57 protein-coding genes and 1 pseudogene (2 of these 58 running past the window's edge) are annotated in these 57,465 nt (G+C 47.5%); 16 read left to right on the top strand and 42 right to left on the bottom strand.

Annotated features, from left to right (window positions below; genetic code table 11):
• Positions 1–2,207 carry the 5' portion of an ACP S-malonyltransferase gene (gene fabD / locus ACWHAR_RS03150; RefSeq protein ID WP_032874123.1) on the bottom strand. 52 nt of this gene lie to the left of the window's left edge, so the window shows 2,207 of its 2,259 coding nt (coding positions 1–2,207); its start codon is at positions 2,205–2,207; the stop codon falls past the left edge of the window.
• A 734-nt stretch (positions 2,208–2,941) separates the two neighbouring features.
• Between fabD and loaP the strand changes: the two genes are divergently transcribed.
• Positions 2,942–3,472, top strand: coding sequence for an antiterminator LoaP (gene loaP / locus ACWHAR_RS03145; protein WP_003153257.1), 531 nt, complete (start codon positions 2,942–2,944; stop codon positions 3,470–3,472).
• Positions 3,473–3,800: 328 nt separating this feature from the next.
• Here loaP and ACWHAR_RS03140 read toward each other — a convergent pair whose 3' ends face one another.
• A complete protein-coding gene (locus ACWHAR_RS03140; RefSeq protein ID WP_032874120.1) occupies positions 3,801–4,655 on the bottom strand; it encodes a LysR family transcriptional regulator in 855 nt (284 codons plus the stop codon).
• A gap of 138 nt (positions 4,656–4,793) precedes the next feature.
• Between ACWHAR_RS03140 and ACWHAR_RS03135 the strand changes: the two genes are divergently transcribed.
• From ACWHAR_RS03135 to ACWHAR_RS03125, 3 genes are all read left to right on the top strand, one after another.
• Entirely contained in the window at positions 4,794–5,117 is a 324-nt protein-coding gene (locus tag ACWHAR_RS03135) for a GlpM family protein (RefSeq protein WP_032874118.1), read from the top strand.
• 139 nt (positions 5,118–5,256) lie between these two features.
• Positions 5,257–6,273: an NADPH dehydrogenase NamA gene (namA, locus tag ACWHAR_RS03130; protein ID WP_032874116.1), complete on the top strand. Its 1,017-nt coding sequence runs from the start codon at positions 5,257–5,259 to the stop codon at positions 6,271–6,273.
• A 113-nt stretch (positions 6,274–6,386) separates the two neighbouring features.
• On the top strand, positions 6,387–7,160 hold the full coding sequence (locus ACWHAR_RS03125) for an alpha/beta fold hydrolase (RefSeq protein ID WP_032874113.1): 774 nt from the start codon (positions 6,387–6,389) through the stop codon (positions 7,158–7,160).
• 49 nt (positions 7,161–7,209) lie between these two features.
• On the opposite strand, the gene rpmG is transcribed toward ACWHAR_RS03125, so the two are convergent.
• On the bottom strand, positions 7,210–7,359 hold the full coding sequence (rpmG, locus tag ACWHAR_RS03120) for a 50S ribosomal protein L33 (protein ID WP_003153246.1): 150 nt from the start codon (positions 7,357–7,359) through the stop codon (positions 7,210–7,212).
• 78 nt (positions 7,360–7,437) lie between these two features.
• Positions 7,438–8,364, bottom strand: a complete 927-nt coding sequence (rnz, locus tag ACWHAR_RS03115) for a ribonuclease Z (RefSeq protein WP_032874110.1) — start codon at positions 8,362–8,364, stop codon at positions 7,438–7,440.
• Between the two features lie 208 nt (positions 8,365–8,572).
• Between rnz and zwf the strand changes: the two genes are divergently transcribed.
• Positions 8,573–10,042 carry a glucose-6-phosphate dehydrogenase gene (gene zwf, locus ACWHAR_RS03110; RefSeq protein WP_012117935.1) on the top strand — a complete coding sequence of 490 codons (1,470 nt, stop codon included), beginning with the start codon at positions 8,573–8,575 and terminating at the stop codon, positions 10,040–10,042.
• 90 nt (positions 10,043–10,132) lie between these two features.
• Here the strand turns inward: zwf and gndA are convergent, their stop codons facing one another.
• Both gndA and ACWHAR_RS03100 read right to left on the bottom strand, forming a co-directional pair.
• Entirely contained in the window at positions 10,133–11,542 is a 1,410-nt protein-coding gene (gndA, locus tag ACWHAR_RS03105; RefSeq protein WP_007408395.1) for an NADP-dependent phosphogluconate dehydrogenase, read from the bottom strand.
• Positions 11,543–11,650: 108 nt separating this feature from the next.
• Positions 11,651–12,895 (bottom strand): DNA polymerase IV, encoded by a 1,245-nt coding sequence (locus ACWHAR_RS03100; protein ID WP_032874108.1) that lies wholly within the window; start codon positions 12,893–12,895, stop codon positions 11,651–11,653.
• A gap of 75 nt (positions 12,896–12,970) precedes the next feature.
• Here ACWHAR_RS03100 and ACWHAR_RS03095 point away from each other — a divergent pair, with 75 nt between their 5' ends.
• Together ACWHAR_RS03095 and ACWHAR_RS03090 are read left to right on the top strand one after the other, a co-directional pair.
• Entirely contained in the window at positions 12,971–13,252 is a 282-nt protein-coding gene (locus ACWHAR_RS03095) for a hypothetical protein (protein ID WP_003153239.1), read from the top strand.
• Between the two features lie 32 nt (positions 13,253–13,284).
• A complete protein-coding gene (locus ACWHAR_RS03090; protein ID WP_032874105.1) occupies positions 13,285–14,121 on the top strand; it encodes a membrane protein insertase YidC in 837 nt (278 codons plus the stop codon).
• Positions 14,122–14,233: 112 nt separating this feature from the next.
• On the opposite strand, the gene ACWHAR_RS03085 is transcribed toward ACWHAR_RS03090, so the two are convergent.
• The 3 genes from ACWHAR_RS03085 to mce are packed head-to-tail and all read right to left on the bottom strand — an operon-like array spanning position 14,234 to position 17,304.
• Entirely contained in the window at positions 14,234–15,349 is a 1,116-nt protein-coding gene (locus ACWHAR_RS03085) for a tripeptidase T (protein ID WP_003153237.1), read from the bottom strand.
• A 16-nt stretch (positions 15,350–15,365) separates the two neighbouring features.
• Complete coding sequence (locus tag ACWHAR_RS03080) at positions 15,366–16,889, bottom strand: acyl-CoA carboxylase subunit beta (RefSeq protein WP_032874103.1); 1,524 nt, start codon at positions 16,887–16,889, stop codon at positions 15,366–15,368.
• Positions 16,876–17,304 (bottom strand): methylmalonyl-CoA epimerase, encoded by a 429-nt coding sequence (gene mce, locus ACWHAR_RS03075; protein WP_032874101.1) that lies wholly within the window; start codon positions 17,302–17,304, stop codon positions 16,876–16,878. The genes ACWHAR_RS03080 and mce overlap by 14 nt, the downstream gene beginning before the upstream one ends.
• 93 nt (positions 17,305–17,397) lie before the next feature.
• Here mce and prli42 point away from each other — a divergent pair, with 93 nt between their 5' ends.
• Positions 17,398–17,493 (top strand): stressosome-associated protein Prli42, encoded by a 96-nt coding sequence (gene prli42, locus ACWHAR_RS03070; protein WP_007408390.1) that lies wholly within the window; start codon positions 17,398–17,400, stop codon positions 17,491–17,493.
• A gap of 13 nt (positions 17,494–17,506) precedes the next feature.
• On the opposite strand, the pseudogene ACWHAR_RS03065 reads toward prli42, so the two are convergent.
• From ACWHAR_RS03065 to brxB, 6 genes and pseudogenes are all read right to left on the bottom strand, one after another.
• A pseudogene (locus tag ACWHAR_RS03065) lies at positions 17,507–18,037 on the bottom strand (L,D-transpeptidase).
• Between the two features lie 69 nt (positions 18,038–18,106).
• Complete coding sequence (locus tag ACWHAR_RS03060; protein WP_032874154.1) at positions 18,107–19,060, bottom strand: aromatic acid exporter family protein; 954 nt, start codon at positions 19,058–19,060, stop codon at positions 18,107–18,109.
• Positions 19,061–19,136: 76 nt separating this feature from the next.
• Positions 19,137–19,859 carry an amino acid ABC transporter ATP-binding protein gene (locus tag ACWHAR_RS03055; RefSeq protein ID WP_032874098.1) on the bottom strand — a complete coding sequence of 241 codons (723 nt, stop codon included), beginning with the start codon at positions 19,857–19,859 and terminating at the stop codon, positions 19,137–19,139.
• Positions 19,852–20,511 carry an amino acid ABC transporter permease gene (locus ACWHAR_RS03050; protein ID WP_032874096.1) on the bottom strand — a complete coding sequence of 220 codons (660 nt, stop codon included), beginning with the start codon at positions 20,509–20,511 and terminating at the stop codon, positions 19,852–19,854. Before ACWHAR_RS03050 ends, ACWHAR_RS03055 begins: the two co-directional genes overlap by 8 nt.
• 61 nt (positions 20,512–20,572) lie before the next feature.
• Positions 20,573–21,340, bottom strand: coding sequence for a transporter substrate-binding domain-containing protein (locus tag ACWHAR_RS03045; protein ID WP_032874094.1), 768 nt, complete (start codon positions 21,338–21,340; stop codon positions 20,573–20,575).
• Between the two features lie 245 nt (positions 21,341–21,585).
• On the bottom strand, positions 21,586–22,023 hold the full coding sequence (gene brxB, locus ACWHAR_RS03040; protein WP_003153223.1) for a bacilliredoxin BrxB: 438 nt from the start codon (positions 22,021–22,023) through the stop codon (positions 21,586–21,588).
• A gap of 178 nt (positions 22,024–22,201) precedes the next feature.
• On the opposite strand from brxB, the gene ACWHAR_RS03035 reads away from it, so the two are divergent.
• Positions 22,202–23,098, top strand: coding sequence for a YegS/Rv2252/BmrU family lipid kinase (locus ACWHAR_RS03035; protein WP_032874092.1), 897 nt, complete (start codon positions 22,202–22,204; stop codon positions 23,096–23,098).
• Positions 23,099–23,141: 43 nt separating this feature from the next.
• Here ACWHAR_RS03035 and ACWHAR_RS03030 read toward each other — a convergent pair whose 3' ends face one another.
• The 8 genes from ACWHAR_RS03030 to ACWHAR_RS02995 all read right to left on the bottom strand — a co-directional run bounded on the left by ACWHAR_RS03030 (position 23,142) and on the right by ACWHAR_RS02995 (position 33,174).
• Positions 23,142–24,404: a dihydrolipoamide acetyltransferase family protein gene (locus ACWHAR_RS03030; protein ID WP_032874090.1), complete on the bottom strand. Its 1,263-nt coding sequence runs from the start codon at positions 24,402–24,404 to the stop codon at positions 23,142–23,144.
• A gap of 21 nt (positions 24,405–24,425) precedes the next feature.
• On the bottom strand, positions 24,426–25,409 hold the full coding sequence (gene bfmBAB / locus ACWHAR_RS03025) for a 3-methyl-2-oxobutanoate dehydrogenase subunit beta (protein ID WP_032874088.1): 984 nt from the start codon (positions 25,407–25,409) through the stop codon (positions 24,426–24,428).
• A gap of 12 nt (positions 25,410–25,421) precedes the next feature.
• A complete protein-coding gene (locus ACWHAR_RS03020; protein WP_032874085.1) occupies positions 25,422–26,414 on the bottom strand; it encodes a thiamine pyrophosphate-dependent dehydrogenase E1 component subunit alpha in 993 nt (330 codons plus the stop codon).
• Between the two features lie 22 nt (positions 26,415–26,436).
• On the bottom strand, positions 26,437–27,858 hold the full coding sequence (gene lpdA, locus ACWHAR_RS03015; RefSeq protein WP_032874082.1) for a dihydrolipoyl dehydrogenase: 1,422 nt from the start codon (positions 27,856–27,858) through the stop codon (positions 26,437–26,439).
• On the bottom strand, positions 27,848–28,963 hold the full coding sequence (gene buk / locus ACWHAR_RS03010) for a butyrate kinase (protein ID WP_087920770.1): 1,116 nt from the start codon (positions 28,961–28,963) through the stop codon (positions 27,848–27,850). The genes lpdA and buk overlap by 11 nt, the downstream gene beginning before the upstream one ends.
• A gap of 17 nt (positions 28,964–28,980) precedes the next feature.
• Positions 28,981–30,075 carry a branched-chain amino acid dehydrogenase gene (gene bcd, locus ACWHAR_RS03005; RefSeq protein WP_007612452.1) on the bottom strand — a complete coding sequence of 365 codons (1,095 nt, stop codon included), beginning with the start codon at positions 30,073–30,075 and terminating at the stop codon, positions 28,981–28,983.
• Positions 30,076–30,088: 13 nt separating this feature from the next.
• Entirely contained in the window at positions 30,089–30,982 is an 894-nt protein-coding gene (gene yqiS / locus ACWHAR_RS03000; RefSeq protein WP_015417787.1) for a phosphate butyryltransferase, read from the bottom strand.
• A 122-nt stretch (positions 30,983–31,104) separates the two neighbouring features.
• Positions 31,105–33,174, bottom strand: a complete 2,070-nt coding sequence (locus tag ACWHAR_RS02995) for a sigma-54 interaction domain-containing protein (RefSeq protein ID WP_032874078.1) — start codon at positions 33,172–33,174, stop codon at positions 31,105–31,107.
• A 153-nt stretch (positions 33,175–33,327) separates the two neighbouring features.
• On the opposite strand from ACWHAR_RS02995, the gene ACWHAR_RS02990 reads away from it, so the two are divergent.
• Complete coding sequence (locus tag ACWHAR_RS02990; RefSeq protein ID WP_007408378.1) at positions 33,328–33,570, top strand: DUF2627 domain-containing protein; 243 nt, start codon at positions 33,328–33,330, stop codon at positions 33,568–33,570.
• Positions 33,571–33,597: 27 nt separating this feature from the next.
• Here the strand turns inward: ACWHAR_RS02990 and prpB are convergent, their stop codons facing one another.
• From prpB to ytaF, 10 genes are all read right to left on the bottom strand, one after another.
• The gene (gene prpB, locus ACWHAR_RS02985; RefSeq protein ID WP_032874076.1) at positions 33,598–34,503 is read right to left on the bottom strand and encodes a methylisocitrate lyase; all 906 of its coding nucleotides are present in this window, start codon (positions 34,501–34,503) and stop codon (positions 33,598–33,600) included.
• An 18-nt stretch (positions 34,504–34,521) separates the two neighbouring features.
• Complete coding sequence (locus ACWHAR_RS02980; protein WP_032874074.1) at positions 34,522–35,949, bottom strand: bifunctional 2-methylcitrate dehydratase/aconitate hydratase; 1,428 nt, start codon at positions 35,947–35,949, stop codon at positions 34,522–34,524.
• 25 nt (positions 35,950–35,974) lie between these two features.
• Positions 35,975–37,072 (bottom strand): citrate synthase, encoded by a 1,098-nt coding sequence (gene mmgD / locus ACWHAR_RS02975; RefSeq protein ID WP_032874072.1) that lies wholly within the window; start codon positions 37,070–37,072, stop codon positions 35,975–35,977.
• Positions 37,073–37,095: 23 nt separating this feature from the next.
• Complete coding sequence (locus ACWHAR_RS02970; protein WP_032874070.1) at positions 37,096–38,229, bottom strand: acyl-CoA dehydrogenase; 1,134 nt, start codon at positions 38,227–38,229, stop codon at positions 37,096–37,098.
• Between the two features lie 29 nt (positions 38,230–38,258).
• Positions 38,259–39,110, bottom strand: coding sequence for a 3-hydroxybutyryl-CoA dehydrogenase (locus tag ACWHAR_RS02965; RefSeq protein WP_032874068.1), 852 nt, complete (start codon positions 39,108–39,110; stop codon positions 38,259–38,261).
• A gap of 19 nt (positions 39,111–39,129) precedes the next feature.
• On the bottom strand, positions 39,130–40,311 hold the full coding sequence (locus tag ACWHAR_RS02960; protein ID WP_032874066.1) for an acetyl-CoA C-acetyltransferase: 1,182 nt from the start codon (positions 40,309–40,311) through the stop codon (positions 39,130–39,132).
• A 140-nt stretch (positions 40,312–40,451) separates the two neighbouring features.
• A complete protein-coding gene (locus ACWHAR_RS02955) occupies positions 40,452–41,189 on the bottom strand; it encodes a glycerophosphodiester phosphodiesterase (RefSeq protein WP_032874064.1) in 738 nt (245 codons plus the stop codon).
• An 87-nt stretch (positions 41,190–41,276) separates the two neighbouring features.
• Complete coding sequence (locus tag ACWHAR_RS02950; protein ID WP_007612483.1) at positions 41,277–41,903, bottom strand: N-acetylmuramoyl-L-alanine amidase family protein; 627 nt, start codon at positions 41,901–41,903, stop codon at positions 41,277–41,279.
• Positions 41,904–41,921: 18 nt separating this feature from the next.
• Positions 41,922–42,239, bottom strand: coding sequence for a hypothetical protein (locus ACWHAR_RS02945; protein WP_014721488.1), 318 nt, complete (start codon positions 42,237–42,239; stop codon positions 41,922–41,924).
• 309 nt (positions 42,240–42,548) lie between these two features.
• Positions 42,549–43,172: a sporulation membrane protein YtaF gene (ytaF, locus tag ACWHAR_RS02940; protein WP_007408366.1), complete on the bottom strand. Its 624-nt coding sequence runs from the start codon at positions 43,170–43,172 to the stop codon at positions 42,549–42,551.
• 146 nt (positions 43,173–43,318) lie between these two features.
• Between ytaF and ACWHAR_RS02935 the strand changes: the two genes are divergently transcribed.
• From ACWHAR_RS02935 to alr, 6 genes are all read left to right on the top strand, one after another.
• Positions 43,319–43,951: a helix-turn-helix domain-containing protein gene (locus ACWHAR_RS02935; protein WP_014418348.1), complete on the top strand. Its 633-nt coding sequence runs from the start codon at positions 43,319–43,321 to the stop codon at positions 43,949–43,951.
• Positions 43,952–44,247: 296 nt separating this feature from the next.
• Positions 44,248–44,385, top strand: a complete 138-nt coding sequence (locus tag ACWHAR_RS02930; RefSeq protein ID WP_014470646.1) for a hypothetical protein — start codon at positions 44,248–44,250, stop codon at positions 44,383–44,385.
• Positions 44,386–44,478: 93 nt separating this feature from the next.
• Entirely contained in the window at positions 44,479–45,597 is a 1,119-nt protein-coding gene (locus tag ACWHAR_RS02925; RefSeq protein WP_032874152.1) for an NADH-dependent flavin oxidoreductase, read from the top strand.
• 126 nt (positions 45,598–45,723) lie between these two features.
• Positions 45,724–45,936, top strand: a complete 213-nt coding sequence (locus ACWHAR_RS02920) for a spore germination protein (protein ID WP_007408362.1) — start codon at positions 45,724–45,726, stop codon at positions 45,934–45,936.
• Positions 45,937–46,061: 125 nt separating this feature from the next.
• Entirely contained in the window at positions 46,062–46,274 is a 213-nt protein-coding gene (locus tag ACWHAR_RS02915) for a spore germination protein (protein WP_014418351.1), read from the top strand.
• A 176-nt stretch (positions 46,275–46,450) separates the two neighbouring features.
• Complete coding sequence (alr, locus tag ACWHAR_RS02910) at positions 46,451–47,632, top strand: alanine racemase (RefSeq protein WP_025649856.1); 1,182 nt, start codon at positions 46,451–46,453, stop codon at positions 47,630–47,632.
• 148 nt (positions 47,633–47,780) lie between these two features.
• Here alr and spo0A read toward each other — a convergent pair whose 3' ends face one another.
• The 9 genes from spo0A to xseA all read right to left on the bottom strand — a co-directional run.
• Positions 47,781–48,581: a sporulation transcription factor Spo0A gene (spo0A, locus tag ACWHAR_RS02905; RefSeq protein ID WP_003153177.1), complete on the bottom strand. Its 801-nt coding sequence runs from the start codon at positions 48,579–48,581 to the stop codon at positions 47,781–47,783.
• Positions 48,582–48,861: 280 nt separating this feature from the next.
• The gene (gene spoIVB / locus ACWHAR_RS02900; RefSeq protein WP_007408360.1) at positions 48,862–50,142 is read right to left on the bottom strand and encodes a SpoIVB peptidase; all 1,281 of its coding nucleotides are present in this window, start codon (positions 50,140–50,142) and stop codon (positions 48,862–48,864) included.
• Between the two features lie 163 nt (positions 50,143–50,305).
• On the bottom strand, positions 50,306–52,036 hold the full coding sequence (recN, locus tag ACWHAR_RS02895; RefSeq protein ID WP_032874060.1) for a DNA repair protein RecN: 1,731 nt from the start codon (positions 52,034–52,036) through the stop codon (positions 50,306–50,308).
• A 31-nt stretch (positions 52,037–52,067) separates the two neighbouring features.
• Positions 52,068–52,517, bottom strand: coding sequence for a transcriptional regulator AhrC/ArgR (gene ahrC, locus ACWHAR_RS02890; protein WP_003153173.1), 450 nt, complete (start codon positions 52,515–52,517; stop codon positions 52,068–52,070).
• A 96-nt stretch (positions 52,518–52,613) separates the two neighbouring features.
• Positions 52,614–53,459: a TlyA family RNA methyltransferase gene (locus ACWHAR_RS02885; protein WP_007612503.1), complete on the bottom strand. Its 846-nt coding sequence runs from the start codon at positions 53,457–53,459 to the stop codon at positions 52,614–52,616.
• Positions 53,456–55,357, bottom strand: coding sequence for a 1-deoxy-D-xylulose-5-phosphate synthase (dxs, locus tag ACWHAR_RS02880; RefSeq protein ID WP_007612504.1), 1,902 nt, complete (start codon positions 55,355–55,357; stop codon positions 53,456–53,458). Before dxs ends, ACWHAR_RS02885 begins: the two co-directional genes overlap by 4 nt.
• A gap of 143 nt (positions 55,358–55,500) precedes the next feature.
• Complete coding sequence (locus ACWHAR_RS02875) at positions 55,501–56,391, bottom strand: polyprenyl synthetase family protein (RefSeq protein ID WP_032874058.1); 891 nt, start codon at positions 56,389–56,391, stop codon at positions 55,501–55,503.
• Positions 56,381–56,635: an exodeoxyribonuclease VII small subunit gene (locus ACWHAR_RS02870; RefSeq protein ID WP_007408352.1), complete on the bottom strand. Its 255-nt coding sequence runs from the start codon at positions 56,633–56,635 to the stop codon at positions 56,381–56,383. Before ACWHAR_RS02870 ends, ACWHAR_RS02875 begins: the two co-directional genes overlap by 11 nt.
• Positions 56,632–57,465, bottom strand: the 3' portion of a protein-coding gene (xseA, locus tag ACWHAR_RS02865) for an exodeoxyribonuclease VII large subunit (protein WP_032874055.1). The gene runs 513 nt beyond the window's last position; the window shows 834 of its 1,347 coding nt (coding positions 514–1,347); its start codon lies off the right edge, out of view; its stop codon occupies positions 56,632–56,634. The genes ACWHAR_RS02870 and xseA overlap by 4 nt, the downstream gene beginning before the upstream one ends.

The raw sequence follows: 57,465 nt of genomic DNA, 5'->3' as shown, positions 1-57,465 counted from the left end.
ATGAGCTGTTTGCCGATCAGATCGACATGCCTGTTTCTCCAATTTTCAAGCGGGGTTCCTTTCACCCACTGATTAAACGCGCCGAGTGCAGGGCCGCAATGAATTTGGTAATCTATTTTACTTTCGCTTTTTCCTTCCAGAGCGAGCCTTGTCGTATGAGAAAAATACCATTTAAATACCATCGCCATTTTGTGTTTCGGATTCTGTTCGGCTTTGGCGATCTGTTCAGGAGATTTATCACGTTTCAGCTGCTCATACACTTCTTCAAAACCGCGCTGGAAATACTTTTCTTCAATTAATGTTTTCGTTTTTTCATCTATTTCATCTAAAGAATTGTATTGTCTGTACAAGTCAAAGAGTTTATTGGCTCTTGCCGGGAAAAACAGTCCTTTTTTCAGCACCTGCACCCTTGCTCCCGCTTCAAACATATCTCCCGCGGGAGCGTATGACGTATCCTGCACGTTCGCTTCCTGAAGCAGATCTTTCACTGAATCACTTGTCCCGGCTTCGACCGTGCATTGATTAATAGAACCGGTTCCGATAAATTCGGCGCCGAGCAGAAACGCCGCAGCAGCCGCTTCCGGAGTGCCGATGCCGCCGGCTGCGCCGATTCTTACTTTTTTCGCATAACCGTGCTTCTCCATCATGCGGTCTCTGAGTCTGATCATGGCAGGCATTAATGTATACGGAACCCCTTGGTCGGTATGCCCTCCTGAATCCGCTTCAACGCAAATGTCATCAGCCATCGGAATTTCTTTTGCAAGCGCCGCTTCCCCGGCTGTCAGCCGATTATCAGACACAAGTCTTTCCAGCACATGAGCCGGAGCCGGATTCAGAAAGGCCTCAGCGACTTCAGGCCGGGATACTTTCGCGATGATTCTGTTTTGAACTGACACCGATCCGTCATGATTCCTGCTTAATCCCTTTGCCCTGTATATAACGAGAGCGGGGGTTATGCCCATAAATGCCGATGCTTCAATAAGATGAATGCCGTTTTTTAAATATAAATCTATCATTCTGACTTCCTTGTCAGGTGACATCATATGATGAAGAAGATTCATTCCGAATGTTTCCCCTTGCCGCAATGCAGACCGGATGGTTCCGATGGCCTGTCCGATCCGTTCGATACTCAATCCGCCCGTTCCGAAAAAGCCCAGCATTCCCGCTTTTGCCGCTTTAATGACCATCTGTTCCGAAGCAATTCCCCTGTACATGGAGCCCGTCATGTAAGCATATTGGATGTTATAATCTTTTTTAAAATCTTCGTTCCCTAATCTCATTCCCGCCGTTTTTTGCGGATCAGCTGCCGATGCTTTGACATCAGCAGTATCAGACTCTTCTTTCGGCATAGGTAATGGGGCGGCATCTTTTTTAATCTGCCGCGTCAGTTTTGTCAGCACTTCCCCGGGCCCGACTTCTGCAATTTCATTATTTTCAAGTCCCATCAGACGGCGTATCGTGTCCGTCCACTTTACCTGATTGGTCATTTGCAAAGTCAGATTTGTTTTGATTTCATCATTCTTATAAGGTGCGGCATGAAGATTTGAGATCACCGGAAAACGAAGAGGCAAAAACGCCGTTCTTTCTAAATAATCTGCAAACTCTTTTTCAGCATCTTTCATATAGCGGGAATGGAAAGCGCCGCTCACATTTAAAGGAAGGTACATTCTCACGCCGGCTTTTTCAAAGACGGGGCCCGCTTTTTCAATGTCTTGTTTCGTTCCGGCGATCACAATTTGCGAAGGTGAATTGTGGTTAGCGATATCAATGCCGGTCAGATGATAATCGGATAGAACCTCTTTTACTTGTTCAGCCGTAAACCCCAAAACCGCCGCCATGCTTCCGGGAGCTGCCTTGCTCATGAGCTCTCCTCTTTTTTTTACAAGCTGCAAACCGGTCTCAAAATCAAAGCAGCCGGCCGCAAATAACGCATTATATTCTCCTAAACTGTGCCCTGCGGCGTAATCAGGCTCTCTCCCCGACTCTTTCATTTTCTTTAAATAACTGAGTGCACTCACCGTATATAACGCCGGCTGGGTAAATTGCGTTTTCCCCAGCTGGTGATTCGGATCCTCCAGACACAATTCTTCTATAGAGTAGCCTAATATGTCATCAGCCTGACGTGTCAGATCTTGAAATTCATCAAACAGTCCGGCTCCCATCCCTTTAAATTGAGAACCCTGCCCCGGGAACACAAACGTAAGCATCTTATCCTCATCCTTTCCGCATCGCCAATTTTGTACATCACATGTGGTTCTCCATACAAAAACGTCTCTTATTTCATATATTGACTGGTGTAAACACCGGCATAAAAATAAAAACACAAACGCGTTTGCGATTCAGCACAGGTTTAAAAATCGCAAACGCATTGTGTTTTCCTTTTCTAACATAATTTATATTAAAACATATTGCTTGTTTACTGAATGTTTCTCATGACAAGCTGCAGTGCCAATATGCCCGAAAACAGCCATGACGGCACACTTCTCCCTTATCATGTATATGTAGATATATACACTACAATCATTTTTATAATCCCTACTTCCTCTTCAACGTGCCGAAACAGCGATTGAAATTTAATAGGTGCTTTACATCAATTTAATAAATTTAACAAATAGTTGCTATTTAAAGAGAATAATATCAATTTATAGATAATAATGTCAAGGCTTTATTTCGTTATTTTCTGACATTTATTCCACAGTTTTATATTCGGTGGGCAGTCGGCATAATTGTTTCGGGATAAATGTCAGATAATTCCCTGAACCCTTTTCATGTCAAAGAAAATTTCATCGCTTCTCTGTCAATTGGGTCTATACTTATTTTTCATTTTCATATATTATGTAAAAAAAAGACGAATTAGAAAAATTTTTAATCACTTTAAATACTATCCATTAAATACTTTCTTTGTATAATAATTTCTTATTATTCTAAGGAGGATCCAGTCATGAAATGGTACGCACTTTTTGTAGAGTCCGGAAAAGAAGAAGCAGTGCAAAAATTTCTGCGTCTGCAGTTTGATGAGCAGGCTCTCTACTCAATCATACCCAAGAAAAAAGTCACAGAACGAAAAGCCGGAATCAAATACGAGGCACTCAAAAAGATGTTTCCGGGATATGTTCTGTTTAAAACGAAGATGACAGAGCGGACATTTCATAAAATCAAAGAACTCCCCATTTCATGCAGAATCGTGAATAACGGCGCATATTATTCCAAAGAGCGTAAAACCTATTTCACGACAATTAAGGATGAAGAAATCCTCCCTATTATCAGGCTGATCGGAGAAGGAGACACTGTAGATTATTCAAAAGTCTATATTGAAAATTCAAAAGTAACCGTTGCCTCAGGGCCTCTTAAAGGAATGGAAGGCATTATTAAAAAGATCGATAAAAGAAAAAGACGCGCCAAAATCTGCCTGTCTTTTATGGGACTGGACAAAATGGTCAACGTCGGAATTGAAGTGCTCTCCAAACCCTAGCATTTCAAAAAAAGCATCAACAGCATGTGCCGTTGATGCCCTTTTTATATAAACAGACGAAAGCCCGACACCAAAATAACTCCGCTCACCACCGTCACGGTCAGACTTTTTGTTTTCAAGGCATAGTTGACCTGAAGCCGTGCTGCGCCCATGAGGCAAAAATCACATTTAGGGGAAGATAAATCCAGAGCGGTGAATTGACGGTTGAGCTTCATGACGAAAAGCAAGTGCTGACTTCGGGCGATGCCGCACAGTTATTTTAATTCCTCGGATGAATCGGTGACATATTTTATGCTGGTCTATTATCCTGAACCGGCTTAAACGCACATCAGGCTTCTTCAGACAGAAGCCTGACGGACCGGACAGAAGGTGTCTGCGTCTCCTTTGCATGAGCTGTCAAAAGGCCGAGCTGCCTGGAGACATACCGGTCGAACCGTTTGATGAGCACATCACAATCATTCACCAAAAGCTGCGGCAAGATGCTGATCCCCAGATTGTTCCGCACCATTGCAATAATCGCTTCATCCCCTCTGATTTGATAAGCGACCCGCGGCGTAATCTTTTCTTCCTTCAGCACTTTCAGCACATCAAAATGTGTCTCCGGATAAGGCACGATACATTTGACGGACTCCATGACATGTAACGGAACCGTTTCACATTGCGCCAATTCATGCTGCGGGCTCATCACCGCTACAATCGGGTCTTCGGCCAACGGGTAAAAATACCACTTCTCGCTGTGGGATGTCCCGATCGCCGCATCAATCCGGTCATCTTTCAGCCATTCTTCCAGTTCAGTAGAATTTCCTTCAAACAAATGCACCTTAATGGAAGGATACAGCTCATGAAATTCCCTCAAAATTTTCGGCAGCCATTTTACGGCCACGCTCGTAACAGTTCCGAGCCGGACTTCCCCTCTTTCTAACCCATTAATATTATCAACGGTTTCAGACAGTTTTTCATAGTTTTTTTGAATTTCCTTCATAATATGTAACACTTTCAAGCCATTTGCGGTGGGCCTCACTCCATGCCGCTGTCTGATCAAAAGCGGAAAACCGTACTCTTCCTCTAATTTACTGATCATTTGGCTGATGTTCGGCTGTGTGTAATTCAATATGGCAGCGGCTTGGGTCAGGCTGCCGCTTTCAACCGTTTTAATAAAGGCTAAATGCTTCTTTAAATCCAACCGGCTTCATCTCCCAGATATCATTCTTTATTATCCAATGCATTAGTTATATTTAGTTTACTTATATATCAATCAAAAATAAAATGGCAATGTCTCCATCATTATACTTGATAACAAACAGAAGGTGAGCGTTTCAGCATGAGTTTTCTCATTCAGTTTTTTATCGGCGGCACCGTTATGGTGGCCGCCGCGTATTTAAGCAAGTCGAAATACTTATTTTTATCAGGCGTTATCACATTGCTGCCGATCATGACGCTACTGAATATTCACTTGCAGCTGAAAAACATGAGCCCCGACGATTTCAGAGCCGCTCAAAAAAACGGAATATTCGGTGCCTTCGGCGCAGTGATCTTCGTCAGCAGTATTTTCATCCTGACAAACTGGTTCAAAGGTGGCCACGCAGTCATCGGTGCGTTTCTCATCTATATTTGCTATATGATCAGCTGTAAATGCCTGTTATGAAGATACGGCATCGCTGTGTATAAAAAAATGCCTTTCCAGAACAATAATAACAATGCGCTCAGTCGTGAGCAGTTTATATGACTGAATGATCATGAATTGTTATAATTAATGTCTACAAACATTCCGGGAGGCGAAATAAATGGCCAGAAAATTATTTACCCCATGGACCGTTAAAGATGTAACGATCAAAAACCGTATTGTTATGGCACCGATGTGCATGTATTCCTCACATGAGAAGGACGGAAAACTGCAGCCTTTTCATATGGCGCACTATATATCGCGTGCAATCGGTCAGGTCGGTCTGATTATCGTTGAAGCGACAGCCGTTAATCCGCAGGGACGTATTACCGATCAAGATTTGGGCATTTGGAGCGACGATCATCTCGAAGGCTTTGCCAAACTGACAGAACAAGTGAAAGCGCAAGGGTCTAAAATCGGCATTCAGCTCGCGCACGCGGGACGTAAAGCAGAGCTTGAGGGAGACATTTACGCTCCGTCAGCTATTCCGTTCGACGAGCAGTCCAAAACACCGGCTGAAATGACGACAGAACAAATTAAAGAAACCATTCAGGAATTCAAACAGGCAGCGGCGCGCGCGAAAGAAGCCGGCTTTGACATTATTGAACTTCATGCGGCACACGGCTACTTAATGCACGAATTTTTGTCCCCTCTGTCCAATCACCGTACAGACGAATACGGAGGCTCACATGAAAATCGCTACCGCTTCTTAGGCGAGACCATTGAAGCCGTCAAGGAAGTCTGGGACGGCCCGTTATTTGTCCGTATTTCTGCATCGGATTATACAGACAAAGGGCTGGACATTGCGGATCATATCGGTTTTGCGAAGTGGATGAAAGAACAGGGAGTCGACCTCATTGATTGCAGCTCAGGCGCACTCGTTCAAGCTGATATTAACGTCTTCCCAGGCTACCAAGTGAGCTTCGCGGAGAAAATCCGTGAACAGGCCGAAATCGCAACAGGCGCCGTCGGTTTGATAACGACGGGAACAATGGCGGAAGAAATTCTGCAAAACAACCGCGCTGACCTTATTTTTGTCGCGAGAGAACTTCTGCGCGATCCGCACTTTGCAAGGAGTGCAGCGAAGCAGCTGAATACTGAAATACCGTCACCGGTTCAATACGACAGAGCATGGTGATGAAGTGACAGCCGGAGTTTTTCGATCCGGCTGTCTCTTTTTTTATTTTTTGAGAAACGATTGCCGAAGCTTCTCCGTCTTCCCTATAGAACCAATTAGAGGGGATGACTCCAATGAAAGCAGCATGGATGGAAAGGACATATCTGATTGACGGGTGTCCGTTTTATACGAAACACCGTAAAGGCGCCGGCGAAGTGACGATCGTCTTTGAAGCCGGCTACGGCACTTCTTCTGAAACATGGACATCATTACTCGCTGACATAGATGAAGAATTTGGGGTTTTCACATATGACAGAGCCGGAATCGGCAAAAGCGGACAAAGCCGAAACAAGAGAACGGCGGACCACATGGTACAGGAATTAAACACTCTTCTTCTGAAGGCCGGCGTCAAGCCTCCTTATCTTGTCGTCTCGCATTCATACGGCGCGATTATCAGCAGACTTTGGGCGAGCCGGAACCGCCGGGATATTCTCGGGATGGTGATGCTTGATCCGGTTTCTGAGGATCAGGAGACGAAAGTGCTTCCGCTTCTTCCCGAAGAAATGAAAGCTGCCTATTTGAAACAGTTCGTATTGGAAGGATCACACGCGGAATTTTTGACGAGCCTTCGTCAGATCAAGCATCAGCAGATTCATTTCGGCGATATGCCGCTGTTGATTTTATCATCGGGAGAGCGGGATGAGCACTTAAAGCACGCTCATGAACAATGGGTGAAACTGCACAGAAGCATGCTTGATGTCTCTTATCAAAGCGGATGGATTCAGGCCAAAAACAGTTCTCATGCCATTCACCACGATGAACCGCACATCGTCCACCTTGCCATTTATGATGTTTGGTGCGCGGTGCGCCAGCAAATGAATGCTCCTGCCTATCAGGCGGTAAACTGATAAAACAAAAGCCATTGTGCAACGGCACAATGGCTTTTGTTATCGTGATCTATTTTGTCTCACGATGCAACGTATACTTTTTCAACCGGGGGGAATACTTTTTCATTTCTAACCGGTCCGGATTCGTCCGTTTGTTCTTCGTCGTAATATAATTTCTGTCCCCTGTCTCTGTACAGGCCAATGTAACATTTACACGCATCATTTTCACCCCTTATACAAATCGTAATTATTACGTTTTATTATATCTCACCAGAAAAAAATGTCAAGCGTTCATTTTTTAAGACCGCTCCACAGTGACCTCCATGAAGTCAAATCCGATCTTACTGTTTTCAAATACCGCTTTCGCCTCATGTTCGAGACGCTCTATCGGCGATTCACCCTGATACCTTGCGCTGATATGAGTTAAGATCAGCTGTTTGGCGCCTGCTTTTTTTGCCGTTTGCGCAGCCTGTTCTGTCGTCGCGTGATAATAATTATGTGCGAGCTTTGCATCTTCCTTGGCAAACGTCGCTTCATGAACAAGCACATCCGCATTGCGCGCCAGCTCCGTTACCCGCTCTGATGCCCTCGTATCCCCGGAAAAAGCGACGATTCTCCCTTTTTTCGGGGGTTCCAAAAAATCCCGCCCGTTAATGATTCTGCCATCGTCAAGTGTGACCGTTTCGCCTTTTTTGATTTTCTGATAGACGGGTCCGGGCGGGATATTCATTTCTTTTAATCTGCCGGCCTGCAATGCGCCGGGAATATCCTTTTCCTGAACCCGGTAGCCGAACGCTTCCACGCCGTGAATGACGGATGCTGCGGTAACAATGAATTGCTCATCTTCAAAAACCGTCCCCTCTTCGATTTCATGTACGGTAAGAGGATACGTCAGATGAGTCGCCGTCACGTTCAGGCTTGTTTCGATAAAGGCTTTAATACCTTTTGGCCCGTAAATCGTCAGCTCTTCTTCACCGCCCTGAAATGAACGGCTCCCCAACAGACCCGGAAGACCGTAAACATGGTCGCCGTGAAGGTGGGTGATGAAAATCTTCTCAATTTTCCTCGGTTTGATTGTTGTATGTAATATCTGATGCTGAGTGGCTTCTCCGCAATCAAACAGCCATACGGAACGCCTTTCTTCAAGAAGCTTCAGCGCGACGGACGTTACGTTTCTCGTCTTTGCCGGCATGCCGGCCCCCGTCCCTAAAAATAATAATTCCACAATGCTTCCTCCTAGATCTTTGTACTACTAAGGATACAGGATCAGGCTGAAAATGTGAATTCACCCGGGCCTTCTCCGGCCTGATTAATTTTTTTCCGCAAACCGCAAAAAACAGGCTGAAATGTTTGCTTTCAACGAATTTTAGATTTAAAATGAAGGAAATATGCGGGGTTTTAAACCATGCTTCAGATAAAGTGAGGTACTCTAAGTGAAAACAAACGACAAACCAAAAGCAGTAATTGTAATATTTGGTGCCACAGGGGATTTGGCAAAACGAAAACTTTACCCATCCATTCACCGTTTATATAAAAATGGTCAAATTGGTGAAGAGTTTGCAGTTGTAGGTGTTGGAAGAAGACCTTGGTCAAACGAGGACCTCCGGGAAACCGTTAAAACGTCTGTTTCTTCTGCCGGGCAAAAAGACATAGACGATTTCACATCTCATTTTTATTACCATCCGTTTGATGTAACGAATCCGGGTTCCTATCAGGAGCTGAATGTCCTGCTTGATCAGCTTGAACATACATATGAAATCCCGAACAACAGAATGTTTTACTTGGCGATGGCTCCTGAGTTTTTCGGCACTATCGCAAAATCACTTAAAAACGAAGGTGTCACAGCGACAAATGGCTGGTCCCGTCTCGTCATTGAAAAACCATTCGGCCATGACCTGCCGAGTGCGAAAGAGCTTAACAAAGAAATACGCGAAGCTTTCACGGAAGATCAAATTTACCGGATCGACCATTACTTAGGCAAACAAATGGTTCAAAATATCGAAGTCATCCGGTTTGCGAATGCGCTGTTTGAGCCGCTGTGGAATAACCGCTACATCTCAAACATCCAGATTACGTCAAGTGAGGATCTCGGCGTTGAGGATCGCGCGAGATATTACGAGAAATCAGGCGCACTCCGTGACATGGTTCAAAACCACATTTTACAAATGGTCGCTCTCTTGGCGATGGAACCGCCGATTAAACTGAACACGGAAGAAATCCGCAGCGAAAAAGTGAAGGTGCTGAGAGCCCTCCGCCCTGTCGCTCCAAACGAAGTAAGTGACTTCTTCGTCCGCGGACAATACCAAGCGGGAACGATTGACGGAAACGCTGTACCGAGCTATACAGATGAGCAAAATGTAGCACCGGATTCCAATACGGAAACATTCGTGTCCGGAAAGCTGTTAATCGATAACTTCCGCTGGGCCGGCGTTCCGTTTTATATCCGCACAGGGAAACGGATGAAAGAAAAATCAACGAAAATCGTCGTTCAATTTAAAGACATTCCGATGAACCTTTATTACGGCAATGAAACGAATGTAAATCCGAACCTGCTTGTCATCCATATTCAGCCGGATGAAGGCATCACACTATATCTGAACGCTAAAAAATTAGGCGGAGCCGCACATGCTCAGCCGATTAAGCTGGACTACTGCAGCAACTGCAGTGATGAAATGAACACACCGGAAGCCTATGAAAAATTAATCCATGACTGTCTGCTCGGTGATGCGACAAACTTTGCCCATTGGGACGAAGTGGCGCTTTCATGGAATTTCGTCGATGCGATTTCCGAAACGTGGGCAGCCGACAAAACCCTTTCTCCGAATTATGAAGCCGGGTCAATGGGACCGAAAGCTTCGGACGATCTTCTTGAAAAAGACGGTCTCCACTGGTGGAATATATAAGAAAACATCAAAAAACCGCGGCGCCGTTCATGACGGCCCGCGGTTTTTAATATCAGAAAAGCCCCCGCAGTTATTGCGGGGGCTTCTTCATTACTTCATCCATTCAGTATGGAAGATGCCTTCTTTATCTGTGCGTTCATACGTATGCGCGCCGAAGTAATCACGCTGCGCTTGAATCAAGTTTGCAGGAAGCACTGCCGTACGGTAGCTGTCGTAATACGCAAGTGCGCTTGAGAACGAAGGTACCGGCACGCCTTGGGCTACGGCAAGTGAAATCACTTGGCGAAGGGCGCCTTGGTAGCTTTCTGCAATGTTTTTGAAGTAGCTGTCTAACAGCAGGTTGTCAAGCTCCGGTTCACGGTCATATGCGTCTTTGATCTTTTGCAGGAACGCCGCGCGGATGATACAGCCGCCGCGGAAGATCATCGCGATTTCACCGTATTTCAGATCCCAGTTATATTCTTCAGACGCGGCTTTCATTTGGGCGAAGCCTTGTGCGTAAGAACAGATTTTACTCATGAAGAGCGCTTTTCTGACCGCTTCGATCAGCTCTTCTTTATTTTCAGTGACCGGCTTAACGTCTGGCCCGGACAGAAGGCTGCTTGCTTTCACACGCTCTTCTTTCATTGCGGAAATGAAACGCGCAAAAACAGATTCAGTGATAATCGGAAGCGGCACGCCTAAGTCAAGAGCACTTTGGCTTGTCCATTTACCCGTTCCTTTTTGGCCTGCTTTATCAAGGATGACGTCAACAAGCGGTTTGCCCGTTTCTTCATCTTTTTTAGTGAAAATGTCAGCCGTGATTTCGATCAGATAGCTGTCAAGCTCTCCTTTGTTCCACTCAGCGAATACTTCGTGAAGCTCTTCGGCAGACAATCCGAGCACCTGTTTCAAAATGAAATATGACTCAGAGATCAGCTGCATGTCACCGTATTCGATACCGTTGTGCACCATTTTTACATAGTGCCCCGCTCCGTCCGGGCCGATGTATGTCGTACAAGCTTCTCCGTCCACTTTAGCAGAAATGGCTTCTAGAATCGGTTTCACGAGTTCGTGCGCTTCCTTTTGGCCGCCCGGCATAATAGAAGGCCCTTTCAGCGCTCCCTCTTCACCGCCTGATACACCCGTTCCGATAAAGTGAATGCCGCTTTCGGCAAGCTCTTTGTTCCGGCGCTGTGTATCTTTATAGTATGTATTTCCGCCGTCAATCAAAATATCGTCTTTTTCCAGATGAGGAAGAAGAGATTGAATCGTCGCATCCGTTGCAGTTCCCGCTTTAACCATTAATAAAATTTTACGGGGTGTTTCAAGAGACTGGACAAACTCCTCAATGCTGTATGTACCGACAACATTTTTGCCTTTTGCCTCTTCTAAAAACTCTTCCGTTTTGCTGCTTGATCTGTTGTATACAGACACAGAAAATCCCCGGCTTTCGATGTTAAGAGCCAGATTTTTACCCATTACCGCAAGACCGATAACTCCGATTTGTTGTTTTGACATATTCTAACGTCCCTTCTTCAAACGTTTAACCATTTTAAAATTTAAATTAAAATAAAATGATATTTATACTAAAGAAATTATCATACATAACCCCTTTTTTCAAGTTATTCACCTTTTCTTTTCATCCTGGAAAAAGTCTCTGTTAAAGCTCGTTCCCCTTGTTTTACTTTCTTCTTTTTTTATAACGGCGCCTTTTCTGATCAGGTTTTGGCCGTACTTTTCATTCAGCTCGTTCATCATCTGAAAAATTGGCTCATCCTTTGCGTCCTCCTTGAATGAAAACAGATCAAGCTGTTTATACGCCTGCTGTTTTTCAACCAGTTCCGTTCCGGTGATGCCGAGAAGCCTTACCGGGTTTTGGTTCCAGTGCTTGTCAAACAGTTCCATCGCCGCTTCCATGATGTCTTTTTTCTGATCAGCCGGATTGCTGAGGGTCATGCTTCTTGTGACTGTTTTCCAATCCGCATACCGAATCATGATGAACAGCCGGCAGGCCATGACCTCCTTGCGCTGGAGCCGTTCGCTCACAGACAGCGCGAGCCGTTCAAACACGCCCGTTAATTCATCCCAGTCAGCCGAATCATGCGACAGGGTGGATGAGTTGCCGACGCTTTTAAATTCATAAATCCGCTCGGGATTGACTTCTGCAGGATGGATGCCGTTCGCTTTATCCTTCAGCCTCGGGCCGTTTATGCCGAGAAGCGTTTTCAGCGCATGTTCATCTCCTTTTGCCAAATCACCGATCGTTTTGATGCCGAGCGTTTTTATTTTTTCCGCAGTTTTCGTTCCTATACCGTGCATCTCTTCAATCGGAAGAGGCCATAAGACGTCCGGCAGCTCTCTTTTTCTTAAAATGGTGATGCCGAGCGGTTTTTTCATGTCAGACGCCATTTTAGCGAGAAATTTATTCGGGGCGATGCCGATGCTTGACGGGAGCAAAAGCTCTTTTTGCAGTCTCGCCTGAATGTCTTCGGCTGTCTCATACGCCCTGTGTCTGTGCGGTGTGTCCGTAATATCCATGTATCCTTCATCAATAGAAACAGGCTCGACTAAATCCGTATACTCCCTCAGAATGCTGAACATTTCTTTTGATGAACTCCGGTAGCGGTCAAAATTCGGAGGCACGACGATGAGTTCCGGACAGAGGCGTTTTGCCCGCCACACCGGCATGGTGGTCTTTACGCCCCGCGCTCTCGCTTCGTAGCTGCAGGTGACGATGATTCCTTTCCGTTCCTTCACGTTTCCGGCAACGGCGATAGGTTTTCCTCTTAAAGACGGATCATACGCCATTTCTACGGAGGCATAAAAACTGTTCATATCGATATGAAATATAATTCTCCCTTTTCCGGCCACTCCCGGCGCCTCCTTTCCTTTCATAGACAACCTTATATATATGTAGTAAAATAAGAGCTGAATGGATGTGATAAAATGATTCTTGAGTCAATGAATGACTTTTTATTTTTAGTCGATTTTTTCACAATTATTCTTCCCGCTCTGACCGCGATCGGCATCGCTTTTCTTTTGCGTGAGCGCCGCGCAGGCGAGCATTGGAGAACGAAACGAATAGATGAACATCAAGCAGTCGTTCAGCTGAACCGAACAGACTTTCTTATTATTATATATCATCGCATTACAACTTGGATACGTAAAGTCATCCGCATGAATTCACCGGCGAATGATGATGAAGATGTCAGCTTCCTCCTTTTATAACGGCAAGTGAAGATAAAAAGGAGGAGACATAATTGTCTAAAACATATCAAAAATGGATCGCATTCGGATTGTTTTTTATCGTACTGTGCACAGGCCGCTCGGCTTTTGCGGCGACATCTCAGACTCAGACGGGAGGCCTCGGGAATATCGGTTTTTTCCACGATTACCTGATCGAGCCGTTTTCGGCACTTTTAAAAGGTGTGGCGGGCCTGTTCCACGGTGAGTACGGACTGTCGATTATTCTGGTGACGATTATCGTCCGGATCGTTGTATTGCCTTTGTTTGTGAACCAATTTAAGAAACAGCGGGTGTTCCAGGAAAAAATGGCTGTGATCAAACCGCAGGTCGACAGCATCCAGGCTAAAATAAAACAAACGAAAGATGCGGAAAAACAAAAAGAACTGCAAATGGAAATGATGAAGCTTTACCGTGAGCACAATCTGAATCCGATGGCAATGGGATGTCTTCCGATGCTGGTGCAATTCCCGATTTTGATCGGTTTTTATTACGCCATCCGCTCAACGCCGGAAATCGCTTCACACTCATTTCTGTGGTTCAGCTTAGGGCATTCTGATATTCTTGTATCACTGTGCGCGGGGGCCGTGTATTTCTTACAGGCTTATATTTCCCAAAAATTAAACGAGAAATATTCACCGGCTGCTCAAAATCCGGCCGCGATGCAGTCAGCAAAAATCATGGTCTTTATTTTCCCTGTCATGATGACCATTTTTTCACTTAACGTACCGGCTGCGCTGCCGCTTTACTGGTTTACAAGCGGACTGTTTTTGACAGTGCAGAATGTACTTTTACAGCAGACGCATCATAAAAAGAAACAAGCTGCGGCTCAGGCGGAGCCCGCCAAATCATAATACTGAAACCCTGCCCGAAACCTATCCGGCAGGGTTTTTTTCTTGTATCTGCAAGGCTTTAAGCCAATTATCATGAAGAATGAAAAAAGCACCCAAATTGGGTGCTTCGTTTTTAGTTGGCCGCTGTTTCGATAATGGCAACGACCATTTCCGCCGTTTTGACGAGCTCTTCAATCGGCATTTTTTCATTTTTCGTATGGATTTGTTCATAGCCTACTGACAGGTTGACTGTCGGAATGCCGTGGCCGGCAATGACGTTTGCGTCACTTCCGCCGCCGCTTGTCTGAAGTTCGCTCGGCCGGCCGATTTTTGCCGCCGCTTTTTTCGCGACTTCCACAACCTGATCGCCGTCCTGATATTTGAAACCCGGATACATGACCGCGATGTCCACTTCCGCGCGGCCTCCCATCTCAGCTGCAGCAGATTCGAAAGCTTCTTTCATTTTCTGCACTTGCGCTTCCATTTTTTCAGGCACTAATGAACGCGCTTCAGCCAGAATATCAACCTGGTCGCAGACGATATTGGTTTGCGTGCCGCCTTCGAAACGTCCGATATTAGCCGTTGTTTCTTTATCAATACGGCCGAGCGGCATTTTAGAGATAGCTTTTGACGCGATTGTAATCGCGGAGATGCCTTTTTCCGGTTCTACTCCCGCATGAGCCGTTTTACCGAAAATGGTTGCTCTCACTTTCGCTTGTGTCGGCGCGGCTACAATAATGTTGCCGACTTTTCCGTCTGAATCAAGCGCAAAACCGTATTTCGCGGTAATGTCTGAACGATCCATTGCTTTTGCCCCGACTAATCCCGATTCTTCTCCGGCCGTGATAATGAATTCAATGGTGCCGTGCTCGATGTTTTGTTCTTTCAGCACTTTAATGGCTTCAAACATTGCAGCAAGACCCGTCTTATCATCAGCGCCGAGAATCGTCGTGCCGTCGGATTTTACATAGCCGTCTTCCACAATCGGCTTAACGCCTTTGCCGGGGACAACCGTGTCCATGTGCGATGTGAAATAAATCGTATCCGCATCTTTTGTGCCCTTTAACGTACAGATTAAGTTGCCGGCGCCATGCCCCGTCACTTCTTTTGTATCATCTTCTTTTACGCTCAATCCTAAATCAGTGAATTTTTGTTTGAGCACCTTGCTGATTTCCGCTTCATGTTTTGTCTCTGAATCAATTTGAACGAGTTCAAGAAATTCTTCAAGCAGACGTTTTTCGTTTACCATTTTCAGTTCCCTCCGTTTAAAGCGGTATATTACCGTGCTTTTTTTTCGGTCTTTCCTCTTCCTTATGCGCAAGCATGTCAAATGCCTGAATCAATTTTTTCCTCGAGTCTTCCGGCCGGATGATATCATCCACCATTCCGCAGGCCGCCGCTTTATACGGACCGGCGTTTTCCTTTTCGTAAATGGCTTTTTTTTCGCGCTTCGTTTTCTCCGGGTCGTCAGAAGCCTGTATGTCTCTGCTGTATAAAATCGACGCCGCGCCTTCCGCTCCCATCACGGCGATTTCCGCATTGGGCCAGGCGAATACAAGATCTGCCCCGAGCCCTTTCGAATTCATGGCGACATAGGCGCCTCCGTAGGCTTTTCTGATGATGAGCGTCACTTTCGGCACCGTCGCTTCGGCAAAAGCATACAGCAATTTTGCTCCGTGACGGATGATCCCCGCATGCTCCTGCTGAAGGCCCGGAAGAAATCCAGGAACATCAGCGATCGTCAATAACGGAATATGAAACGCGTCGCAAAAACGGATGAATCTCGACGCTTTGTCAGCGGCATCAATCGTGAGGCTTCCCGCCAAGTGTTTCGGCTGATTTGCGACAACACCGACTGTACGCCGTCCGAGTTTCAGAAAACCGACAGCAATGTTTTTGGCAAAATACGGCTGAATGTCAAAAAACGTTCCGTCATCCGCCAGCTCTTTTATTACCTGTAACACATCGTAAGGTTTCGAACTGTCCGCGGGAACGAGGGTATTTAATAACGGTCTGGCGTCTTCCTTTTTAACGGGCAATGCCGTCTGTCCGCCGTGCGGGAGATAAGAAAGCAGGGTTTTCACAGCGGAAAGAGCCTCTTTTTCCGTTCGTGCGGAATAGTGGGCATTTCCGCTTATCACATTATGTATTCCCGCACCGCCTAAACTTGCCGCGTCAATCTGTTCACCCGTAACCTGTTCAATGACTTTCGGGCCTGTAATAAACATGTGCGACGTATGTTCCGCCATAATCACAAAATCCGTCAATGCGGGTGAATAAACAGCACCGCCGGCACACGGCCCAAGGATGACAGAAATTTGCGGAATCACTCCCGAGTAAAGGACGTTGCGCCTAAAGATATGACCGTATCCATTTAATGATACCACACCCTCTTGAATTCTCGCACCACCTGAGTCGTTCAGCCCGATGATCGGAGTTTTATTTTTCGCCGCCAGATCCATTACCGCCGCGATTTTTTCCGCATGTGTCTCGCCGAGCGTCCCGCCGAGTACGGTAAAGTCATGGGCAAACAAATACACGGGCCGTCCGTCAATTGTGCCGTATCCGGTAACGACTCCGTCTCCCGGAGCATTTCGGGACCCGGGCATGCGGCTTTTGGCAAACGGCTGCAGCTCTGAAAAACTGTCTTCGTCCAATAAATAGTCAATTCTTTCTCTTGCCGTCAGCTTGCCTTTTTTGTGCTGTTTTTCATTTTTTTCCGCACCGCCGCCATTTGTTAAAAAGGAACGTCTTTCGTTTAAGTGTCTGATATGATCACTCATGCTCATCTTGAGTTTCTCCTTTTTCAATTGTTTCACAAAGCTCAATCAGGACCCCGTTCGCCTCTTTTGGAGAGAGAAATGCGATCTTCTTCCCGCCCGCTCCTTTTTGCGGTTCATGATGGATCAAAGTCATGCGGCATGCTTCAAGCTCCTTGATCGTTTCCTTCATATCGGCGCAGCGGAATGCCAAATGATGCAGCCCTTCGCCTCTTTTCTGTAAAAAAGAGCTGACGGGAGACGCGTCCGACAGCGGCTCAATCAGCTCAAGCTTTGTGCCTCCCGCTTCTAAAAAAGCAACTCTCACATTTTGGCCGCTTACCAGCTCGTCTCCCATATACGTAAGCCCGAGCATCCGTTCGTAAAATCCTCTCGCAGCTTCTATAGAGCTGACGGCAATGCCGACATGATCAAGTTTTTTCATAGCGCGGCCACCTGCTTTCCGCCATAGGATATGGCTTGTTCATACAAGCAAAACACGTTAAAATGATAGACAGTAATCTTAAGGAGTGAAACAATGTCTCAAAAATTTATGAAAAGCGCCGTCATCGTCATTTTGGGCGTATTTATACTTTCAACCCTCCTCTCAGGCATTATGATGTATTTGCGGTAAAAAAGCAGGCGCCTCATTGCAAGGGGGTTTCCTGCTTTTTTATGAGGGCTTTCCGCTCTATTGCAATGTCCTCGAATGAGCGGTTTTCTTTTGTAATCAATACTTTCGTTCCGGGAGGAATAATCCGGAAAATACGGATGACATCCCGGTTTTTCATACGGATGCAGCCGTTTGATACAAACCCCCCGATCAGCTCTTCTCTGTTTGTTCCGTGAATGCCGTATATCCTGCCGTCGGTTCCTTTCGCGTCAAAACCGATCCAGCGGACGCCGAGCGGGTTTTCCGGCGCGCCTCCCTTTACATTTTTCTTCCGGTAATACGGATTGACGGCTTTGACCGTTACCGTAAATTCTCCTTCAGGCGTCAAATCATCCGTTTTTCCCGTCGCCACCTGATAAATGCCTTCTATTCGGTTATCCTTCACAACAGCAAGCGCATTTGTGGCTTTATTGACGATAATATAAGGGTCACCCGGCAAAGGATTCGCGCCAAGCGGTCAAAGCGGAGACAGCAGCAGGGCGGCTGACAATAAAAAAAATCGCATGGGCTCCCCTCCTTTTTTCATTAGAATGACCAATGAAAGGTGGACTCATGCGATTGATCCATATGTTTTTTACAGCTTGATGCCTTTGAAATAACTTTTAATCACGAGATATTGTTCCATCTCACCGAGGAGGTGGAACAAAGCCGCCCGAGCTTCAAACTCCTCGCGCGTTGCCGGGAGCGGCATTTCTTCAAATTCCGTTCTCATTTCTGCAAGTCTTTTTAAAAATTTATGAGCAGTATTGCCGGGATGAATGGCTTCCCTTAATTCATGGATGAAATGGGCGATTATTTTGCCCTGCTCCACCGTTATTGAAATAGAGGTAATCTTCGGCAGCAGCCGTTCAATGATTTCAAATTGTTTCTGTCTCATCTTAAAATAATGATAGTAGAGATTTTCATGGCGCAAAATATGATTCTGCACGTCCCGATAGGCGAGGTTTTTCGCCTCTTGAATCATCTGATGCGTCTCCGGTATTTCCTTCCCCGACCAATCTTGCTCACCAGTTAACAAATACCGTTCGATTTCGGCGAAGATGACGGAAAAGTTGTCCTCGATTTTTTTCCGGTACGCCGCGAGTTTTCTGTCGAGGCTCGGCATATACAGATTCATTAACAGCGCGACGCCGATACCTACGGTAATCAGCTGGAACTCATTCCAGATAAACGCCATCGTAATGCCGCCGGACATATATAAATGAAGAATGATTACTGAGCTGGTGACGATCCCTTCGTTTATTCTTAAAACGACTGTAGTCGGAATGAACAGCACCAGCAATATTCCGATCGCAAACGGGTAATAGCCGATCAGCCCGAAAAAGACATATGAGAAGACGATTGCCAATAAACAGGCGGCAAATCGGGCCCACGAGGCCTGAAGCGACCGCTTTTGCGTAATCTGGATGCACAATATGGTGATGATTCCTGCGGATGCGAAGTTTTGCAGATGCAACAGCTGGGCTAAATAAATGGCCAGCGCCGTTCCAAGTGCGGTCTTTAGTGTCCGGTAACCGATTTTAAACATTGCTTGCTCCATTCTGTTTGTTTCTTTCTCAAAAAAAAGAAGAAGAGCACCCTTCTTCTTTTCTTCCAGTTATATTTTATAATATTTTTTCTAAAAAGTCCTGTGCTCTTTTTGACTTCGGAGAAAGAAAAAATTCTTCCGGCTGCCCGTCTTCCACGATCGTCCCTTCATCCATAAATAATACACGGCCTGCGACTTCTTTGGCAAATCCCATTTCGTGCGTTACGATCACCATCGTCATGCCCGTCTGCGCAAGCTCTTTCATCACCTCAAGAACTTCTTTGACCATTTCCGGGTCAAGAGCCGAGGTCGGTTCATCAAACAGCATGATGTCAGGATTCATGGCAAGCGCACGCGCGATGGCGACCCGCTGCTTCTGTCCGCCTGACAAACGGTTCGGATAGTCGTTCCGTTTGTCAAGCAGTCCGACTTTTTCAAGGAGAGCGCACGCCTTTTCCTCCGCCTCCTTTTTAGACTCTTTCTTCACGCTGACCGGCGCGTATGTGATATTTTCAAGCACCGTTTTATGAGGAAACAAATGAAAATGCTGAAATACCATGCCGATATTTTCCCGCACTTTCAGTTTATTCGTTTTAGAGGCGGTAATTTCGTTTTCTTTAATGGCAATCGTTCCGCCGCTCGGGGTTTCCAGCAGATTTAAGCAGCGCAGAAACGTTGATTTGCCGGAACCGGAAGGGCCGATGACAGCGACGACTTCCCCTTCTTCGATCTGTGTTGAAATGTTTTTCAGTACTTCATGTTTCCCGAATGATTTTGACAGATTGTCGACCTTAATCATTGGCTTTCAGCTTCCTTTCTACGCCTTTTCCGATGAATGCTAAGATCAAAACGAGCACGTAATAGATTAAGCCCGCCACGATAAGAGGTTCTAAATAGTTGTATGTTGCGGCGCCAGACTGGTAGGCCCGTCTCATAATGTCGCCAAGACCGATAACTGTGACGATCGCCGATTCTTTCGTTAAGGTGATTAATTCGTTAATAATAGCCGGAGAAATGTTTTTAAACGCCTGCGGCAGCAGCAGATCTTTCATCATTTTTCCGTACGGCACGCCGAGAGCGACGGCAGCCTCTTTTTGTCCTTTGTCAATTGCGTTGATTCCCGCTCTGATAATTTCAGAGACGTAAGCGGCTGAATTGAGCGATAATGCGGTGACCGCCGCCCAAAATTGATCGATCTGAAAGCCGAGGAGCTGCGGCATACCGAAATAGATGATCATCAGCTGCAGCACGAGCGGCGTGCCGCGGAATATCGAAGTATAAAAATCCGCAATCCATTTCAGCGGACTGATCGTGCTGATTTTAAATAAGCTGAGCACGATGCCTAATACAAGACCGATGAGCGCTGAAACGAGCACGATTTTCAATGTGACCGCAAGGCCTTCCAATATAAAAGGAATTTGGGGGATTGTCGCTGAGAAATCCAAATTCATACGTGTGATCTCCTTTGTCTTTATTCAAGATAAAAAGCTCAACGAAAAGTTGAGCTTTCTTTTATTTCTCGTTGGTGAACCATTTTTTCTTCAGTTTTTCGATTTCTCCGTTTTTCTCCATTTCTTTCAGCGCTTTGTTGAACTTCGCTGTCAGATCACTGTCTTTGCGGAACGCAATCGCGGAACCCGATTCGTCTGATTTCGCATCTGCTGACGCAAAGCCCTGCAGATCATGATTTGAACTGAAATAGCCTTGTGCTACGATGTCTTCGATAATCGCGGCATCAAAACGCCCGGATTTGATCTCTTCGGTTAAGTCTGAGATCCGGTTGCGGTCTTCGAGCTGAAAACCGTATTTCGAAGCGAGCTTCTTGCCTTTTTCTTCTTGAATGGAGCCAAGCTGAACACCGACGGTTTTGCCTTTCAGATCACTCAGGGATTTAATGCTGCTTCCCTTTTTCGTAACGATCATATTGTTAGCAGTATAATAAATATCAGAAAAATCAACTTGCTTTTTCCGTTCCGGCGTAGGTGTCATTCCAGATAAAATCATATCTACCTGCTTGGACTTCAAAGCTGTAATCAGGCTGTTGAAGTCCATGTCCCGCACCTCAACGTCATAGCCGGTCTTTTTGCCCAGAGCTTTTGCCAGATCAACGTCAAACCCGGTGATCTGATCGCCGTCTTTATATTCAAATGGTTTATAGTCAGCCGATGTACCCATAATCAGCTTGTTCTTTCCGCCTTCTGAGCCTGAATTGCCTGATCCGCAGGCGGACAGCGCAAAGGTGATACATGCAGCAGCTAATACCAACAGCCATTTCTTCATGATTCATTTCCCCCATATCTACTGATCTCTTAAATTTGAATATTTATTCGTTAACTTGTATTTTAAACACTTTTTAATTGTGATGCAATACTATTTTTGAAAAATATATTTTCCTTTCTGTGTTTATTATAGTCATTGTTTTTCAGATTAGTGACAGCTGAACGCCGATGTATAAATATTTATATTTATACAGATTCCATATAAAAAAAACCCGCAAGCGCTTGGCTCCGGGGTTTTTCTTTCACTTATACTTCTTCACAATATTCTTCAAATGCTTCCTGCAGTTTTGTGACGACGGCCATCGGCTCATGGCCTTCAATTTCATGGCGTTCCACCATTTTCATGATTTTACCGTCTTTTAAAATGGCAAATGACGGAGAGGACGGCGGATAGCCTTCAAAGTATTCTCTCGCTTTGGCTGTCGCTTCTTTATCCTGTCCGGCAAATACCGTCACAAGCTGATCCGGGCGTTTATCGTAATGTACGGAATGGTACGCGGCAGGCCGTGCAATACCGCCTGCGCATCCGCACACAGAGTTGACCATGACGAGTGTCGTTCCTTTTTTCGAAAGCGCTTCGTCCACTTCCTCAGCGGTTTTCAGCTCTGTATACCCGGCGGCCGTGATTTCCTGGCGGGCTTGACGCACGACATCATTCATAAATAAATTAAAATCCATATTCAACTGGGACCTCTCCTTTTTGATCATCTCTTCTTATGATAGCAAGGAACCTCCCTATCGGCAAATGACACCGCTCATATCCAATTGTTTTTTGTCCCTTTTATGTTCCCGATGTAAGTTTATGACCCTTTAAAAACGGGAAACTTGGTAAGGATATTGTCTGAAATAAAGGAGCAGTCATATGAGCCAACGGAAAGCAGTTTTAATTTATAACGGAAACGCCGGTCAAAAGCAGATTGATAAAACGCTCGGCACGGTCGTCCCCATTTTGGCCCAGTCAGCTGACGAACTTTTGATTAAACCGACCAAACATCAGGATGATGCCCGTCAGTATTGTGAAAATCTCGACAGTTCAGTTGACCATTTATATATTTTAGGCGGGGACGGCACTGTGCATCAATGCATCAACAGCATCAGCAAGCTTGATCACAGACCCGCTGTCGGCATTTTGCCGGGAGGAACGTGCAACGATTTCTCCCGGGCGCTCGGCATCCCGCAAAACCTTCAAAAGGCCGCTGAAGCGCTCGCGGGCGGACATAAACGGATGATTGACGTCTGTAAAACGGATGACGGCTATTTTCTGAACTTCTTGGGCATCGGACTGATCACCGAAGCATCAAGCCATATCAATGAAACTGAAAAAGCATGGCTTGGTAAAATCAGCTACTTCACGAGCGCCTTGCGGACGATGACAAGCGCGAACCCGTTTCCTGTCAAATTGACGATTGACGGCGAGGTGAAAGAAGACGAAGCCGTAATGGTGCTTGTCATGAACGGGCATTATATCGGGACAAACAGAGTTCCCCTGCCTGATGCCAGCCTCCGGGACGGCTTAGCCGATGTGTTAATCTGCCGCAACACAAGCCTTGCCGCGCTGCGGGAGCTGATGACGATGGAGCAGGGTTCATTTGATGATTTCAAAGGGGAGCTGTCCTATATTCAGGCCTCCAGAATTGAAATCGAAACCGGACGTGAAATGGACGCGGATACAGATGGCGAGGTATACGGAACAACACCTTGTACGATCGAAGTGAAAAAACATCATCTCACTATGCTTGTTCCCGAGGATTCACAATGAAAATAAAAAAGCTCCTTTTGCCGCCCGGGCAAAAGGAGTTTTTTTAATAGACGGAAGTATGTTCATCAATGTTTTCTAAGATCTCTTTGACGCGTCCGAGGAATCGGCCGCACACGAGCCCGTCGAGCACCCTGTGATCTAAAGACAGGCAAAGATTAACCATATCACGAACGGCGATCATCCCGTTATTCATGACAACCGGACGTTTGACGATAGATTCTACCTGAAGAATCGCCGCCTGGGGATGGTTGATAATGCCCATAGATTGAACTGAGCCGAAAGATCCCGTGTTATTGACGGTAAATGTGCCGCCCTGCATATCTTCCGCGGTAAGTTTTCCGTTTCTCACTTTTTTCGCAAGGTCCGTTATTTCTCTGGCTATGCCTTTAATCGTTTTTTCATCAGCATGCTTAATAACCGGAACAAACAGCGAATCTTCCGTGGCAACGGCAATGGAGATGTTGATGTCTTTCTTTTGGACGATTTTGTCTCCCGCCCACATGCTGTTCATCTGCGGGAACTCCTTGAGAGCCTGCGCCGCCGCTTTTACAAAGAAAGCGAAAAACGTTAAATTAAAGCCTTCTTTCTGTTTAAATGAGTCTTTAATGCTGTTTCTGTACGCCGTCATGTTCGTGACGTCGACTTCCATCATCGTCCAGGCATGTGGAATTTCTGTTTTGCTTTTATGCATATTGGCGGCGATGGCTTTTCTGACGCCTGTAACCGGAATTTCAATATCACCGGCTGACAGAGCTGGTGCCGGTGCTTGTTTTTGCTGTTGTTTCGGCGCTTGTTGCGTTGTTTGAACGGCAGCCGGCGCCGGTGCTTCCGACTTCTGCTGCATTCCCGAATCAATGATCTTTTGAATGTCTTTTCGCGTAATTCTTCCGCCTGCACCCGTTCCTTCAACTTCTTCAAGCTGAATGCCGTGTTCTCCCGCTAATCTGAGCACGGCCGGCGAATAACGCGCTTTATTTGACTGATCTTTACCTTGACGGTTTGCATCGGTGTCTGAAGGGGTATTCTGCTCTTCTTCCCGCTTCGGCGCCTCTTCGGTTTCCGTTTCTTCTGTTTCAATTTTGCAGATGATCTCGCCGACTGCAAGAGTCTGGCCTTCTTCTCCTACAAGTTCTGTAATCGTACCGGTAAAAGAAGACGGCACCTCCGCATTCACTTTATCCGTCATGACCTCCGCAATGGGGTCATATTTATTCACTTGATCACCGGGGGATACCAGCCACTTGCTGATCGTCCCTTCCGTCACGCTCTCTCCGAGCTGAGGCATAGCCATTTGTTCAATCGCCATGTCAAAAACCTCCTTACGTCTTTAAAACTCCGCTAATTCTCTCATCGCGGCTTCTGCTTTGTCAGGATTCATCATGAAGTATTTTTCCATTGCCGGCGCATAAGGCATTGCCGGAACATCAGGACCTGCAAGCCGCTTGATCGGCGCGTCTAAATCAAATAAGCAGTTTTCAGAAATAATGGCGGCGACTTCGCTCATAATGCCGCCTTCTTTCGTATCTTCTGTGATCAGCAATACTTTTCCCGTTTTAGACGCGGCTTCAATGATGGCTTCTTTATCTAACGGATAAACCGTACGCAAGTCTAATACGTGTGCGGAAATTCCGTCTTTTTCAAGACGCTCGGCAGCCTGCAGAGCAAAATGGACGCATAATCCGTACGTAATGACAGTAATGTCGCTGCCTTCGCGTTTTACATCCGCCTTTCCGATCGGAAGGACGTAATCATCCGCAGGGACTTCGCCTTTAATCAGACGGTACGCCCTCTTATGTTCGAAAAACAGCACCGGATCTTCGTCACGGACTGCAGCTTTCAACAGCCCTTTTGCGTCATAAGGAGTTGAAGGCATGACAATTTTAAGGCCCGGCTGGTTGGCAAAAATGGCCTCCACAGATTGGGAATGATACAACGCGCCGTGCACGCCGCCGCCGTAAGGCGCTCTGATGACCATCGGACAGCTCCAATCATTGTTTGAACGGTAGCGTATTTTTGCCGCTTCTGAAATGATTTGGTTGACCGCAGGCAGAATGAAATCAGCAAACTGCATCTCGGCAATCGGGCGCATGCCGTACATCGCGGCGCCGATCCCGACACCGGCAATCGCTGATTCAGCAAGCGGCGTATCCATCACCCGCTCTTCTCCGAACTGTTCATAGAGACCTGCCGTGGCTTTAAACACGCCGCCTTTTCTCCCGACGTCTTCCCCGAGAACAAACACGCGCGGATCTCTTTCCATTTCTTCTTTCATTGCTGCATTAATACTGTCAATATAAGACATTACAGACATAAGTATTCCTCCCTACTTCGCATAAACGTGATCAAGCGTTGATTCAGGAGATGCGTATGGCGCTTTCTCCGCTTCGTCTGTCGCTTCGTTTACGATAGCCATGATGTCATCCAGCATGGTCTTTTCTTCTTCTTCACCTAGAAGCCCGGCTTCTTGCAAGTATGCTTTGTATAAAAGAAGCGGATCTTGTTTCTTTGCTTCTTCTACTTCTTCGCGTTCTCTGTAGCTGCTGTCGTCGTCATCACTGGAATGCGGCGTCAAACGGTAGGAAACCGTTTCTATTAATGTAGGGCCTTCGCCTTTAGACGCCCGTTCGCGCGCTTCTTTTACGACCCGGTAAACTTCCAGCAGGTCGTTTCCGTCAACAGTGACTCCCGGCATGCCGTAGCCTGCCGCCCGGTCGGATATTTTCTCGCACGCCACCTGTTTGTCATACGGGACAGAAATGGCATACTTATTGTTTTCACACATGAAAATGACCGGCAGTTTATACACGGCGGCAAAGTTTGCCCCTTCGTGAAAATCCCCCTGGTTGGAAGATCCTTCTCCAAAGGTAACAAAAGAGACGATATCCTTTTTATCCATGCGTCCCGCAAGCGCGATTCCGACTGCATGAGGAACCTGCGTCGTAACAGGGGATGAGCCCGTTACGATTCTGTTTTCCTTTTGCCCGAAGTGGCCCGGCATCTGCCTTCCGCCAGAGTTCGGGTCAGCTGCTTTCGCAAAACCCGACATCATCAAATCCTTTGCAGTCATACCGAATGCAAGCACAACCCCTATATCTCTGTAGTACGGAAGCACATAGTCGGTATCACGGTTTAAGGCATAGGCCGCGCCTACTTGTGCCGCTTCCTGTCCTTGACATGAAACAACGAACGGAATTTTGCCCGAGCGGTTTAAGAGCCACATTCTTTCGTCGATTTTTCTGGCTAACAGCATAGTTCTATACATTTCAACGGCTTCTTCGTCAGAGAGCCCTAATGCTTGATGGCGGTTTGTAGTCATTCAAACCCCTCCTTCTTTCCTTTTAAAAATGAATCGCGTTTCCGTCTGCGGCTAACGCAGCTTCTCCAATCGCTTCTGACAGCGACGGATGCGGATGTATGGACTGGCCGATTTCCCAAGGCGTCGCGTCGAGCACCTTGGCAAGCCCCGCTTCAGAGATCATATCGGTGACGTGCGGGCCGATCATATGAACACCGAGAATATCATCTGTATTCCGATCGGCGACGATTTTGACAAAGCCGTCGCTTTCTCCGTATACAAGAGCCTTTCCGATCGCCATGAACGGAAACTTCCCGATCTTCAGTTCATGCCCTTTTCGAAGAGCTTCCTCTTCTGTCAGACCGACGCTCGCCGCTTCCGGATTTGAATAAATACATCTCGGCACAAGAGCGGCATCAAGTGGAGCCGGATTAAGACCCGCCATATGCTCAACGGCAATGATGCCCTCACGGGAGGCCACATGCGCAAGCTGCAGCCCGCCGACAACATCACCGATCGCATAAATGTGCGATTCCTTCGTCTGCCCAGCTTCGTTCACGATGATAGAACCGTTTTCCGCTTCAATATCCGTGTTTTCAAGCCCGATCCCTTCAATGTTCGGCTGGCGGCCGATGGAAACAAGCATTTGTTCCGCGTGATACGTTTCTTTTTTTCCATTCTTTTCAGCGGCAATTGAAACGCCGTCCGCTTTTTCCAATGTATCCGGAAGCACTTTCGCACCCGTCACGATCTTAATTCCTTTTTTCGTTAACAGTTTTTCCATCTCGCTTGAAATATCACGGTCTTCCGTCGGCAAAATGCGGTCCGCATATTCAATCACAGTGGTATTGACGCCGAAATCGTTCAGCATGGATGCCCATTCAATTCCGATGACACCGCCGCCGACGATCATCATGGATTGGGGCAGACGTTCAAGCTCAAGCGCTTCATCTGATGTCAGAATATAAGTACCGTCTGCTTCTAAACCCGGCAGCATTTTCGGCCTTGAACCGGTTGCGATAATCAATTGTTTCGGTATCAGCATGTCGTTTTCTTCACCATTTGCGTATTCGACGGAAACCGTACCGGGAAGAGGTGAGAAGATGGAAGGGCCGAGCATACGTCCGTACCCGTTGAATACATCAATCTTCCCCTTTTTCATCAAGTGGGCGACACCGCCGGCCAGCCGGTCAACGATTCCCTGCTTTCGTTTTTGCACGCTGTCAAAGCGGAGGGAGACACCTTCCGTTTCAATGCCGAATGCTGCCGCTTCCTTTGCGGTTCGGTACACTTCCGCGCTTCTTAACAGCGCCTTACTCGGGATACATCCTTTATGCAGGCATGTTCCGCCGAGCTTTTCTTTTTCTACAACGGCCGTTTTTAAGCCGAGCTGGGCCGCTCTGATGGCGGCTACATAACCGCCCGTGCCGCCACCCAGAATGACCACATCATACTCAGTCGCCATTTGTTTTCACTCCTTCGCCGATCTGATATTGCTTTGACTGCTCCTCACCGGCTAAAACCCGAAGCGCGCCTTGCGCGAGAGATTGCAGTTCATTTTCTCCCGGGTACACCAGTACATCCGAAATCCAATCTATGTACGATCTGATGGCGGATACGAAACTTTTCCCGTACGCCAAGCCGCCCGTCAGGACGATAATGTCTACTTTTCCTTTTAAAACGGCGCTTGCCGCCCCGATTTCTTTTGCTACTTGATAAGCCATTGCGTCATAAATGAGACGCGCGTTTTCATCTCCGGCCTGAATGCGTTTTTCCACCTTCACCGCGTCCGTTGTTCCCAGGTAGCCGGAGAGTCCGCCCGTGCCGACAAGTTTTTTCATCATATCGGCTTTTGAATACTTGCCGGAAAAACACATTTCCACCAAATCACCCGCCGGAACGGTTCCCGCGCGCTCCGGGCTGAAGGGTCCTTCTCCGTGAAGCCCGTTGTTGACATCCGTCACCCGTCCGCAATCATGGACACCGACTGTGGTGCCGCCGCCCATATGAGTGACGATCATCTTCATCTGTTCATACCGTTTGCCGAGGGACGCCGCCGCCTGACGGGCAACAGCTTTTTGGTTCAAAGCATGGAAAATGCTTTTCCGCTTGATTTCAGGCATTCCTGATACTTTAGCGAGCGGAGTCATCTCATCCACCACGACCGGATCGACGATATACGCGGGGATATTTAATCCGTCAGCTATTTCCCTGGCAATAATTCCGCCCAGATTAGATGCATGCTGGCCGTTGTAGCCGTTTTTCAAATCAGTGATCATGGCGTCATTCACTTCATATGTGCCGCCCTCAATCGGTCTGAGCAGGCCGCCTCTGGCACAAACGGCATCGAACTTTGAAATGTTGATGCCCTGTTCGTGCAAAGACTCAAGAATGCTTATTTTTCGAAATTCGTATTGGTCGATGATGGTGTTAAATGTTTTCAGCTCTTCTTCGGGATGCCGCAGCGTCTTTTCAAAGATACAGCGTTCATTGTGAAAGACACCGATTTTCGTTGATGTTGAGCCTGGATTCAGAATGAGAATGCGTTTTTCCTTTTCGAACATTTTCATACCTCCAGATCAAATTCCTATCGTCTGCTTAATATACTTTGGCCGTTTTGCAGAAACTGGCTTCTTGAACGGCGCATGCGCTCAATTCGTTCCTCAGCCAGACGGTCAGCCGCTAAGTATGTCGGAATGCCGTCACGCGCGGAAATATCGAGCACCCGCTCAATGTTTGCATAGATGCCTTCAACCTTTTTCAAAGCCCGCTCAGCATTGTAGCCGTAAAGCTCATCGGCCACATTGATGACGCCGCCTGCATTGATGACATAATCCGGAGCGTACACGATTCCCATTTCATGAATGGTATCGCCGTGACGTGTTTCTTTCAGCTGGTTATTGGCCGCTCCCGCAATGACTTTCGCCTTCAGCTGTTTAATCGTGTCATCGTTAATGACGGCGCCGAGAGCACATGGGGCATAAATATCGCACGCCTGTGAGTAAATGTCGTCGGGATCAACTGCGCGGGCGCCGAAGTCCTCAACGGCACGTTTAACAGATTCTTTATTGATATCCGTTACGATTAAAGAAGCACCTTCTTCGTGAAGGTGGCGGCATAGATTGTAAGCCACATTTCCCACGCCTTGCACGGCAATTGTTTTACCTTCCAGTGAATCAGTGCCAAACGCCGCTTTCGCTGCGGCTTTCATCCCTTTGTAGACGCCGTATGCCGTAACCGGGGACGGATTTCCTGATGAACCGAATGCCGGAGAAATTCCGGTTACATAGTCTGTTTCATCATGAATGATGTCCATATCTTCAACGGTTGTGCCGACGTCTTCCGCCGTAATATACCTTCCGTTTAAGCCTTGGATGTAGCGCCCGAACGCGCGGAACATTTCTTCATTTTTATCTTTGCGCGGGTCTCCGATAATAACGGTTTTCCCGCCGCCTAAGTTTAAACCGGCAGCCGCATTTTTATAAGTCATGCCTTTTGCGAGTCTTAGTGCATCTTCAATCGCCGCTTCTTCACTGTCATATGTCCACATTCTTGTTCCGCCGAGTGCTGGGCCGAGCGTCGTATCATGAATCGCGATGATCGCTTTTAATCCGGATTGTTCATCTTGGCAGAATACCAATTGTTCGTAATCATAAGTCTCCATATATTTAAAAATTTCCATAGGTTCGTTCCTCCTACTGTTCTTGTGATGCGCAAATCGCAAGCGCAATTGAATACAGTTTATTTTCTGCGGTATCCGCTCTGCTCGTTAATGCGATCGGCGCTTTTGCACCGGCGATGACGGCAGCAACATTTGCTTTCGCAAAATAAATCATTGACTTATAAAGCATATTTCCGGCCTCGATTGAAGGAACCAAGAGAATATCCGCCTGGCCCGCTACGCTTCCGGAAATCCCTTTTTGCAGCGCAGCCGCTTGGGATACGGCATTATCCAAAGCTAGCGGTCCGTCCGCAATGCAGCCGGTAATCTGCCCTCTGTTGCACATCTGGACGATCGCAGCCGCGTTCAGGGTCGCCTCCATTTTCGGATTAACCGTTTCAATAGCGGCAAGGACTGCTGCTTTCGGCATAGGATTCCCTACTGAATGTGCGACATGAACCGCATTTTGCAGAATATGCCCGAGCTCTTCAAGAGACGGGGCAATGTTCAGCGCTGAATCAGTCACATACATCAGCCGGTCATAGTCCGGCACCTCAAAAACGGCTACATGTGACAACACCCTTTTTGAACGAAGCCCTTCATGGCGGTTTAAAACCGATTTCAGAAGAGTTGAGCTCGGGAGATTCCCTTTCATTAAAACGTCCGCCTCTTGTTCACGCACTGCGCGCACTGCTTTTGCCGCAGATTCTTCGGGTGAATCGGCGTGGATGATTTCAGCATTGAACTTCGGCTCATTTGCCAGAAGCTCTTTCAGCTTTCCGCTGTCACCCGTCAGTAAAAATCGTGCCGACAAGTGTTCTGCCGCCATTTTGACGGCCTGGATCACTTCTTTATCTGCTGCGTGGGCCACTGCAATGGTTTTTGCGTTTTTTGCCGCGGCTTTTTCAACTAGGTCTCTCAGCTTCATTTTGTACCACCTTCCTTGTGCGAATCCGCTTTTAACAATGCAAGTTCCGTGCCAAATATGCGGGAGGGTTTATTCCGGCTTTTTTCAAGAAAACATGCAGCTGTTTGCGCTTTCTCTGCAATTTATTGCATGCCGTCATTTGCAAGGCCGTACTTGTCCATTTTGTAGTACAGGTTCCGAATGCTGACACCAAGCGCTTTTGCCGTTTTGGTTCGGTTGAATTTATGCTTTTCAAGCGTTTTTTGAATGACGTGCGCTTCAAATTTTTCAACAGCCTGAGACAGCTTTTCCCCTTCCACATCCGGAAAATCACTTTGGGTGCCGTTTTTTTCATTCAGCTCTGATTCAAAAACAGGCAGATGCTGCTGTTCGATCCGTTCCATGTGCGGCTCTAAAAATATCATTGCCCGTCCGAGAACATTTTCAAGCTCCCGGACGTTTCCCGGCCAGCTGTAGGCTGATAAAGCTCGCAGCGCGTTCGGCGTGAGCCCCTTTACATTGCGGCCGTAATCCTGATTGATTTTTTCAATGAGCCGAATGCTCAGCGCTTCAATATCTTCTTTGCGCTGCCGAAGCGGCGGGATTGAGATCGGATAGCGGTTAATCCGGTAATACAGGTCTTCACGGAACGCGCCTTCCGCCATGGCCTTTTCGATATTGACGTTTGTCGCTGCGATAATTCTGACATTGACAGAAATCGCTTTAGCGCCGCCGACTCTGATAATTTCTTTTTCCTGCAGAACTCTGAGCAGCTTTGCCTGGGTGCTTTGGGTCAGCTCTCCAATTTCATCTAAGAAAATGCTGCCGTTATTCGCTTCCTCAAAAAGTCCTTTTTTGCCTCCGCGCCTCGCGCCCGTAAACGCGCCTTCCTCATAGCCGAAAAGCTCGGATTCTAGCAGGGATTCAGACAGGGCCGCACAATTGACCCGAATGAACTTATTGTATTTTCGGTCGCTTTCATTATGGATGGCGTGGGCGAAAAGTTCTTTTCCTGTGCCGGATTCTCCCCGCAACAGAATCGTCGCCGGCGTTTTCGCCCCGAGCTTCGCCTGTTCAAGGGCGACCAGCATTTGTTCACTCGTGCCGATAATGTCATCAAACGTGTATTTCGCTTCAAGCGTGCGGATGATCTGGCGCGCCCGATTCAGCTCAGCAGTCAGCGTTTTAATTTCTGACACATCGTGAATGACGCCGACGCTGCCTTTTAAAATACCGTCCACAATAACGGGGGCAACATTTACGATGACATCCTTTTTATTGGGGCCGACCTTCATCCTCACACCCCGCACGGGCCGCCTTGTCCCCAATACTTTCAGATGCATGCTTTCCCCTTCTGAGATATCGGTGGAAGCGGGTTTTCCGATGACTTCGCTTTCTGACAGCCCGGTCATTTTTGTATACGCTTTGTTGATTAACATTCCGATGCCGTTTTCATCAACGACAGAAATGGCCTCGTCTGATGATTGTATAATCGCTTCAAGCATGGTGCGGATTTGTTTTAAGTTCGTGACCTCTTCCGCCAGTTCAACTGCGTCGGTGATGTCTTTAAACACGCATAACGCGCCGAGAAGTTTTCCGCCTTCATCAATGATCGGCAGTCTTGTCGTGACAATCTGCAGGTGCTTTCCGAGAAGCTGCTTCTGGTTATATTCCGGCTCTCTCGTTTCCAGAATCCGCGGCAGCTTTGTGTTCGGCACTACATCTTTAATTTGGCGGCCGATGACATCCTCCCGTTTTTGGCCGACCATTTTTTCTGCCATCTGATTAAATAAAATGATCGTTTCGTTGACGTCTATAAAAATCATGCCGTCGTGCGTTGAATTAAAAATCCGGTCATGCTTATACGTCTGCGACTTCAGCATTTGGATAAGCTGCTGTTTTTCCTCCATCAGCTGAAACACCATGTACGCCAATTTTCCCGGCATGACGATGGTTTGTTCTTTTTTTTCTTGGAGCAGCTCATCCATGACCGCTTTATCGCCTGTTGTATGGATGATAATATCTATATCTTCAGTTATGTAGGGTTTCCAATCTGATGAGGTTGCAATTCCATATTTCCGGGCTTCTTGCAGCCCTTGCGCCTCCGGATCTTGATCAACCACCGCAATAATCCGGATCAGCTTTGTTTTCATCAAAATCTGTAGGAGCGCCGTGCCTCCTTTACCAGCACCTATAATCAGCACCTTCTGCATCCCGATACCCCTTTATATGAAAAAATTTGCACACCTGTATTTCCCGTTGCAATAATTTGCACAACCCCTATGTTACCACGTTTTGATCTCTTGACAAAATATTTTTTCGATTGGACAATAAAGGAAAACATATCGTAAAGGGGTTTTCTGAATATGAGCCGGCTTGTTGCGCTTTTGATTCTGGTCCTCCCCGGCGCTGTCGCGGCGCTCGGCATTAAGCTGATGAGAGATGCATTGTTCGGGCATGCGTTTTCCCCGTTTCCGTCCCTTTTTCTTCAGGGGGCGGCCGGATTGGCGTTTTTTTTGTTCGGCCTTTATGTTCTGGCCGGGTTTATTCTGTACAGAGATCGGAAACGCAATCAAGTCAGCCCGCGGTTCAGGAAAAAAAAGCTGTAAAAAAGCCCTTGCAAAAAAAGGGCTTTTTCAGTCGTCCGGCAGTATTGTTTTGGCAATGGATTGATCCAGTTCTTCATAGTCATCGTAAGCGATCGTTTCATATAATTCTTTTCTCGTCTGCATATCCGAAAGCCCCTCTTTTTGCGAGCCTTCTTCTTTCAGAAGGCGGAAAATACGCTCAAAAGCCTTGGCCGCCGTTCTGAGTGACGTGACCGGGTAAATGACCATCTGACAGCCCATATCGGAAAATTCATCAGCACTGTAATACGGCGTTTTTCCGAATTCAGTCATGTTTGCGAGAATCGGCACACTGATTTGTTTGGAAAACGCTCTGAATTCACTTTCGGATTGGAGCGCTTCCGGAAAAACAGCGTCAGCACCCGCTTTTATATAATCGGACGCCCTTTTTAATGCCCCCTCCAGTCCTTCCTGCTGTCTGGCGTCTGTTCTCGCAACAACAAGAAGAGTCGGCGCGGCCCGCTTGACCGCTTGGATTTTTTGCGTCATTTCTTCAATCGGCACGAGCTGCTTCCCATTCAGATGTCCGCATTTTTTCGGCAGGCGTTGATCCTCCATCTGGACGGCGGCCGCGCGCGCTTCATACATTTCTTTCGCCGTCCGGGCGGCATTCAGCACTCCTCCGAAACCCGTGTCAATATCGACAAGGACGGGCAGATCAGACGAGCGGACCAGATCTTTAACCCGTTCAGCCATTTCCGCCGACGTGATGATCCCTAAATCGGGCAGCCCTCTGCTCGCCGTGTAAGCCGCGCCTGATAAATAAAGAGCCGAAAACCCCGTTTTCTTGGCGATAAGAGCGGCCATCGCATCATGGGCGCCGGGGATCTGCAGTAGATCCGGCGCTGTCATCAGCGTACGGAACCGCTCTGCAAGCTCCTCTTGAGACGACTGCTCGCTGACGATCCACGTCATGTTTGTCACCCTCCTATTTTATACGAGAAATAAGTCCATAAATTCACTAACGCTGAGCTTCTGCATTCGGCCTCTATGTTCGCAGGCCTCTTCGATTTTTCGCTGCTGCTTCAACGAAAAATGAGTGCTGATGTTTGCTGAAAACTTGGCAAGAATTTTCGGAACGGCTTCTTTTCTGCGGAACCGGTGCCCGAGCGGGTATTCACATTCAATCCGTCCCGTAGCCGTGCCGTCTGTAAAATGCACCTGTACGGCATTTGATATGGATCGCTTATTCGGGTCTAAGTAATCTTTTGAGTACGCTTTGTGTTCCGTCACCTCCATTTTGCTCCGCAATGTATCAATTCGCGGGTCAGACGCCGTTTCCTCTTCATAATGATCCGCCGTGATATCTCCGAAAAGCAGCCCGATTGCCGTAATGTACTGGAGGCAGTGATCCCGGTCAGCCGGATTGTGAAGCGGCCCTTTTTTATCGATAATCCGGATTGCCGACTCATGCGTCATAATCGTGATCCTGTCAATGTCTTCGATGCGGTCTTTCACCTCCGGATGAAGCCGGACCGCGCATTCCGCTGCTGTCTGCGCATGGAATTCAGCCGGGTAGGATACTTTAAACAGAACATTCTCCATCACATAGGACCCAAGCGGGCGGGCAAGCTTTATTTCCTGCCGGTTAAACAATACGTCTTGAAATCCCCACCCAGATGCGGTCAGAGCCGTCGGGTACCCCATTTCACCTTTGTGCGCCATAAGGGCCAAATATACCCCTCTGCTCGTCGCATCGCCGGCCGCCCATGATTTGCGTGATCCGGTATTCGGCGCATGACGGTACGTTCTGAGGCTTGAATTATCAATCCAGGCATGAGATACGGCGTTATTGATTTCCTCTTTTGAGCCGCCCAGCATTTGCGCGCAAACAGCCGCAGTCGCCACTTTCACAAACAGCACATGGTCAAGCCCCACTCTGTTTAAGCTGTTTTCCAAAGCGAGAATCCCTTGAATTTCGTGCGCTTTGATCATTGCGCAAAGCACATCGCGCACGATAAGCGGTTCTTTCCCTTCTGAAATCCGCACTCTGGATATATAATCCGCACAAGCCAATATGCCTCCGAGATTGTCAGACGGATGACCCCATTCCGCCGCAAGCCACGTATCATTATAATCAAGCCACCTGTTGATACAGCCGATATTAAAAGCAGCCGTGACCGGGTCTAAAACAAAAGGCGTGCCCGGGACTCTGCTGCCGTTGGGCACGGAGGTTCCCGGGACAATCGGGCCGAGCAGCTTTGTACATTCGGGATAGCTGAGCGCCAAAATTCCGCAGCCTATCGTATCAAGAAGCACATGTCCTGCCGTAGCGAAAGCTTCTGAACTGTCAATCTCCTGATGGAGCACGTAGTCCGAAATCTCTTCGATTACAGCGTCCATTCGGCGGGGTTCTGTCATGTTTTCATCTTCCTTTCTCATCTGTTTATAGGCGCGCTCCGGTATAGCGGACACGCGGGCGGAAAAGCCGGTTTCGGCTGTGCTGTTCAATGACGTGGGCACACAGGCCGACCGTGCGTGCGCTGAAGAATATAGGCGTGTACAGCGGTATCGGGATGCCGAGCATGTAATAGACCGGCGCTGCGTAGTAATCTAAATTCGGATAAAGGCCTTTTTTCTCCCTCATGACGGTTTCGCCGGCTTCACACATATGATAAAGACGGAAATCACCTGAAAGATCAGACAGCTTTTTTAACGCTTCTTTCATCATGAGCGCCCTCGGGTCCATTTTTTTCATGTAGACACGGTGGCCGAAGCCCATGATTTTTTCTTTGTTTGCGAGTTTTCGAGTTAATAATTGTGTAAACCCATCTGTATCCTTCGCTTCTTCAAGCATGTACATAACCGCTTCGTTCGCGCCGCCGTGAAGGTTTCCTTTAAGCGAGGCGACGGCTCCGGTCAGCGCGCCGTAAATATCCGATTGCGTCGAAGCAATGACACGGGCCGTAAACGTTGAATTCGGCAATTCATGCTCACTGTATAAAAGAAGCGACCTGTCGAAGATTTCTTCTTCCAAAGATGACGGCGTTTTTCCGGTAATCATATATAAAAAGTTTGCGCTGTATGATAAGGTTCCGACCGGCGCCAAAGGCTCCAGCCCGTTGATGACTCGATAGCTGTTGACCGTCAGATTCGGCATTTTGCCTATCAGTCCGCGTACACGGTGCTGATTTACGGAAGATGAACGGTCATCGATGTCCTTGTCAAAGCCTCCAAGCGCGGACAAACCCGTCCTCAGTCCGTCCATCGGGTGAGTATGTTCGGGCAGCAGACGGCATATGTGCAAGATTTCCTCGGGAAGGTGTCCGCCGCGCCGAACGTCTTCTTCAAGCGCCGCCTTCTCTTTCGCATCAGGAAGTCTGTCTTCCAATAAGAGATGAACAATGTCCATATAGCCGGCCGTTTTAGAAAGCTCAATCAGATCGTGGCCTTTGATTAAAATACTGCCCTGCTGTGTATCCAGGAAAGAAATCCCCGTTTCCACCGCAATGACGCCATCTAAACCGGGAGAATAAGATTCCATGGTTTCGCTCCTTTGCGCACTTTTTATTGAAGAAGATACTTAGAAATAATCAGCCTTTGAATCTCATTGGTTCCTTCATAAATTTGCGTGACTTTCGCATCCCGAAATAAACGCTCCGCGGGATACTCTTTCATATAGCCGTAACCGCCGTGAATCTGCACAGCCTCCACCGCCGCTTTCATCGCCGCATCGGACGCAAATTGCTTCGCCATAGATGCTTCTTTTCCGCACGGAAGCCCTCGCTGATACAGATCAGCAGCATGATAGACCAATAATTTGGCAGCTTCCGCATTCGTCGCCATGTCAGATAATTTAAATGAAACGGCCTGATTCGAAGCGATGGGTCTGCCGAACTGGCTGCGGGTTTTGGCGTACTCCACCGAGCAGCCGAGCGCCGCTTCGATAATCCCGAGCGCCTGAGCCGCTATGCCGATCCGTCCGACTTCAAGGTTTTTCATGGCGATTGAAAAGCCTTCGCCCTCTTCGCCGAGCCGGTTTTCAATCGGAATTTCCGCTTGGTCAAACTGCAAATCGACAGTATTGGAACCTAACAATCCGAGCTTTTTTTCTTTTTTTCCGATAGAAAAACCGGGTGTGTTTTTTTCAACGATAAACGCTGAAATCCCCTTTCTCCCCTTACCCGGATCGGTTATGGCGAATGTCAGATACAAATCTGCCGCTCCGCCGTTAGTAATAAAGATTTTTGAACCGTTCAGAATATATGAACCGCCTTTTTGTACGGCTCTTGTTTTCAGGCTTCCCGCATCAGATCCGGATTGAGGCTCAGTAAGCGCAAATGCCCCAATATATTCGCCCGCTGCCAGCTTCGGAATATACGCTTGTTTTTGGGCTTCTGTCCCGAAATGCAAAATCGGGATTGTCCCTACCGATGTGTGGACGGACAAAATGACGCCGACGGCCGCGCTGACTTTTGATATTTCATGAATCGCTAAAATGTAAGATGTTGTATCAGCACCCGCCCCGCCGTAAGTTTCCGGGACGGGAATGCCCATCAATCCCGCTTCGCCCATTTTTTTAATCAGCCGCTCCGGAAATTCATCTGTTGATTCCATGAGCTCAACCACCGGCGCGATTTCCTTGCGGGCAAAATCACGCACCATTTTTCTCATCATGATGTGCTCTTCTGTAAAATGCATAGCTGCCGTCTCCCCTCATGATCTTTACGTCATCTGCCGTACTCATAAAAACCGCGCCCGCTTTTTTTGCCGAGCCAGCCGGCGCTGACATATTTTCTGAGCAGAGGGCATGGGCGGTATTTCGGATCTCCGAGCCCCGCATAGAGAACCTCCATAATGGAAAGGCACGTATCCAGCCCGATGAAGTCAGCTAATGTTAAAGGACCCATCGGGTGCCGCATGCCGAGCTTCATCACCGCATCAATCGCTTCCTTTGAAGCTGCTCCTTCGTAAAGGCAATAAACGGCTTCGTTAATCATCGGCATTAATATGCGATTAGATATAAAGCCCGGGAAGTCATTGACTTCGACAGGGGTTTTATTCATCCGGACGGCAAGCTGCTTTACTGTTTCCGCCGTTTCTTCCGATGTGGCGAGTCCTCTGATGACTTCGACAAGCTCCATGACAGGAACCGGATTCATAAAATGCATGCCGATTACTTTTTCAGGCCTTTTTGTGGCCGCGGCAAGCTCTGTAATGGGAAGAGAAGACGTATTGCTTGCCAATACGGCATGAGGGGGACAGATTTTATCTAGTGTGTCAAACAATTCTGCTTTTGCTTTTTTGTTTTCGGCAATGGCTTCAATTATAAAATCAGCATCTTCCGCTTCTCTGAGTTCTGCCGGGGAAATACGGCTGAAAACGGCATCTGTCTCCTGCTGTGACTTCCGTCCTTTTGCCTGCTCTTTCTCCAGGTTTGTCTTTATGCGATGAAGACCTTTTGTTACCGTTTCCGGCTCCCAATCGTATAACTTGACGGCAAACCCGGCTTCTGCAGCCGTCTGCGCGATGCCTGCTCCCATCTGACCCGCACCTGCGACCATGATTGTTTTCATCTTCATCCGGCGCTCCCTCCTTTGATCAGTACACCTCAAGCAGGACGGCATCTCCTTGAGCCGCTCCGCTGCATATAGCAGCTACGCCTAAACCCCCTCCGCGACGCTTTAATTCGTATATTAAACTCATGATGATTCTCGCTCCGCTTGCGCCGATCGGGTGGCCGAACGCGATTGCCCCTCCGTTCACATTCACTTTTTCCCGGCTGAACCCGGCTATTTTTTCACTCACCAGCACGACGGACGCAAATGCTTCATTTACTTCAAACAAATCAATATCGTCAACGGACAGTCCGGTTTTTGTCAAGAGCCGGCTGATGGCCTCTCCCGGCGCGCTTGCCAGCTCGGACGCTTCCAGTCCGACTGACGCAAAGCCAAGTATCGCTGCGAGCGGCCTGACATGCTGCTTTGCGGCTTTTTCCTCTGACATCAGCACAAATGCTCCGGCCCCGTCATTTACACCGGGAGCGTTTCCGGCTGTAACCGTTCCGTCGGCTGTAAAAATTGGCTTGAGCGCTGCAAGCTGCTCAAGGCTCGTATCAGGGCGCAGCCCCTCATCCGCTTCAACGGTATGCTGTTTGCCCTTTTTGCCGGTCCAGGTGACGGGAACAATTTCTTCATGCAATTTGCCCGCTTCAGCCGCCTCTGCCGCGCGTTTCTGGCTCAAAAGAGCGTAATGATCCTGTTCATCCCGGGAAATGCCGTACTTTTTGGCCGCAGTGCTTCCGTGGACAGCCATATGGACCTGGTCGAACGCACAGGTCAGCCCGTCATGAACCATTAAATCCTGAAACACCCCGTCCCCCATCCTCACACCCCAGCGGCCGGCCGGAATGGCGTACGGAATGTTGCTCATGCTTTCCATTCCGCCTGCAATCAGCACGTCCGCATCTTTCGCCCGAATCATTTGATCACAGATGGTAACGGCCCTGAGCCCTGATGCACAGACCTTATTAATGGTTTCAGCCGGAACGGACCACGGAAGCCCGGCATATCTTGCAGCCTGCCGTGCCGGAATCTGCCCGGCACCCGCCTGGACGACCATTCCCATCACCGCTCCTTCCGCTTCGCTTTCACTGATAGCGGCGCGCTTGATTGCTTCTTTTATGGCAATGCCGCCAAGCTCGGCTGCCTTTACCTCTTTTAATGCGCCGCCGAATTTTCCGAACGGCGTTCTTGCCGCACTGACGATAACCGTTTTTCCCACAATTTTGCCTCACTTTCAATAAGATAAAAGATAACGCTTACACAAAACGCCCTGTTACAATATATGAACCGGCTGACCGAGTTATGAGTGCACCGCCTTTTTCCCGCCCATAAAAAAAGAAGACTGTCTGAACAGTCTTCTCAGCTGCGGCATTCTTCTTTTATAGAAACAGCCAGCTTTGGATAATCGGTAAAAATTGCGTCTGCTCCCGCTTTCATCAGCTGCTTCATATCCTCAGGACGATTGACGGTGAACGGACGGAGCGCCGCTTGGTGTTTTGCAAGATGTTTGATCACTTCAGCGCTGACCGCCGGCGTACCGAGCTTCGGATGATAACCCGAAGCGGGAATGGCTGCAAGATACCGTTCAGGCCGGTACAGTACATCCATTGTCAGCACCGCCCGTTCAATTTCAGGTGCCAGGGCGTGGCAAACCGCGAGACTCTCATGATTAAATGAAGAAAAAATAACGCGCTTTTCCAGTCCGTAATATCTGACTTTTTTAATCACTTCTTCTTCCATTCCTTCGTAACGGAATACACTGTTTTTCAGCTCAATGTTTATCAGAAAATCAGCACGTTCCGCAAAACGCAGCACATCTGACAAAAGCGGAATCCTGACTCCTTTAAAAGAATCTTTCCATTTTCCGGCGGCATCGGCGGTTCTGATTTTGTCATACGCCGTATCTTTCACAAATCCTTTCAAAGACGTTGTGCGGTCGAGGGTTTCATCGTGAATGACCACGATCCGGCCGTCTTTTGTCATCTGTACATCAAGTTCGATTCCGTCAGCCCCGTCCTCAATCGCTTTTTTGAATGCGGGCATCGTATTTTCAGGGCAGTCGCCCGACGCCCCCCGGTGGGCAAAAATATTCGTCATATGTGTCACCTCAGGTGTTTGTCATCGGTTTTCTCTATTATAATCGTTATGCACATAAGGAGGGCGCTATTTACACATATTTTATAATTACCGGCCGCTGTAATAGGTTTCGATTCCGTTTACAACGGCGTCTGCGGCGTGCTCTTGGCCGTTATCGCTTTTCAGCTTGTCCGCATCTTGAGGATTTGTGATAAAACCTAATTCAGCAAGCACACTCGGCATCTTTGAATATGTAATGACATAAAAAGGAGCTTCTTTTACGCCTCTGTCCCTCATCCCTAAAGACGTGACAAGCTGCTGCTGGATGTCGGAAGCAAGCCTTTCGCTGTCTGCTCCTTCATATGTCGAATTAAAATACGTTTCCGTGCCCGATGCCGTTGAGACGGCTGAATTCGTATGGAGGCTGACGAATAAATCGGATTGGCTGGCGCTTGCTTTCGCCACCCGCTCGTCCAAACGTAAAAAAGTATCGTCAGTCCTTGAAGCTACAGGTTTTGCGCCTTCTGTCTCCAATTTAGCAATCACCTTGTTTGACACCGCTAAATTGATGTTTTTCTCAAGCAGTCCATTTCCCCCGGCCCCGCTGTCTTCTCCGCCATGTCCGGCATCGATATAAATGGTTTTCCCTTGCAAAGGTTCAGCTGCATAAGCAGACGGCGCAAGCAGAAGCAGAGCGGCACCGAAGGCAGCAGCGCTTTTTGTCAGTAAACCCACGTTTTTTCCTCCCCGTTTTCACATATCTGTTTCTTTTTTCAGTTCCTCAAGCCGTAATTGTCCGTTGCTCTCTTTTTTATAGGTGATTTGCACCGCCGTATGTTCAGGCAGAGACTGACATTCAAACCGCTTAGCGAACGGCACCTTCACCTCTTGCCTTTCTCCGTCAATTTCGACCGCGATCGTATCGTTTCCGGCCGCTTTTATAAATGTTCCTTCCTGTGTAAATGACGGCGCCGCATCAGCCTCCGCGGTATACTCGCAGCCTGATAACAGCCATGCGGTGAAGATCAGAAGTATGACAGACTTCACACAGATCACCTCACGTTTTCTCATTCGGCTTTATCTTTGAACAGAATGGCCGATTTGTAAAGGGAGCCTTCATTCCTCCAGCGCTTTTCCATATTTGGAATGAAGGCTATCTGACCTGCTGTTTACCTGAACTTAGAAAGAAAACAAGCTGATCAGTCTATGAAAAAGGTTCTGTCTGAAGGCCGAATATGCAGAATTTAACGGAAACGGACGACTTTCTGTTCATTTTGAAAAAATATCAGATCGGCAAAAAAAAGAGAGCCGCGTCATGCGCTCTCCCGAATAGAAACATTCATATTTATTTTGAGCTTTTCATAAAATGAACGGGACAACTTAAAAGAGCAGCGTATTGGCGGCAATGATGAGAATAATCACTCCGCTCAGCACCGTGCTGAACTGTCCGACGTGAAAAGAACCGATGCGCAATGATGCGGCTTTTTTTCCAAGCGAGCAGCCGATCCATATCGTCAAAAAGCTTCCGACCGCCGCAGTAATGGAAATGGCAGCGGGAGAAAGCCCGATCAAACCCGCGCTTAATCCGTTGGTCAGCGCATTTGCGGATACGGCCACCCCGAGAACCATGGATTCCAATATACCGATTTCTCCCGAACCGTCGGCATCCGCTGCCTCCGGATTTTGCAGCAGACCGGCAAAACGGCCTTTTTTTCCTGACGCGCCAACACGCGCTGTTTTTCTCGGCACAGCCAGCAGAATGATGCGGATACCGATGACAGATAAAATAAACGCCGCCAGCAATACAGGAAGAAAGCCCGGTAAAACGGCTGAAATCCATTTGCCGAAATAAATTCCGATATAACTGAATACAAAACAGATAAAAGCGATCATCATATTCGACGCATGCGATATTTTGATTTTTCTGATGCCGTATGACATCCCCACTCCTAAATTATCAATGCTCGAGGACACTGCCAAACCTAAAATCAATAACCAAGCCATGTTCGTTTCTCTCCATTCTTTGATGTCTTTTCAACATGTTGTGCCGTTGAATCTACACTATCCTATTCAGCAGCACAGAAAAGGTACCTTTTCTGCAAAAATTATTGATTAATGATCATCATTCCGGCGGAAACGAGGTGACACCCTTGACAGAAAATAAAAATAAAACACTGGGGCCCCTTTTAAAATCACTGCTTGATAAGCACTCGCTCTCCATGAGAAAACTCGGCGCCTTAACAAACATTGATACGGCCACCATCTCCCGGATTATAAACGGCAAGCAGAAGGCCAATTTAAAGCATCTTCAGGAATTTTCAAAACATCTCCGCACCCCGCTGGAGGAATTGCTTGAGGCGTCAGGCATAGACATCGGCCATGAAAAAGAAGCTGCGCCGCAAGACCCGATGCACGCGATTCAGGATATGCTGAATATGGCCGAGATGTTTGATCAGCCTTTTTCCCGGGAGCAAATTGAGCGCGAACTGACCAGATATGAACAATATGCCAAAACCCAGCAGGGCCATCGCCTGATTTGCGATGAGTTTCAAAAGAAAATGGACAATGAAGAAAGCGTCGGCCCTTTTATTGATCATTTGAAAAACATGCATCATCAGTATATGGATGAATCAACACCGGCTGAAGACCGCGCGATTCTCGGGAGCGCGCTTCTGTATTATATTTTAGCGACCGACGTCATTCCGGATTACATGTTTCCGATCGGCTACCTGGATGACGCCATCGCCGTTCAAATCGCTTTGAACCGGCTGAAAAAAAAATAAAGGCGCTTAAAAAAGCGCCCTTTTTGTGTTGAAAAATATGAAACACCGCATTACGGTTTTGTCAAAACAGAGACAGCTGTCATATGATACATCAACCTAACAAAAAGGAGGGTGTCTTCTATGGACAGCAACACAGTTGTGGCAGTGTGCGCTCTGTTAAGTGTTGTGATTCAGATCGGAACGATATTCGCCGCAGGAAAGTGGAAAAAAGAATAAATAAAAACAAATTGACGGTTTTTTCGCACAGGCGTATGCTTATAAATAACCTTGTAAAAGATAAGAAAGAAGATATGTATATGAAAAAAATCATTCTCCTCTTCGCCGCCGCTGTCATATTCAGCTCGATCGGCCATCAAATTTCAGGAGGATATAAAGATCCTGAAAAGGAACGGAGAAAACCGTTTCATTCGTTTAAATGGTTCAGCCGGTCATAACCTCAGGAAGAAGAACAAGCAAAATAATTGCACACAATTAAAACATAAGCTAGAATACGGACGAGTTAAACTCCTAAGGAAGAAGGCGAAATGATGAAGCAAACTTATAAACCGCTGTTTGAACCTTTTACGTTCGAAAGCGGCGTCACCATACCAAACCGTATTTCAGTCGCGCCGATGACACACTATTCATCAAATGATGACGGAACGATTTCCGACCGTGAATTAAGCTACATTACTCCCCGTTCAAAAGAAATGGGCATGGTCATTACGGCATGTGCAAACGTAACGCCGGACGGCAAAGCGTTTCCAGGCCAGCCCGGCATCTATGATGATTCTCACATTCCCGGCTTGAAAAAACTCGCTCAGGCGATCCAGTCTCAAGGAGCGAAAGCCGTTGTGCAGATTCACCACGGAGGATTAGAATGCCCTCCTGAACTCGTGCCAAACAACGACGTCGTCAGTCCGAGCGGCTCAGAAGAAGACGGGAGACAAACGTCCCGGGCTCTCACCGAACAAGAAATTGAGCACATCGTGAAAGCATTCGGCGAAGCGACACGCAGAGCGATTGAAGCCGGCTTTGACGGTGTTGAAATTCACGGGGCAAACGGGTACCTGATTCACCAATTTTATTCACCGAAAACAAACCGGCGCACAGACCGCTGGGGCGGAAGCGATGAAAAGCGCCTTGCGTTCCCGCTTGCAGTCGTTGACGCTGTCAAACGAGCAATTGATACACACGCTGAAAATCCATTCGTTCTCGGCTACCGCCTGTCACCGGAAGAGCCGGAAACACCGGGGCTTACAATGAAAGAAACATTCATGCTCGCCGACGCGCTTGCAGAAGAGAACTTGGATTATCTGCATATTTCACTGATGGATGTCAATTCCAAAGCCCGCCGCGGAGCGGATACTTCACGGACCCGGATGGATTTATTAAACGAACGCGTCGGCCATAAAGTGCCGCTGATGGCCGTCGGTTCCATCTATACCGCGGAGGAAGCGCTTGCTGTATTAGAAAGCGGAATTCCGCTGGTGGCTCTGGGACGTGTCATTTTGATTAACCCCGAATGGGCGGTGCTGGTCAAAGAAGGCCGCGAACAGGAAATCGAAAAAGCCATTCAAGCATCTGAAATTGAGAAATACCGACTTCCTGAACCGTTATGGGAAATGATCCAGAATACAGGCGGCTGGGTGCCGTTTGAAAAGTAGACTAAAAAAACTGCCGGATGTCCGGCAGTTTTTTTGATTCACAAGTTTTTACCGCTTTGTTTACTCCTATTTCTTACACACAGCGTACATATAGTAAATAGATTAATAGAAAGGAGACCGTATATGATGGCTGGTTTTCCTATTACGATTAACAGTCTTTCCGGAAACGGGGTTGTCAATGTCGGCGGTGCGTTTTCGATAAGTCCTTTAACCGTATCAAAAACCGTCTACGGCTCAGGTGGGGGAAATACAGGGATGGTCCTGCAAATGAATCAATCCAGTACCTCTCAATCTTCAAGCTCTCAATACTCTGATCAAAATGTAACGAAAACACTATGACATCTCCATTCCCCTCCCTTTCCGGCTGGCAGCAGCCGGATTCTTTTTGCCGTTTTGTTTAATCTTATTCCATATTACAGCGTACATATAGTTAGTAGACTGTGAGAGAAAGGAGAAAAAATAGAATGAGCGGTTGCCCGATTACGATAAACAACGTATCAGGAAACGGAGTTGTCAATGTTGGCGGCGCCATATCCATCAGTCCGCTGACTGCATCAAAAACCGTTTTCGGTGCCGGAGGGGGAAATATCGGCATTGTCATTCAAAACAATGCTGTGAGCCACACCAAAATGTTTGAACATCAATTTTCAGATCAGAATATTGTAAAGTCAATTTAAGGGCTGCCATGCAGCCCTTTCAGCATAAATAAAGCAGGCGCACTGATTTCCTGAAACCTTGATCTTTAAACATCAGCGATCACCTTCCCTTGTTTTGAATGATTTCAGTTCAAGGTGAATAGAATGCAGATTGAAAGCATGAGTACTGAAACTCATTAAGGAAAGAAGGAATCGTGATGAAAAAACTTTGCCGGGAAGTTTGGATTGAAGTTGACCTTGATGCGATAAAAAAGAACGTACGGGCGATCCGCCGCCATATTCCGAATACGTCTAAAATTATGGCCGTCGTAAAAGCGAACGCTTATGGCCACGGCTCTGTGGAAGTAGCGCGGCAGGCACTGGAAAGCGGGGCGAGCGAGCTCGCTGTCGCAAGTGTCGAAGAGGGAATTGTGTTACGGAGAGCGGGAATTACGGCACCTATTCTTGTGCTCGGCTTCACAGCTCTCAGCTGTGTGAAAAAATCTGCCGTTTGGAACATAACATTATCAGCGTTTCAGGTCAGCTGGATCAAAAAAGCGAATCGGATATTGGAAAAAGAAGCAGATTCGAAACGGCTGTCCATTCATATCAATGTGGATACCGGAATGGGCCGGCTGGGTGTGCGTACGGAAGAAGATCTTTTAGCAGTGGTGAAAGCGCTCAAGTCGAGTACATACCTGTCATGGGATGGCATCTTTACACATTTTTCAACAGCGGATGAACCGGACACTGAGCTGACGATGCTGCAGCACGAAAAGTTTATCAGCTTTCTCAGCTTTTTAAAAAATCAAGACATTACGCTGCCTACCGTGCATATGTGCAATACAGCCGCCGCTATCGCATTCCCGGAATTCAGCGCCGACATGATCCGTTTAGGTATTGGTTTATATGGTTTATATCCGTCCGCCTCGATAAAGGAACTGAACCTCGTGGATCTCACACCCGCACTAAGTTTAAAGGCGCGTATCGCTTATGTGAAAGCCATGGTGACAGATCCCCGGACCGTCAGTTATGGTGCCACATATATCGCCGAACCGGGTGAAATCATCGCGACGATTCCGATCGGCTATGCTGACGGTTACTCCCGCGCCCTGTCCAACCGCGGGTTTATTCTGCACCGCGGCAGACGGGTGCCGGTGGCGGGGAGAGTGACAATGGATATGATCATGGTCAGTTTAGGTGAGAATGAGGGCAAACAAGGAGAAGAAGTCGTCATCTACGGTAAACAACAAGGAGCCGAGATTTCCGTTGATGAAATTGCCGAAATGCTCGGTACGATCAGCTACGAAGTCTTATCTGTATTAAGCCGCCGCGTCCCCCGCTTTTATTTCAGAGACGGCAAAATCATTAAAATATCAGCTCCGGTATTATACGTGTAGACGGCATAGATCCCGCATTTATGTATAGAACAAGTAAAGGCGTGAGTGATTTCCATTGTTTTCGTCAGCAAAATTTCAAAACGCCTTCTCTTCCGCGTTCATGCACGGAATAGAAGGCGCGAAAAAGACATCTAGCCAAAAGCTTGCGTTACGAAGCTTTATGCTCCAATCTCAGCTTGTCAGCAACCATCGCGATGAATTCCGAGTTGGTTGGTTTTGCTTTTGTCATGCTTACCGTATATCCGAACAGTGAAGAAATGGAATCAATATTTCCCCTGCTCCATGCGACTTCAATGGCGTGGCGGATGGCCCGTTCTACACGGCTTGCGGTCGTGTTGAATTTTTTGGCAATGTCGGGATAAAGGACTTTTGTGATGCTGCCGAGGAGTTCAATGTCGTTATACACCATGGAAATGGCTTCACGCAAATAAAGATAGCCTTTGATATGGGCAGGCACACCGATCTCATGGATAATGCTTGTAATGCTGGCATCGAGATTTTTCCGCTTTGGCTCCGGCTGGCTGCGGATAATGCTGCTTTGCGCGGACGGCGCACGGTGTGTGACACTGCTGACATTTCCGCTTACCTGGCGGATATGGCCGACAAGGTTTTCCATATCAAACGGCTTCAGGATGAAATAGGACGCGCCTAAATCGACGGCTTTTTTCGTAACGTCTTCCTGACCGAATGCCGTCAGCATGATGACGTTCGGCTGCTTCTCGAGCTCTGATTCCCGCAGACGCTCCAAAACCGCAAGTCCGTCCAGATGCGGCATGATAATGTCTAAAACGAGCACATCGGGATTCTTATCTTTAAACAACGAAAGACATTCCTGTCCGTTATAAGCAACGCCGATCACTTCCATATCATCCTGTCCCTCTATATATTCACTCAACAGGCTTACAAGCTCTCGATTATCATCAGCAACACAAACTTTAATTTTCTCCACGTTTCTTCCTCCCCCAATGTATTAACAGGACGCAACCCATTTGACTGCTATATGTTACATTCGACAAAACCACTACTTCCCCTTTTAAAAAATCCATATTTACCAATAATAGTGGTATATCTTTGTTTTTCTAGCATTTTCTAGGTTTTTCGACTAAAAATTAAGTTTGACAAATCAGGAAACGTGAATTTGTCGAAAAATCTTCATGTCTTATTTTACATGAATCCCGGAAAGAAGTGAAGAACGCATCACATAAAAAAACTGCCGGATCATCCGGCAGTCAGCTTGCTTTATCTTTCCCGTAAACATCAACACCCGCTTCAGACAGCATCCATTCGATATGAACGCCGTAGCCGCTTGTCGGATCATTGACAAATACGTGGGTTACGGCTCCGACGACCTTTCCGTTCTGGATGATCGGGCTTCCGCTCATCCCCTGAACGATTCCGCCGGTTCTTTTCAGCAGTTTCGGGTCTGTCACTTTCAACACCATTCCCTTTGTCGCTGGGAATTTTTGCGGCGTGGTGCTGACGATTTCAATATCAAATTTCTCTACTTTATCGTTTTCAATAACCGTCAGCATTTGCGCCGGTCCTTTTTTTACTTCATTTGACAAAGCAATCGGAAGCGCTTTGTCGGAAATGTTGTTTTTAATCGGCTGATGCAGTGTCCCGAAAATGCCGAACGGGCTGTTGCGGTTAATATCGCCGATCGTTTTCCGTTCTGACGAAAACCTTGCCAGTTTTTCGCCGGGATTGCCGCCTTTTCCTTTTTCAATCGATGTTACAGTTGAACGGACGATTTCTCCGTCTTCTACAACAATCGGTTTTTTTGTATCCATATCAGAGATGACGTGGCCCAATGCGCCGTATTTTTTTGTTTTCGGTTCAAAAAATGTCATGGTGCCGATGCCGGCTGCCGAATCGCGGATATAAAGGCCGATTCGATATTTCCCCTCGGCTTCGTCCTTTGTCGGAATCAGCTTTGTTTTGATTTTTTGCTTATCGCGTTTCACCAATAAATCCAAAGATTCACCGGTTTTGCCCGCTTTTTGAATAAACGGAGCGATGTCGCTCATTTTTTCAATTTTATGTCCGTTCATTTTAATAATGATGTCGCCAGATTCAATTCCCGCTTGTTCTCCCGGAGACTTTTTCCCATCCTTTGTCATCACCTGGTGAAAACCGACGACCAAAACACCGACTGAATGCAGTTTTACACCGATGGACTGTCCGCCCGGAATGACCTTCAATTCTGGAAGGACACGCACTTTTGTTTTTTTAATGGGAAACCCGGCAAGATCATATACTACTTCTGACCGGCCTTGTGTTTGCCCTGTTATGTTTGCATGGCCGTGCTCTTCTTTCAGCGTAAAGGCTTCTGATAATTCGCCCTTTTCAGCGCTTATTGATGCATTGACCGGAACGGCCTGTGTCTGGTTTTCAAAGACGCTCATTTCTGACGGTATCAGTAAATATTCTTTAAATGGCTTAAAAAAGCCTACACTTAGTAAAGAAACAAGGAGAATTACACCTATTGCTTTCCTCATGTTATCGTGCATTCATTCCTTCACTCTCCTCGCTCCTATCCCACACCACTTTCTTTTTCTGCTACATCTATACTTTTGCCTTCCTGCGCTTGATTTATAACCGGCATACGAAGAAAAACATTGGATACACTGTTAGAGAAATGGAACAAAAAAATAAGCTGCCTGTATCAGCAGCTTATCCTGTCGTTTTTACCTGTCCGGCCTGTTTTAGAAGCTCTTGTGCATGCCGTTTTGTCAGATCGGTCACTTCAACGCCCGCAATCATGCGGCCGATTTCCGCTACCTTGTCCTGTTTGGAAAGCGGCGTGACATGCGTTGTCGTCCGGCCGTCTTTGAATTCTTTTGCGATCAGAAGGTGTGTATCCGCCATGGCGGCAACCTGCGGCAGGTGTGTAATGCAGAGCACCTGTGAACCGGTCGATACTTTATGGATTTTTTCCGCGATGGCTTGGGCAACCCGCCCGCTTACACCGGTGTCCACTTCGTCAAAGATGATGGAGGTGACATCCTGCTGGGAAGAAAAAATACTCTTCATCGCCAGCATCACCCTTGAAAGCTCGCCTCCGGAAGCGACCTTTGACAGCGGTTTTAAAGGCTCACCGGTGTTTGTTGAAATTAAAAACTTCACAAGGTCAATCCCCTTTTGGGTAAGCTGCACAGGCTGCCCGTTAACAACCGGTGCTTCACTGGCTGACGGATCGGTTTTCACGAGAAATTCCGTATCAAACGTTGATTTGCCCATATACAGACTTTTTAATTCCTGATGAATCGCTTCCGCCAGTTTTTTAGCCCAAGCTTTTCTGATTTTTGATAAATTGGCGGCTTCTACGGCCACATCTTTGCCGACCGACTCCAATTCCTTCTTCAGCGCTTCAAGGTGGCTGTCGCGGTTCTCGATTTGATCGATTTCCTCTTCTATTTTGGAGCCGTATTCCAAAATGTCTTCTACCGTCGCTCCGTATTTGCGCTTCAGCTGTTTGATCTCATTTAAACGGGTTTCAATAAAATTCAGCCGTTCCGGGTCATATTCCAGATCATCTAACAGATTGCGCATCTGAAAGGTTGCATCCTCCAGCAGATAATAGGAACTTGACACACTTTCTGACAGCTTTTGCAGCGGTTCATTGATATCCGAAATATCTTCAAGCTGGGCAGAGGCCATTCCGACCCAGTCAAGCCCCCCCTGCTCGCTGCGGAGCGCATTATAGGCGTTTTGCAATGATTCATAAATTTTTTCAAAGTTGGATATCTGCTTCCGCTCTTCCTGAAGAAGTTCGTCTTCATTCAATTCAAGCTTCGCCGACTCGATTTCTTCAAGCTGAAATTGAATCAGGTCTAACCGATGCGCCATTTCCTGCTCGCTTTCTGACAGCTTCTTCACTTTTTTGAGCAGCTTCATATAACGCTCATAGCCTTCATGGTAAGCCTGAAGCGCGGATTCGGCCTCAGCGCCCGCAAACCTGTCCAAAAGCTCCAAGTGTTTATCGTCCTCCATTAACAGCTGGTTATCATGCTGTCCGTGAATATCTAATAAAAGTCTGCCGATTTCCCTTAAAGCCGCAATCGTCACTAATTTTCCGTTGACACGGCAGACGCTTTTTCCTCCGGCATTGATGTCCCTTCTCATGACAATCATGTCATCAGATGCGTCTATTCCCTGCTCACGGCATACATCAAAAACGGGATGACCGCTGTCCAAAAGAAACAGTCCTTCAAGCTCGGCCTTTGTTTCACCGTAACGGACAAATTCAGACGAGCCGCGGCCGCCGACTAATAGGGAAACGGCGTCTATAATAATTGACTTGCCGGCCCCTGTTTCTCCCGTCAGGACGGTGAGCCCCCGTTCAAACGAAATCGTCAGTTCCTCTATAATGGCAAAGTTTTTTATTGATAGTTCAGCTAACAAACAGCATTCCACCTTTTATCTGATAATTACGCTACAGCAGCTCCAAAAGACGGCTTTGAACGCCTTCCGTATCTTCAGGCGTCCTGCAGATGATTAAGATCGTGTCATCTCCGCAGATCGTGCCCATGATTTCTTCCCATTCGAGATTATCCATCAGAGCGCCGATTGCCTGAGCATTCCCCGGCATCGTTTTTAATACGATCATATGGCTTGCTGAGTCAATTTTTACGAACGCATCCATTAATGAACGCTTCAGTTTTGACAGCGGATTGAACCGCTGATCCGCCGGCAGGCTGTATTTGTAGGAGCCGTTGTTCGTCGGCACCTTTACGAGATGCAGCTCTTTAATGTCTCTGGAGACAGTCGCCTGGGTTACCTTATATCCTTCTTCTCTCAGCATGTCAACTAAGTCATCCTGCGTTTCAATCTCATGGCTTGTAATAAGCTCTCTGATTTTTATATGCCTTTGGCCTTTTGTCATGTAAGCACCTCTGTTTTCAAGCTGTTCTTGTCATTATGTTAACCGCTTCTTGATAAAAAGTACATGATGGCAGAAAAAAGGAATAATAGCCCCCTATTATTCCGGTACATCTGTCTTTTTGGCTTTTAATGTTTCATGTGCTTCGCGGACGGTACGGAGAATGTCTTCTTCCGGCAGTTCAGCGCCGTTTCCGTCTTCTCCGCCCCATTCCAAATGAAGCAGAAACTCAATATTGCCGTCTCCCCCTGTAATCGGTGAGAAGGACAGTCCTTTCACTGTATATCCTTCAGAAGCGGCAAATTGATTCATGCGGCGGAGAACGTCAGTATGAACGCCGGGATCTCTGACAATGCCTTTTTTTCCGACGGATTCCCGTCCGGCTTCAAATTGCGGCTTTACCAGTGCAATACAATCGCTCCCCGGTACAAGCAGCGTTTTTAAAACCGGCAGAATGAGGCGGAGTGAGATGAAAGAAACATCGATTGTCGCAAATTCCGGCAAACCCTCTGTGAAATCGGAAGGCTCGGAATAGCGGAAATTCGTCCGTTCCATGACGACGACCCTCTCGTCCTGTCTGAGCTTCCAAGCAAGCTGATTATAGCCGACATCCACTGCGTAGGACCGCTCGGCTCCGTTTTGGAGGGCGCAATCCGTGAATCCCCCTGTAGACGAGCCGATGTCAATCATCGTTTTGCCTTTTACCGAGACAGGAAACACTTCCAAGGCTTTTTCAAGCTTTAATCCGCCTCTGCTGACGTATTTAAGAGGGTTTCCTTTTACCGTTAACGGAAGATCCCGGGCGATTTTTTCACCCGGTTTGTCCAATCGGTTTTCATTTGAGTATACGATGCCCGCCATAATGGCGCGTTTCGCTTTTTCCCGCGTTTCCGCAAGGCCTTTTTCTACAAGAAGTACATCTAATCGTTCTTTTTTTGCTGTCATGATCCAATTCCTTTATGTGTCTTCGGGGGCATCAGCAGTTTTATCCGGTTCATAACCTCAGCCTTCGTGAGACCGATTTCTTCAAGCAGGGCGGTTACGCTGCCGTGCTCAATAAACCGGTCTGGGATGCCCATTCTGTCAATCGGTGTATGATACATGCCGAGGTCATGAGCGAATTCGAGAATCGTGCTGCCGAATCCGCCTTCAAGCACGGCTTCTTCTATCGTTAAAATCGGCAGACCTTCATTAAGAATGGCCTTCATCATTTGTTGATCAATCGGTTTTATGAACCGCGCATTCACGACACGCACAGACAGGCCTTCTTTTTGCAGTTCTTCAGCCGCTTCCAGCGCCATTTCAATGGTCGTACCGAATGTTAAAATGACCGCGTCTTTTCCGGGACGGAGCACTTCCCATGTTCCGATCGGAATGGTTTTCAGCTCTTTATCCATCTTTACGCCGAGTCCGTTTCCGCGCGGGAAGCGCATCGCAATCGGACCTTCCTCGTAGGAAAGGGCTGTATTGACCATATGGCGGCCTTCATTTTCATCCTTCGGCATCATTAAAACGAGGTTCGGTATATGCCGCAAAAAGGCGATGTCAAAAACGCCTTGATGCGTCTCCCCGTCAGCGCCGACCAAACCGGCGCGGTCAATGCCGATAAATACATTCGCGTTTTGACGGCAGATGTCATGGACGACCTGATCGTACGCCCGCTGCAAAAAGGTCGAATAAATCGCAAGAAACGGCTTCATGCCTTGGAGCGCCATTCCAGCCGCCATTGTCGCCGCATGCTGTTCTGCGATTCCGACATCAAACATGCGTTCAGGGAATTCTTTCGCAAACCCTTCCAGTTTGGAGCCGACCGGCATGGCCGGTGTAATGGCGACAATTCTGTCATCCTCACGCGCCAGCTCCTGCACGGTGCCGCTGACAAGTCCGCTCCATGAAGGCGCCGCGGCTTTCGGCTTGACGAAATCACCCGTATTGATTTTGTACGGCCCCGTTCCGTGCCATGTGCCGATTGTGTCGGTCTCAGCCGGTTTATAGCCTTTGCCCTTTTTCGTAATGACATGTAAAAGGACAGGGCCTTTCGTTTTTTTGGCGTATTGCAGGTTTTCAAACAGTTCGTGGTAAGAATGACCGTCAACCGGGCCTAAATACGTAAAGCCCAGCTCTTCAAAAAACATGCCTGACACAAGCATATATTTCAAACTGTCTTTTATCCGTTCCGCTGTGGCGGCCAATTTTCCGCCGACGGCCGGGATGCGCTTAAATAAATATTCAAGCTCGTCTTTTACCCATTGATATTTGCCGGCCGTGCGAAGCCGTCCCAGCATAGAATGAATCGCCCCGACGTTCGGCGCAATGCTCATCTCATTATCATTCAGGATGACGATCATGTCTTTTTTCTCATCACCGATATGGTTCAGCGCTTCAAGCGCCATTCCTCCGGTTAAAGCGCCGTCTCCGATAATCGGGATGATATATTCTTTCGATCCTTTAATATCACGGGCGGCAGCCATTCCCATCGCGCCTGAGAGCGAGGTTGAGCTGTGGCCTGTTTCCCATACGTCATGTTCGCTTTCGCTGCGTTTCGGGAAACCGCAAAGCCCTTTATATTGGCGCAAGGTCTCAAACTCCTTGCCGCGTCCGGTTAACAGTTTATGAACATAGGACTGATGTCCGACATCCCATAAAAATTTATCTTTCGGACTGTCAAATTCTTTGTGAAGCGCAATTGTCAGCTCGACAACCCCGAGGTTCGGCCCGATATGGCCGCCAGAAGCAGACAGCGATGTGATGAGGAAATTGCGGATCTCCTCACTCAGCTCTTCCAGCTGTTCAATTGACATCTTTTTAAGAAATGACGGGTCCTGTATTGATAAAAGATCCAAAGCGGATCAACTCACTTTCAGCATGAATTTCTGCAAATTAAACAGTGTCTTTTTGAAAAAAGAAAAAGACTCCCTTTGTATTTTCATCGAAACTGCTTACATTTTACCATAGGAGCAGCAGCCCCTTCAAATCAGGACCGTTTTTAATGATCTCTCGCCGCGATTAAATCACAGAGGTCATGCAGCAATTCTTTCTGAAGGGAAAGGCCGCTGATGATCTGTTTCGCCTCGCTGATATGATACGCAAGCTTTTCTTTCGCGCCTTCAAGCGTTAAAAGCGACGGATACGTTGACTTTTCATTCGTCGTGTCTGAGCCGACCGGTTTGCCGATCTTCTCCTCATGACCTTCAATATCAAGGATGTCGTCTCTGATTTGAAACCCGATGCCGATATGGCTGCTGAACAAACGGAGCTTTTCTACTTCATCCTCCGGCGCATCTGCCAAAATGGCGCCCGCCGTCACGGAAAAACCGAGGAGCTTGGCCGTTTTCCGCTCGTGGATGGATTCCAGCTCCTCAAGCGTTATCCGCTTTTGTTCCGCTTCCATGTCGGCAGCCTGCCCGCCGACCATTCCTTCCGTTCCCGCCGCACTGATCAGCTCATCGACGAGACGGAGCCGTTTTTCTGCTGAAACCGCCTCAGACACGTGGGATGTGATCAATTTAAAGCTTTCTGTCAGAAGCCCGTCTCCGGCCAATACGGCTGCCGCTTCTCCGAAGACTTTATGGTTTGTGGGCTTTCCCCGGCGCAGATCATCATCGTCCATGCAAGGCAGATCATCATGGATTAAAGAATACGTATGAATCATTTCGACAGCGCATCCGACCGGAATCCCGTCCTTTTCATCTTTTCCGTAAGCATTCAGAACGGCTAAGACGACGAGGGGGCGCAGCCTCTTACCGCCCGCTTCCAAAGAATACAGCATAGATTTTTTGAGGGTTTCCGGCATCGCAAGCCGTTCTGTATACAAAGAAAGCTGCTGTTCAATCAGTTGTTTGCGCGATGCTAAAAATGCGTCCAGTTTATTTGTCACCTTCGTCTTCCTCCTGAACGCTGAAAGGTGCAAGTTCTCCGTTATCTTTTAAAATAAAGTCCATTTGCTTTTCGACATGCTGAAGCTTTTCATGGCACATTTTTGAAAGGGCCATCCCTTCCTGAAAATAATTAATCGCCTGCTCCAGCGGCACGTCTCCTTCTTCAAGCTTTGCCACAATGCCTTCAAGGCCTTTCATCGCCTCTTCAAATGTCAGCTCTTCACTTTTTTTGGTTTCTGTCATTTTCGTTCGCCTCTCTTTTGCAATACTTCACACGTCAGAACGCCGTCTGTCATCTTTACTTCTAGCGTATCATTTTGTTCCACTTGATCAACGCTTTTGATCAGCTCTTTGTCTTTATAGGCCAGACTGTATCCTCTCTCCATCACCTGAAGGGGACTTAATGCATTCAGTTTACCAAGAACCGTCTGAAACTGCGAATGAAGCTGCTTCAGCTGGACATTCATGCTTCGGGCGAGCTGATTTGAGCGCTCCTCGTACCGTTTTTTCGCCTGTTTCAGCTGGGTTTCAGGGTGGAGCGCCGTTAATCTGTACGTATTTCGCTCCAGCTGCCTTTGTTTCATGTCCGTAAGCCCTGTGAGCTGTGATTGGAACTGCTGATACAAAAGGTCAAACTGCTGTTCCTTTTGGGTGTACAATCGTTTCGGAAAACGGAACGCGTAGGATGACTGGAGCGATTGAATCCGTTCTTTTTTCTTGCTGATATGCTGCTGCATCGCTCTTGTCAGGCGGACTTCCGCCGTTTTTGTCCGTTCCATTAAGTCCGTCGTGTGGGGGACGGCGATTTCTGCCGCTCCTGTCGGCGTTGCCGCCCGGATATCCGCGACGAAATCACTGATTGTAAAATCTGTTTCATGTCCGACGGCTGATATAATCGGAATGGCGGAAGCAAAAATCGCCCGGGCCACGATTTCTTCGTTAAATGCCCACAATTCTTCGATCGAGCCCCCTCCCCTTCCGACGATCAGGACGTCACACATTTTTTGTGCATTGGCTTCTTCAATGCGCTTCACAATCGATCTGCTGGCATTTTCACCTTGAACGAGCGCGGG

The organism is Bacillus sp. LR--39 (assembly GCF_053613335.1).
The sequence above is the reverse complement of the archived record's forward strand: the minus strand, read 5'-3'. Positions and strand labels throughout refer to the sequence as shown.

Bases quoted from the DNA above. Each gene is read 5' to 3' on its own strand.
- ACWHAR_RS03060 (WP_032874154.1), bottom strand. From the start codon at position 19,060: ATGTTTAAAATCGGTTACCGGACACTAAAGACCGCACTTGGAACGGCG.
- ACWHAR_RS02970 (WP_032874070.1), bottom strand. From the start codon at position 38,229: ATGCATTTTACAGAAGAGCACATCATGATGAGAAAAATGGTGCGTGAT.
- ACWHAR_RS02955 (WP_032874064.1), bottom strand. From the start codon at position 41,189: ATGACGAATATTTTTGCCCACCGGGGGGCGTCGGGCGACTGCCCTGAA.
- ACWHAR_RS03135 (WP_032874118.1), top strand. From the start codon at position 4,794: ATGAGTTTTCTCATTCAGTTTTTTATCGGCGGCACCGTTATGGTGGCC.
- ACWHAR_RS02885 (WP_007612503.1), bottom strand. From the start codon at position 53,459: ATGACAGCAAAAAAAGAACGATTAGATGTACTTCTTGTAGAAAAAGGC.
- bcd (WP_007612452.1), bottom strand. From the start codon at position 30,075: ATGGAAATTTTTAAATATATGGAGACTTATGATTACGAACAATTGGTA.
- spoIVB (WP_007408360.1), bottom strand. From the start codon at position 50,142: ATGCACGATAACATGAGGAAAGCAATAGGTGTAATTCTCCTTGTTTCT.
- ACWHAR_RS02920 (WP_007408362.1), top strand. From the start codon at position 45,724: ATGGCTGGTTTTCCTATTACGATTAACAGTCTTTCCGGAAACGGGGTT.
- rpmG (WP_003153246.1), bottom strand. From the start codon at position 7,359: ATGCGTGTAAATGTTACATTGGCCTGTACAGAGACAGGGGACAGAAAT.
- ACWHAR_RS03050 (WP_032874096.1), bottom strand. From the start codon at position 20,511: ATGAATTTGGATTTCTCAGCGACAATCCCCCAAATTCCTTTTATATTG.
- ACWHAR_RS02925 (WP_032874152.1), top strand. From the start codon at position 44,479: ATGAAGCAAACTTATAAACCGCTGTTTGAACCTTTTACGTTCGAAAGC.
- ACWHAR_RS03095 (WP_003153239.1), top strand. From the start codon at position 12,971: ATGATTCTTGAGTCAATGAATGACTTTTTATTTTTAGTCGATTTTTTC.
- prpB (WP_032874076.1), bottom strand. From the start codon at position 34,503: ATGACGTGGATCGTCAGCGAGCAGTCGTCTCAAGAGGAGCTTGCAGAG.
- ACWHAR_RS02965 (WP_032874068.1), bottom strand. From the start codon at position 39,110: ATGAAGATGAAAACAATCATGGTCGCAGGTGCGGGTCAGATGGGAGCA.
- ACWHAR_RS03080 (WP_032874103.1), bottom strand. From the start codon at position 16,889: ATGAGCATGAGTGATCATATCAGACACTTAAACGAAAGACGTTCCTTT.
- ytaF (WP_007408366.1), bottom strand. From the start codon at position 43,172: ATGGCTTGGTTATTGATTTTAGGTTTGGCAGTGTCCTCGAGCATTGAT.
- alr (WP_025649856.1), top strand. From the start codon at position 46,451: ATGAAAAAACTTTGCCGGGAAGTTTGGATTGAAGTTGACCTTGATGCG.
- namA (WP_032874116.1), top strand. From the start codon at position 5,257: ATGGCCAGAAAATTATTTACCCCATGGACCGTTAAAGATGTAACGATC.
- mce (WP_032874101.1), bottom strand. From the start codon at position 17,304: ATGAAAAAACTTGATCATGTCGGCATTGCCGTCAGCTCTATAGAAGCT.
- gndA (WP_007408395.1), bottom strand. From the start codon at position 11,542: ATGTCAAAACAACAAATCGGAGTTATCGGTCTTGCGGTAATGGGTAAA.
- ACWHAR_RS03020 (WP_032874085.1), bottom strand. From the start codon at position 26,414: ATGACTACAAACCGCCATCAAGCATTAGGGCTCTCTGACGAAGAAGCC.
- ACWHAR_RS02990 (WP_007408378.1), top strand. From the start codon at position 33,328: ATGAGCCGGCTTGTTGCGCTTTTGATTCTGGTCCTCCCCGGCGCTGTC.
- ACWHAR_RS02870 (WP_007408352.1), bottom strand. From the start codon at position 56,635: ATGACAGAAACCAAAAAAAGTGAAGAGCTGACATTTGAAGAGGCGATG.
- bfmBAB (WP_032874088.1), bottom strand. From the start codon at position 25,409: ATGTCTGTAATGTCTTATATTGACAGTATTAATGCAGCAATGAAAGAA.
- ACWHAR_RS03125 (WP_032874113.1), top strand. From the start codon at position 6,387: ATGAAAGCAGCATGGATGGAAAGGACATATCTGATTGACGGGTGTCCG.
- ACWHAR_RS02995 (WP_032874078.1), bottom strand. From the start codon at position 33,174: ATGCAGAAGGTGCTGATTATAGGTGCTGGTAAAGGAGGCACGGCGCTC.
- ACWHAR_RS03035 (WP_032874092.1), top strand. From the start codon at position 22,202: ATGAGCCAACGGAAAGCAGTTTTAATTTATAACGGAAACGCCGGTCAA.
- ahrC (WP_003153173.1), bottom strand. From the start codon at position 52,517: ATGACAAAAGGCCAAAGGCATATAAAAATCAGAGAGCTTATTACAAGC.
- ACWHAR_RS03045 (WP_032874094.1), bottom strand. From the start codon at position 21,340: ATGAAGAAATGGCTGTTGGTATTAGCTGCTGCATGTATCACCTTTGCG.
- ACWHAR_RS02980 (WP_032874074.1), bottom strand. From the start codon at position 35,949: ATGACAGAACCCCGCCGAATGGACGCTGTAATCGAAGAGATTTCGGAC.
- ACWHAR_RS02930 (WP_014470646.1), top strand. From the start codon at position 44,248: ATGAAAAAAATCATTCTCCTCTTCGCCGCCGCTGTCATATTCAGCTCG.
- buk (WP_087920770.1), bottom strand. From the start codon at position 28,963: ATGAAAATGTTCGAAAAGGAAAAACGCATTCTCATTCTGAATCCAGGC.
- mmgD (WP_032874072.1), bottom strand. From the start codon at position 37,072: ATGGAATCTTATTCTCCCGGTTTAGATGGCGTCATTGCGGTGGAAACG.
- ACWHAR_RS03030 (WP_032874090.1), bottom strand. From the start codon at position 24,404: ATGGCGATTGAACAAATGGCTATGCCTCAGCTCGGAGAGAGCGTGACG.
- ACWHAR_RS02915 (WP_014418351.1), top strand. From the start codon at position 46,062: ATGAGCGGTTGCCCGATTACGATAAACAACGTATCAGGAAACGGAGTT.
- ACWHAR_RS03055 (WP_032874098.1), bottom strand. From the start codon at position 19,859: ATGATTAAGGTCGACAATCTGTCAAAATCATTCGGGAAACATGAAGTA.
- lpdA (WP_032874082.1), bottom strand. From the start codon at position 27,858: ATGGCGACTGAGTATGATGTGGTCATTCTGGGTGGCGGCACGGGCGGT.
- ACWHAR_RS03085 (WP_003153237.1), bottom strand. From the start codon at position 15,349: ATGGTAAACGAAAAACGTCTGCTTGAAGAATTTCTTGAACTCGTTCAA.
- yqiS (WP_015417787.1), bottom strand. From the start codon at position 30,982: ATGAAGCTGAGAGACCTAGTTGAAAAAGCCGCGGCAAAAAACGCAAAA.
- loaP (WP_003153257.1), top strand. From the start codon at position 2,942: ATGAAATGGTACGCACTTTTTGTAGAGTCCGGAAAAGAAGAAGCAGTG.
- prli42 (WP_007408390.1), top strand. From the start codon at position 17,398: ATGTCTCAAAAATTTATGAAAAGCGCCGTCATCGTCATTTTGGGCGTA.
- ACWHAR_RS02945 (WP_014721488.1), bottom strand. From the start codon at position 42,239: ATGAGAAAACGTGAGGTGATCTGTGTGAAGTCTGTCATACTTCTGATC.